Raw genomic sequence first — 57,671 nt, 5'->3', positions numbered from 1 at the left:
GTATTGGCAACCGCATCGCGATCCTCAAGGACGGCAAGCTGATCCAGGTCGGCACGCCGCGGGAGATCTTGCATTCGCCGGCGGATGAGTACGTGGACCGGTTTGTTCAGCGGCGGGCGGCGGTGGTCTGAGCCGGGTTTTGTGGTGAGTTGGCTGGCCTCTTCGCGAGCAAGCCCGCTCCCACATTTGGAGTGCGTTCCCCTGTGGGAGCGGGCTTGCCCGCGAAGAGGCCGGCAAGGCTGCAAAAGAATTGAAGAAGGTATGAAGATGTCCCAGGCTAAAAAAATCATCATCGCCGACACCCCCCTGCACTGGCAGGACGTGGTCGCCGTCGCCCGCTTCGGCGCCGAGCTTGCGCTGTCGGGCCAGGCCTGGGCGCGCATCGATAATGCCCAGGCCATCGTGCAACGCATCGTCAGCAGCGGCGAGCGCGCCTATGGTGTGAACACCGGCCTGGGCGCCCTGTGCAATGTATCGCTCAAGGGCGAGCAACTGAGCCAGCTGTCGCGTAACACCTTGCTCAGCCACGCCTGCGGTGTCGGTGCGCCGCTGAGCGATGAACAGACCCGCGCCATTATTTGCGCCGCCATCATCAATTACTGCCAGGGCAAATCCGGTCTGCATCCGCAGGTGGTGCATTCGCTGCTGGCGCTGCTCAACCATGGCATCACCCCGCAAGTGCCGTCCCAGGGTTCGGTGGGCTACCTGACCCATATGGCCCATATCGGTATTGCCTTGCTGGGTGTAGGAAATGTCAGCTATCGCGGGCAGATCGTTACCGCCCAGGCCGCCTTGGCCGCCGAAGGCCTGCAGCCCGTGGTGCTCGGCGCCAAGGACGGCTTGAGCCTGGTCAACGGTACGCCGTGCATGAGCGGCCTGAGTTGCCTGGCCCTGGCCGATGCCCACCATTTGCTGCAATGGGCCGATGTGGTCGGTGCCATGAGCTTTGAAGCGCAACGCGGCCAGATCGACGCATTCGATCGGCAGATCATCGCCCTCAAACCCCACCCGGGCATGCAGCAGGTCGCCAGCAACCTGCGGGCCTTGCTCGATGGCAGCCAGGTAATTGCCGCCAGCCGTGGCATTCGTACCCAGGACGCGCTCAGCATCCGCTCGATCCCCCAGGTCCACGGTGCCGCCCGCGATCAGTTGGAGCACGCCACCCGGCAGATCGAAACCGAACTCAATGGCGCCACCGACAACCCGTTGCTGCTGGGCACGCCGGACAACTACCGCGTGGTGTCCCAGGCCAACCCCCACGGCCAATCCGTGGCACTGGCTGCGGATATGCTGGCCATTGCCATGGCCGAGATCGGCTCCATCGCCGAGCGTCGCCTGGACCGCCTGATCAACCCCCACGTCAGCGGCTTGCCGGCTTTCCTGGTGAGCAACCCCGGGGTTAACTCGGGGATGATGATCGTGCAGTACGTTGCCGCGTCCCTCTGTGGGCAGAATCGCCAACTGGCGCAGCCGGCGGTGCTCGACAACTTCGTCACCTCGGGCCTGCAGGAAGACCACCTGAGCATGGGCACCAATGCCGCGCTCAAGCTGCACGCGGTGCTAGACAACGTCACCCAGATCCTCGCCATCGAATACCTGCTGGCGGCCCAAGCCTTTGAGTTCCTCAAGGAACAAAGCTTCGGCGCCGGCACCCACACCGCTTGGCGCCTGCTGCGCGAGCACGTCCCGGCCTATGAAGAGGACCGCTGGTTGGCGCCGGATATCGCGACCACCGCCCAGCTGCTCAAGAACACCGATTTGCTGAACCACGCTCTACCGAATTTGCACTGAACCCTATTTCAAAAAGGAGTATGAATGTGACTGCGCTAAATCTGATTCCAGGCCAACTGAGCCTTGCCCAACTGCGTGCCATCTACCAGCAGCCGGTAACCCTCAGCCTGGATGACAGCGCCACGGCGCAGATCGAAGCCAGTGTTGCCTGTGTCGAGCAGATTCTTGCCGAGAACCGCACTGCCTATGGCATCAACACCGGCTTTGGCCTGCTGGCCTCGACCCGTATCGCCAGCGAAGACCTGGAAAACCTCCAGCGCTCTTTGGTGTTGTCCCACGCTGCCGGGGTGGGCGAGCCGATCAGCGATGCGCTGGTGCGCTTGGTCATGGTGCTCAAGGTCAACAGCCTGAGCCGGGGTTTCTCCGGGATTCGCCGCAAGGTGATCGACGCGCTTATCGCCCTGATCAACGCCGAGGTCTATCCGCATATCCCGCTCAAGGGTTCGGTGGGTGCTTCCGGTGACCTGGCGCCGCTGGCCCATATGTCCCTGGTGCTGCTGGGCGAAGGCAAGGCCCGCTACAAAGGGCAATGGCTGGAGGCTACCGAAGCGCTGAAAATCGCCGGCCTCACGCCCCTGACCTTGGCCGCCAAGGAAGGCCTGGCGCTGCTCAACGGCACCCAGGTCTCCACCGCCTACGCCCTGCGCGGTCTGTTTGAAGGTGAAGACCTGTTCGCCGCCGCCATCGCCTGTGGTGGCCTGACCGTGGAAGCCGTGCTGGGCTCGCGCTCGCCGTTCGACGCGCGGATTCATGCGGCCCGTGGCCAGCGTGGGCAGATTGACTCGGCGGCCGCTTATCGCGACCTGCTTGGTGACAGCAGCCAGGTGTCCCAGTCCCACCAGAACTGCGACAAGGTCCAAGACCCGTACTCCCTGCGCTGCCAGCCACAAGTCATGGGCGCCTGCCTGACCCAGTTGCGCCAGGCGGCCGAGGTGTTGGTGGTCGAAGCCAACGCGGTGTCGGATAACCCGCTGGTATTTGCCGCCGAGGGTGATGTGATATCCGGCGGTAACTTCCACGCCGAACCGGTGGCGATGGCCGCCGACAACATGGCCCTGGCCATCGCCGAAATCGGCTCCCTCAGCGAGCGCCGTATTTCGTTGATGATGGACAAGCACATGTCGCAACTGCCGCCATTTTTGGTGGGCAACGGCGGGGTGAACTCCGGGTTCATGATCGCCCAGGTGACCGCTGCGGCCTTGGCCAGTGAGAACAAGGCGTTGTCCCATCCCCATAGCGTCGACAGCCTGCCGACCTCGGCCAACCAGGAAGACCACGTTTCGATGGCGCCGGCTGCCGGTAAGCGCCTGTGGGAAATGGCTGAAAACACCCGTGGCATTCTCGCGGTGGAATGGCTGGCCGCGTGCCAGGGCCTGGACCTGCGCGATGGCCTGAAAACCTCGCCGAAGCTGGAACAGGCCCGTGGGATCCTGCGCGCCAAAGTGGGGTTCTATGACAAGGACCGCTTCTTCGCCCCGGACATCAATGCCGCCAGTGAGCTGTTGGCCAGCCGCTGCCTGAACGAGCTGGTACCCGCCAAGCTGCTACCAAGCCTCTAAGCACAAGGCCCCCTGTAGGAGCGAGCTTGCTCGCGAAAATCGTTAACGATGATGCGGAAAACCTGACGCCCCGTGGCGTTCTCAGGTTTTTCGCGAGCAAGCTCGCTCCTACAAAGGGGAGCGTTTTTCCCTGCATAACAATAATTAGGGACGAGAAATGCACCAGCAAGCACAAGGTCTCAAACGCGGATTGACCGCCCGCCATATTCGCTTCATGGCACTGGGGTCGGCGATCGGCACCGGGCTGTTCTACGGCTCCGCCTCGGCCATCCAGATGGCCGGCCCGGCGGTGTTGCTGGCCTACCTGATTGGTGGCGCTGCCGTATTCATGGTGATGCGCGCCCTCGGTGAAATGGCCGTGCACAACCCGGTGTCCGGCTCCTTCGGCCAGTACGCCAGTACCTACCTGGGCCCGATGGCCGGCTTTATCCTCGGCTGGACCTACGCTTTCGAGATGATCATTGTCTGCCTGGCGGACGTCACGGCCTTCGGCATCTACATGGGCTTCTGGTTTCCCGAAGTCGCACGCTGGGTCTGGGTGCTCGACATTGTCCTGCTGATCGGCGGGCTGAACCTGTGCAACGTCAAGGTGTTTGGCGAGATGGAATTCTGGCTGTCGCTGCTCAAGGTCGGCGCGATTGTCGCGATGATCCTCGGTGGCTTCGGCATCATGCTGTTCGGCGTGCATTCGGCCGGTGACGCGCCAGCCAGTGGACTGAGCAATCTGTGGGCCCATGGCGGCTTCATGCCCAATGGCGTGGGCGGCCTGATCGCTTCGTTTGCGGTGGTGATGTTTGCCTTTGGCGGCATCGAAATCATTGGCATCACTGCCGGTGAAGCCAAGGACCCGCAACGGGTGATCCCCAAGGCGATCAATGCGGTACCGCTGCGTATCCTGCTGTTCTACGTGCTGACCCTGTTTGTGCTGATGGCCATCTACCCATGGCCGCAGATCGGCAGCCAGGGCAGCCCGTTCGTGCAGATCTTCAGCAATCTGGGGATTGGCTCGGCGGCGACCATCCTCAACATCGTGGTTATCTCAGCGGCGGTCTCGGCCATCAACAGTGACATCTTCGGCGCAGGCCGCATGATGTACGGCCTGGCCCAGCAAGGGCAGGCCCCCAAGGGCTTTGCGCAACTGTCGCGCCACGGTGTGCCGTGGATGACCGTGGTGGTGATGGGCGCCGCGCTGTTGGGCGGCGTGGTATTGAACTATCTGATCCCGGAAAACGTGTTCCTAGTGATTGCCTCGATTGCCACTTTCGCCACCGTCTGGGTATGGCTGATGATCCTGGTCACGCAGGTGGCCATGCGCCGCTCGATGAGCAAGGAACAGATCGCCGAGCTGAAATTCCCGGTACCGTTCTGGCCCTATGCACCGGCGGCGGCCATTGTGTTCATGCTGTTTATTTTTGGCGTACTGGGCTACTTCCCGGACACCCAGGCCGCGCTGATGGTGGGCGCCGTGTGGATCGTGTTGCTGGTCCTCGCCTACCTGCTGTGGGTCAAGCCCGCAGCCGGGCAAGCAGCCAAGGTCCATTACGACCCGGCTTTGTCTCACCGATAACTTAGGGAGGCGTTGATGAAAACGCTTTGGCAACACTGCCACATCGCAACCATGGCCCAGGGCGAGTACTCGATCATCGAGGATGGCGCGATAGTCACGGCTGGCACGCTGATCGAGTGGATCGGCCCCCGGGCCGAGCTGCCGCGTGGTGACTACACGCACACCCATGACTTGCAGGGCGCGTGGGTCACTCCAGGGCTGATCGACTGCCATACCCACACGGTATTTGGCGGCAACCGCAGCGGTGAATTCGAGCAGCGGTTGCAGGGCGTGAGTTACGCCGAGATCGCCGCCGCCGGTGGCGGCATTGCCAGCACCGTACGCGCGACCCGTGCGGCGACCGAAGATGAACTGTTCGACAGCAGCCGCAAGCGCCTGCGCAGTTTGCTGCGCGATGGCGTGACCACCGTGGAGATCAAGTCCGGCTACGGCCTGGACCTGGCCAACGAGCGCAAGATGCTGCGGGTGGCACGGCGCCTGGGCCAGGAACTGCCGGTCAGCGTGCGCGCCACGTGCCTGGCGGCCCATGCGTTGCCGCCGGAGTACAAGGATCGCGCCGACGACTACATCGAGCATATCTGCAACGAAATGCTGCCGGCCCTGGCCGCTGAAGGGTTGGTGGATGCGGTGGATGCGTTCTGCGAATACCTGGCGTTCTCCACCGAGCAGGTCGAGCGCGTATTCAAAGTCGCGCAACGCTTGGGCTTGCCGGTCAAGCTGCACGCCGAGCAACTGTCGTCGTTGCACGGTTCGAGCCTGGCGGCGCGGTATCAGGCGTTGTCGGCGGACCACCTGGAATTCATGACCGAAGAGGATGCCATCGCCATGGCCGCCTCCGGCACTGTCGCCGTGCTATTGCCGGGGGCGTTCTATTTCCTGCGTGAAACCCAGTTGCCTCCGATGGACGCCTTGCGCAAGCACGGAGTGAAGATCGCGATTGCCAGCGACCTCAACCCTGGCACTTCGCCGGCCTTATCCGTGCGCCTGATGCTGAACATGGCCTGCACCTTGTTCCGCATGACCCCGGAAGAAGCCCTGGCCGGCGCCACCCGGCATGCCGCTACGGCGCTGGGTATGGGCGACACCCATGGGTCGCTGGAAGTGGGGAAGGTCGCGGACTTTGTCGCCTGGCAGATCGATCGTCCCGCCGACCTGGCCTACTGGCTGGGCGGCGAGCTGGATAAACGCGTTGTACGCCACGGCGTCGACGTCACTGTGTAAGGAGTAGCGTTGTGGATAAGGTTCTGAACTTCAAACAAGGCAGCACCCCGCTGCTGATCAGCATGCCCCACGCCGGGTTGCGCCTGACGCCTGCGGTGGAGGCGGGCTTGATTCCCGAGGCACAAAGCCTGCCGGATACCGACTGGCATATCCCCACGCTGTACGATTTTGCTGCGGAACTGGGGGCCAGCACCCTGGCGGCCGAGTATTCGCGGTTTGTCATCGACCTGAACCGGCCATCTGACGATAAGCCGCTGTATGCCGGCGCGACAACGGGCCTGTTTCCGTCGACGTTGTTTGATGGTGTGCCGTTGTTTATCGAAGGCAAGGAGCCGTCGAAGGCGGAGCGGGCGACCTACCTGGAGCAGATCTGGATGCCTTATCACCAGACCCTGCAGCGCGAACTGGCACGGCTCAAGGCCGAGTTCGGCTATGCGCTGCTGTTCGACGCGCATTCTATTCGCTCGGTCATCCCCCACCTGTTCGACGGCAAGCTGCCGGACTTCAACCTCGGCACCTTCAATGGCGCCGCCTGCGATCCTGGATTGGCCAGCCAGTTGGAAGCCATCTGCGCGGCGCACCCGCAGTACAGCCATGTGCTGAACGGGCGCTTCAAGGGCGGGCACATCACCCGGCACTACGGCAACCCGGCGCAGGATATTCATGCGGTGCAACTGGAGTTGGGGCAGTGCACGTATATGGAGGAGTTTGAGCCGTTTCGCTATCGGGCGGATTTGGCCGAGCCGACGCGGGTGGTGTTGAAGCAGTTGTTGCAAGGATTTCTGGCCTGGGGCCAGAAGCACTACACCTGAGTCAACGAGAATCAAACTGTGGGAGCGGGCTTGCTCGCGAAAGCAGAGGAACAGTCAGATATTTATCAACTGACCCACCGCTTTCGCGAGCAAGCCCGCTCCCACATTGGGTTCCGTGAATCTTCCTGGCGGATCGCTGACACAGGTCTAAGTCCTCAAGGACATGCTCATTGCACAATTCGGGTTTATGATGCCAGACGGCAAAATAATAGACGTCCCCCCAGGGATGGAACCGACCCCTTACGGAGCGCGCAATGCAGACTTTGTTCCCGCAGATCAAACCCTACGCCCGGCACGATCTGGCCGTCGATGAAACCCACACGCTGTATGTCGACGAAAGTGGTTCCCCGCAAGGTTTGCCCGTTGTCTTCATCCACGGCGGCCCCGGTGCCGGCTGCGATGCCAACAGCCGTTGCTATTTCGATCCCAACCTGTACCGCATCGTCACCTTTGACCAGCGTGGCTGCGGGCGCTCCACGCCACGGGCCAACCTGGAAAACAACACCACTTGGGATCTGGTCGCCGACCTTGAGCGCATTCGCGAGCACCTGGGTATTGAAAAATGGGTGCTGTTCGGTGGCTCCTGGGGCTCGACCCTGGCGCTGGCCTATGCGCAAACCCACCCAGAGCGTGTGCTTGGTCTGATCGTGCGCGGCATCTTCCTGGCCCGCCCCCAGGATATCCAATGGTTCTACCAGGCTGGCGCGAGCCGTCTGTTCCCCGATTACTGGCAGGACTACATTGCGCCAATCCCTGTGGAAGAACGCCACGACATGATCAGCGCCTATCACAAGCGCCTGACCGGTAACGATCAGATTGCCCAGATGCATGCCGCCAAGGCCTGGTCTACTTGGGAAGGCCGTATGCTGGGCCTGTGCCCCAACCCGCAGTTGATCGAGCGTTTCTCCGAGCCCCAGCGCGCCTTGTCGATTGCGCGTATCGAGTGCCACTACTTCACCAATAATTCCTTCCTCGAGCCCGACCAGTTGATTCGCGATATGCACAAGATCGCTCATCTGCCTGGCGTCATCGTGCATGGCCGCTACGATATGATCTGCCCGCTGGACAACGCCTGGGAATTGCATCAAGCCTGGCCGAACAGCGAATTGCAGGTGATCCGCGAGGCTGGTCATTCTGCCGCCGAGCCTGGAATCACGGATGCGCTGGTGCGAGCAACGAACGAGATGGCACGGCGCCTGCTTGATCTGCCGCCAGAAGAAGCATGAAAGGGCTTTTACAACGGGTGCGCGGCGCCCGGGTCGAGGTGGCAGGCGAAGTGGTGGGGGCGATAGACCAGGGTTTGCTGGTGCTGGTGGCCGTCGAGCCTTCAGATACAGCGGCCAGTGCCGACAAGTTGTTACATAAGCTGCTTAACTATCGGGTGTTCAGTGACGACGAGGGCAAGATGAACTTGTCGTTGAAGGATATTGGCGGTGGTTTGCTGCTGGTGTCTCAGTTCACCCTGGCGGCCGATACCAAGAGCGGCTTGCGTCCCAGCTTCTCCACGGCTGCACCTCCGGCGTTGGGCGAAGCGCTTTTCGAGCACTTGTTGCTACAAGCGCAACAATTGCATGGCACTGTGGCGTCGGGGCGTTTTGGCGCGGATATGCAGGTGCATTTGGTCAATGACGGGCCTGTCACCTTCCTTTTGCAGACCTGATTGTATGAAAAACGACTTTTAATGCGTAAAAACCCCAGTTTTCGCTACAAATACTTCGCTGCCCCTGCTGCGTTATCTCACGGGCTACTAGATAATCGCGCGCTACGGGGATCAGCGTAAATTGATCCATTTTTGACTTAGGTAGAGACTTGTCCGCTTGCCGATGGGGAATCATTTAGCCCGGTCGGAGTCGGAACAATGCTCGCCAACCTGGCATATAGATAGCTGGCCGTTGGTTTTTTGATCTGTTTTCGGCGAGGGTTGCTCGTGATTGTTAGTCCCTGTAATGCACCAAAATTGTCTGCCAAACGGTTACGAAACGCACTGGTGACGGGCTCCGCCCTGTTTTGCCTGTTCGGCGCGGGTCAACTGTGGGCTTTCAGTCTGGACGATGTATCGGCCAAGGCAAAAGAGCTGGCCGGGCAGAAATACGAAGCCCCGCGCAGCAATCTGCCGAACGAATTCCGCGAAATGAAATTCGCTGACTACCAGAAAATTCGTTTCCGCAATGAAAAAGCCGAGTGGGCCGAGCAGAAAACCCCGTTCAAACTGTCGTTCTATCACCAGGGCATGCACTTCGATACGCCGGTGAAGATCAACGAAATCACCGCGACCGACGTCCAGGAAATCAAGTACGACCCGACGCGTTTCGATTTCGGCGACGTCAAGTTTGATCCTAAAGCCACCGATCAGCTGGGTTATGCCGGCTTTCGTGTGCTGTACCCGATCAACAAGGACGACAAGCAAGACGAAATCATGACCATGCTTGGCGCCAGCTATTTCCGCGTCGTGGGCAAGGACCAGGTCTATGGCCTGTCCGCCCGTGGCATGGCGATCGATACCGCGCTGCCGTCCGGCGAAGAGTTCCCGCGTTTCACCGAGTTCTGGATCGAGCGTCCAAAACCGGGTGACAAGCACCTGGTGATCTTTGCCCTGCTGGATTCACCACGGGCCACCGGTGCCTATCGCCTGATCCTGCGCCCGGGCACCGACACCATTGTTGACGTCAAGTCGCAGATGTTCCTGCGCGACAAGGTCAGCAAACTGGGGGTTGCCCCGCTGACCAGCATGTTCCTGTTCGGCGCCAACCAGCCGTCCAAGGTCCTCAACTACCGTCGTGAACTGCACGATTCCAGCGGTCTGTCGATCCATGCCGGCAACGGCGAGTGGATCTGGCGCCCGCTGAACAACCCAAAACACCTGTCGGTCAGCAACTTCTCGGTAGAAAACCCGCGTGGTTTCGGCCTGTTGCAGCGTGGTCGCAACTTCAGCCATTACGAAGACCTCGACGACAACTACGACAAGCGCCCAAGCGCCTGGATCGAGCCTGAAGGTGACTGGGGCAAGGGTTCCGTCGACCTGGTAGAGATTCCGACTGCCGATGAGACCAACGACAACATCGTTGCGTTCTGGAGCCCGGCCGAGCTGCCCAAGCCTGGTGAGCCGCTGGATATCGCCTACCGCCTGCACTGGACGCTCAACGATGCACCGTTCCACTCGCCGGACAGTGCCTGGGTCAAGCAGACCCTGCGTTCTACCGGTGATGTGAAACAGTCCAACCTGATCCGCCAACCAGACGGCAGCGTGGCCTACCTGGTGGACTTCGAGGGCCCGTCCCTCAAGGCCTTGAAGCCCGATGCGGCAGTACGCAGCCAGGTCAGCGTCGGTGAAAACGGCGAAGTCGTGGAAAACAGCGTGCGCTACAACCCGCACACCAAAGGCTGGCGCCTGACCCTGCGCTTGAAGATCAAGGACGCAGGCAAACCGACCGAAATGCGTGCGGCCCTGGTCCAGGACATCGTCAAGCCTGAGCCTGAGCAGGTTTCCACCCAAGTTCTGAAGGCTGACAAAGCCCTGGCCAAGCAACACGAGAAACAGGCCAAGAAAGACGCCAAGGACAAGCAAGACAAGCAGCCAGAAGCTGCCCCAGCCACCCCGGAACCGGTCAAGACAGAACAAGTCCTGACTGAAACCTGGAGCAATCAGTTGCCTGCCGATGAGTAACTCCCAAGTCCAGCCAGAGACTCTTGCCGAGTATCTGGCGCATCTTCCGATGACCGACGAGCAGCGCGCCGAACTGGCGGGCTGCAAGTCCTTCTCCGAACTGCACGAGCGCCTGTCGTCGTCGACCTTTGACGCACCGGTGGACGCCGCGCAGGCGTCGGTTGGCCGCCGCTTGACCCTCAACACGGCCGAAGAGCTCGAAGACGCCGAAATGCTGGTGCTCGACTCCGCTGGCCGGGTTTGCCTCAAGGCCACTCCGCCGATCCGGCGTACCAAGGTGGTGCCCGAGCCTTGGCGTACCAATATCCTGGTACGCGGCTGGCGCCGGCTGACCGGCCGCAGCAACCCACCTGCGCCGCCCAAGGACGAACGCGTGCTGCCGGCTGCGCGCTGGCGCACCGTCGGTTCGATCCGCCGCTATATTCTGCTGGTGCTGATGCTAGGCCAGACGATTGTGGCCGGCTGGTACATGAAAGGCATCATGCCGTACCAGGGCTGGTCCTTCGTCGACTTTGACGAGGTGCGCAACCAGACCCTGCTGCAAACGGCCACCCAGGTACTGCCATACGCCTTGCAAACCAGCATCCTGATCATGTTCGGGATCTTGTTCTGCTGGGTTTCGGCAGGTTTCTGGACTGCGCTGATGGGTTTCCTCGAGCTGCTCACCGGTCACGACAAGTACCGCATCTCCGGCAAAAGCGCCGGCGACGAGCCGATCCCGAAAGAGGCGCGTACCGCGCTGGTCATGCCGATCTGCAACGAAGACGTGCCCCGGGTATTTGCCGGCCTGCGTGCGACCTTTGAGTCGGTGGCCGCTACCGGTGACCTGGATCGTTTCGACTTCTTCGTGCTCAGCGACAGTAACGACGCCGATATCTGCATCGCCGAACAGCAAGCCTGGCTCGACGTCTGCCGCGAGGCCGGCGGTTTTGGCAAGATCTTCTATCGCCGCCGTCGCCGTCGCGTCAAACGCAAGAGCGGTAACCTCGACGACTTCTGCCGTCGCTGGGGCGGTGACTACAAGTACATGGTGGTCCTCGACGCCGACAGCGTGATGAGCGGCGAATGCCTGACCAGCCTGGTGCGCCTGATGGAAGCCACGCCGGACGCCGGGATCATCCAGACCGCGCCACGGGCCTCGGGCATGGACACCCTGTATGCGCGCATGCAGCAGTTCGCTACCCGCGTCTACGGCCCGCTGTTCACCGCCGGCCTGCACTTCTGGCAGTTGGGCGAATCCCACTACTGGGGCCATAACGCGATCATCCGCATGAAGCCGTTTATCGAGCACTGCGCCCTGGCGCCATTGCCGGGTAAAGGTGCGTTCGCCGGTTCCATCCTGTCCCACGACTTTGTTGAAGCCGCGCTGATGCGCCGTGCCGGCTGGGGCGTGTGGATTGCCTACGACTTGCCGGGCAGCTACGAAGAACTGCCGCCCAACCTGCTGGACGAACTCAAGCGTGACCGTCGCTGGTGCCACGGTAACCTGATGAACTTCCGCCTGTTCCTGGTCAAGGGCATGCACCCGGTACACCGCGCGGTGTTCCTCACCGGCGTGATGTCCTACCTGTCGGCGCCGTTGTGGTTCCTGTTCCTGGTACTGTCCACGGCGCTGCTGGCGGTCAACACCCTGATGGAGCCGCAGTACTTCATGGCGCCACGCCAGTTGTACCCGCTGTGGCCGCAGTGGCATCCGGACAAGGCGGTGGCGCTGTTCTCCACCACTATCGTGCTGCTGTTCCTGCCTAAATTGCTGAGCATCATCCTGATCTGGGCCAAGGGCGCGAAAGAGTTCGGTGGCAAGTTCAAGGTGACCTTGTCGATGCTCCTGGAGATGTTGTTCTCCATGCTGCTGGCGCCGGTGCGGATGATTTTCCACACCCGCTTTGTACTCGCCGCGTTCCTCGGCTGGGCCGCGACCTGGAACTCGCCGCAACGTGACGACGACTCCACGCCATGGAGCGAGGCGGTCAAGCGCCACGGCCCGCAGACCTTGCTGGGCTTCTTCTGGGCGCTGCTGGTGGTGTGGTTGAACCCAAGCTTCCTGTGGTGGCTGGTGCCGATTGTCGGTTCGCTGATGCTGTCGATCCCGGTCTCGGTGATCTCCAGCCGGGTCAAACTGGGCCTCAAGTCCCGCGACGAAAGCCTGTTCCTGATCCCCGAGGAATACAATCCGCCGCAGGCGCTGCTGTCGACCGACCTCTACACCCACGAAAACCGTTGGCATGCACTCAATGACGGTTTTGTACGGGCAGTGGTCGATCCGCAGCAGAACGCCCTGGCCTGCGCCCTGGCAACCTCTCGCCATGGTCAGGCGGAGCCGATTGAGTGGCTGCGTACCGATCGCGTACGGCATGCGTTGAAAGTCGGCCCCGCGGGGCTGAACAACAACGAGCGCGTGGCCTTGCTCAGCGACCCGGTGGCCCTGGCCCGCCTGCATGAGCAGGTCTGGAGCGAAGGGCACGCCGAATGGCTTGGTGCTTGGCGCGAGTCGGTCAAGGCCGATCCCCATGCGCCGTTGCTGCCGCTCAAGCCGCTGTCATCCCAGGCTCAACTTGCCTGATTCAGACGCCCCCGAGACCTGTCTCGGGGGCGCTTGATACCCCCGTCCTACAGCGCCTGTCGCTTCCGTCTCAACCTTCTAACTTCGATACAAAAGACCCTGGTTCAAGGCGTATTGCCGTGCCTGCCAGTGGGTTAGGATCGCCCCCCAAATCTGCATCGACCGCCTCTGGTTTGCGCTAAACCCGCAACGCCCGGTGCGCGTCTGCTTAATGAAAAAGGGGCTTTTCATGATCAAGGGTTACTGGTCGACACTGCTGCTGGGCATTGTCGTGTTGCTACAAGTGCAAATGGCACAGGCAGGCGCCATCGATGACGCCGTGCGACGCGGCGTACTGAAGGTGGGGACCGACCCCAACTACGTGCCCTTTGAAATGACTGACAAGCACGGGCGCGTGATTGGCTTTGAAGTCGACCTGCTCGAAGAGATGAGCAATGCCCTGGGGGTGACGCTCGAATGGGTCCCGGTGGCCTATACCGAGCTGATCCCGGGCCTGCTGGCCGGCCGCTTCGACATGATCGGTAGCGGCATGACCGTGACCCAGGAGCGCAACCTGCAACTCAACTTCAGTGATTCATTCATCATTGTCGGCCAGACCGTCCTGCTCCACCCGCGTCTGGCCGGCAAGGTCAGCAGCATTGAAGACTTGAACGAAGCCGACTACCGGATTGCTGCGGCAGACGGCACCACGGGCGAAGCAGCGGCGCGTCGCTTCCTGGGAGCTGCCCAGCTGCGCAGCTTTACCACGGCGGAGGAAGGCGTACGTGAGGTGGTCAGCGGTGAGGTTGATGCGTTTGTCCATGATGCGCCCTATAACCTGATCGCCCTGGCCAAGCCGCAGAACCGCGGGTTGCTGGCCCTGGAACAGCCTTTTACCTATGAGCCCCTGGCGTTTGGGGTGAAGAAGGGCGATTACGACAGCCTGAACTGGATCAATCACTTCCTTAATCAGATTGCCCAGGACGGCACCTACGATCGGCTGCATGACAAGTGGTTCCGGGACACGGATTGGTTGTCGGAGATCGAGTGACGGTCACAACTGCTTACATAAGTCCTGGAGCCGCACCCTCTGTGGCAAGCCGTCTAACTACGCTTTTCTCCGGCGTTTTGTAGGGTTTTTCTGTCATATCCGCCAACAAATCCCGGCTAGACCTTTGTGCCAGTGGGCGAGTGGGTTAGCATCGCTCCCCGAAGAAATAGTGCAGCCGTTCTAAGGCCTGCATCAAAATAAAATGAGTCAGGGGACTTGGTGATGAAAAAGTATCTTTCGATGCTGATGCTCGGTGTTACAGCCTTGCTGGCAGTCAATACGGCCCAGGCCGGGGCGATTGACGACGCGGTCAAGCGCGGCACCTTGAAAGTCGGCATGGATCCGACCTACATGCCGTTCGAAATGACCAACAAGCGCGGCGAAATCATTGGTTTCGAAGTCGACCTGCTCAAAGCGATGGCCAAGTCCATGGGGGTCAAGCTGGAGCTGGTCTCCACCGGTTACGACGGCATCATCCCGGCCTTCCTGACCGGCAAGTTCGACATGATCGGCAGCGGCATGACCCTGACCCAGGAACGCAACCTGCGCCTGAACTTTAGCGATCCGTTCATCGTGGTTGGCCAGACCCTGCTGATCCGCAAGGACCTGGAAGGCACCATCAAGTCCTATAAAGACCTGAATGACGAGAAATATCGCCTGACCTCCAAGCTCGGCACCACCGGCGAGATGGTGGCCAAGAAGCTGATCTCCAAGGCCAAGTACCACGGCTACGACAACGAGCAGGAAGGTGTGCTTGACGTGGTCAACGGCAAGGCCGACGCCTTTGTCTACGACGCGCCGTACAACGTGGTTGCCGAGAAAAAAGTCGGCAATGGCAAGCTGGTGTACCTCGAAGAACCCTTCACCTACGAGCCTCTGGCATTTGGTCTGAAGAAGGGTGATTACGACAGCATCAACTTCATCAACAACTTCCTGCACCAGATCAAGCACGACGGCACCTACGATCGCATCCATGACAAGTGGTTCAAGAGCTCCGAGTGGCTCAAGGACATGGAATAAGCCAGTTGTGGCGAGGGGGGCTGTTGTGGCGAGGGGGCTTGTCCCCCGCTGGGTGGCGAAGCCGCCCCAAAACCAACCCCTGCGGTCTATCTGATACAGCTGGGTAAGCCTTGCAGGGGCGGCTTCGCCACCCAGCGGGGGACAAGCCCCCTCGCCACAACAAGCTCCCTCGCCACAGAGGGGCTTGCCCCGACCTTGATGGATGTTGAGCAATGAAACAGAAAAAAGCCCAATGGCCCTGGCACCTGCTGACCGTGCTGGTGCTGGTCGGTATGGCCGGCGCGTTGTACTACGCCACCTCGCTGATGTCCTACGAATGGCGCTGGAACCGCGTGCCGCAATACTTCGCCTACCAGGCTGAAGAGTCCAAGCGGGCGGCGGATATTTCCACCGTGGTTGAGTTGGTGCGCAAGGGCGATGTCGCTGAAGTCACCCTGCGCAATGACGCAGGCGCCGAGCAGCACCTGACGGTAGCCGAAAACAGCCTGCAAGTGGCCCGTGGCGACGATGTGGCCGAAGGCGATGTAATCGGTGTGACCCGGCATTGGGCGCTTGGCCCGTTGATGTGGGGTTTGTGGACCACCCTGTGGCTGTCGCTGGTCTCGGGGGTATTGGGCCTGTTCATCGGCCTGGCGACGGGCCTGTGTCGTTTGTCGAATAACCCGACCTTGCGCGATCTGTCGACGATCTACGTAGAACTGGTGCGCGGCACGCCGCTACTGGTACAAATCTTCATTTTCTACTTCTTTATCGGCACGGTACTGAACCTGTCCCGTGAGTTCGCCGGCATCGCCGCGCTGTCGCTGTTTACCGGCGCCTACGTGGCAGAAATCGTGCGTGCGGGCGTGCAGTCGATTGCCCGTGGCCAAGGCGAAGCGGCCCGCTCACTGGGCTTGAGCGCCAGCCAGTCGATGCGCCACGTGGTGTTGCCGCAGGCCTTCAAACGCGTGTTGCCGCCGTTGGCCGGGCAGTTTATCAGCCTGGTCAAGGACACCTCGCTGGTCTCGGTGATCGCCATTACCGAGCTGCTCAAAAGTGGTCGCGAGGTCATCACCACCTCGTTTTCGCCGTTTGAAATCCTGTTCTGTGTCGCAGGTCTGTACCTGCTGATCAACCTGCCGCTGTCGAAAATGGCCAGCCGGCTTGAGCGGAGGCTCGCCCAAAGTGATTGAAGTCCGCGATCTGGTAAAAGTCTTCGACACCCGTGGGCACGTGGTCCGCGCCGTGGATCACGTCACCACCCAGGTGGCCAAGGGCGAAGTGCTGGTGGTGATCGGCCCGTCCGGCTCTGGTAAGTCGACGTTCCTGCGTTGCCTCAATGGCCTGGAGGAGTTCGATTCAGGCTCGGTGAGCATTGACGGCTTGCAACTGGCCGACCCCAAGACCGATGTGAACGCCTATCGTCGCGAAGTCGGCATGGTGTTCCAGCACTTCAACCTGTTCCCGCATATGACCGTGCTGGAAAACCTGTGCCTGGCGCAGAAAGTCGTGCGCAAGCGCGGCAAGAAAGAGCGTGAGGCCAAGGCCCTGGCGTTGCTGGAGAAGGTCGGCATTGCACAGAAAGCCAACGAGTTTCCCTCGCGGCTTTCCGGTGGCCAGCAACAGCGCGTGGCGATTGCCCGGGCGTTGGCCATGGAGCCCAAGGTCATGTTGTTTGACGAGCCTACTTCGGCGCTGGACCCGGAGATGGTCGGCGAAGTGCTGGATGTCATGAAAACCTTGGCCCTGGAAGGCATGACCATGGTCTGCGTCACCCACGAAATGGGTTTTGCCCGGGAAGTGGCGGATCGGGTGTTGTTCTTCGATCACGGCAAACTACTGGAAGACGCAGCGCCCGCGCAGTTCTTCGATTCGCCGAAGGATCCACGGGCACAGGCGTTCTTGCGTCAGGTTCTGTAAGTCCCATGGGCAGGTTCAAACCTTGAACTTGCCCACGCACTGCTGAAGATTCGTTCCCAAGCGTGCCAATTCAATACTTGCTGCCGCCGTCTGTTCGCTGGCAGCAGCGGTTTGCTCCGACACGTCCCGCACTTTCAACACGCTGCGATTGATCTCTTCGGCCACCGCACTTTGCTGTTCGGCGGCGGCGGCGATCTGTGGATTCATTTCCTGGATGACCAGTACGGTGCGCGCGATTTCCGTCAGGGCGTCCCCAGCGTTGCGGGTCAGGCCGACACTGCGATCGGTCAGGGTGCGGCTGTTGTCCATGATATCGGCGACCTGTTGCGTGCCACTGTGCAGCCCGTCAATCAGTTCTTCGATTTCCTCGGCGGACTGCTGGGTGCGCTGGGCAAGGCTGCGTACTTCATCGGCGACCACCGCAAATCCTTGGCCAGCTTCACCGGCGCGGGCGGCCTCGATCGCCGCGTTGAGCGCCAGCAGGTTGGTCTGCTGGGACACCGACTTGATCACCTCCAGCACACTGCCGATCTTCTGGCTTTCCCGTTGCAGGCCCAGCATTGCCTGGCTCGAACGCGCCATCTCGTGGGCGAGGTGTTCAATGTGCGCCACCGCATCCGTCACCACCTGATCCCCCAGTTCGGTTTGTTGATTGGCCTGGCTGGCGGCAATCGAGGCCTGTTCGGCATGCCGGGCGACTTCCTGGGCGGTGGCGAGCATTTGGTTCATGGCGGTCGCCACCTGCTCGGTTTCGTCACGCTGATTGTTCACGCCCGCCCGGGTTTGCTCGGTGACGGCCGAAAGCTCTTCGGCGGCGCTGGCGATCTGCCGGGCATTGTCGCTGATGCCGCCAATCAGCCCCCGCAGGTTAAGGGTCATTTGCGCCATGCTGCATTGCAGTTGACCCAATTCATCCCGGCGCCGGGTCTGCACATCGTGGCTCAGATCGCCATCGGCGATGCGGTTGGCCACGGCCAGCGCCCGACGTAGGGGGGTTACGATCTGCCCGGAGATTACCCAGGCCGCCAGGGCGCCGAACAGCAAGGCTGCAGCGGTGATGGCAAGGGTTTGGGTACGAGCGTTTTCGGCCTCCTGGTCGCGACGCTCGGTCTGGTCCTGACTGAGCAGGTCACTTTGCGCCAACAGTTGATCCAACTGCTGCTCCAGCAGGTTTTGCGCCTTTTCGGTGTTGAGTTGGGTGTCCCGCAGGCGTATCAGATGTGTGCGGATACTCAGTACGATATTTTTCAATGCGCCGCTGTCCACCGGTAACTTCTCTACGGCGGCCTGGGCCTGTTCGAGGTTGCGTTCAGCGTCGCTGACGGTCTGGGCAAAGGCATCCAGGGAACTGGCGGCCCAGGCCGGGCTCGTGGCGCGGTCTTCGGCCTGTTCGATGGCCAGGCGCAAATCTTCGACGGTATCGAGGGCCTTCTGGTCTTCTTGATCGGGTAGGTCGCTGGCCAGTTGGGACAGGGCGTCACCGCTGTCGATGGTGCTTTGCTTCAATTGTTCACGGGCGGTTTCCCGCTGTTTGACCAGCGCCGGTACATCCTTGAGCGTGGTTTTGAATTGACCGGAAATACTCACCATGCTTTGCAGATATTGGAGCGGCTTGGCTGCCTTGACCCGTATTGAAACCTCGGCCAGATACCCGTCGACCCGCTCCATGGAGAGACTCAGTTTTTTCAGGCTGGCCTCAGCGTCAAGGGTGCGGTAGACGATGCGATCAGCCCGCAGTTCTTCGCCGGTTACTGCCAGTTGCGCGAGTACGCTCAGGGTTTGTGAACGGTAAAGCGACGCCGCCAGGGCCTGCCAGCCGGTGAGGGCAATCACCAGGCTCAGGGCCAATACCAAGGCAAAGCCCAGAACCAGTTTGAGGGTGACGCTGGCGTTACCCAGCAGTTGAGTCATTCGAGCAAGCATGGTCAACCTCCGGCAAGTGAACAAAGGAGTTCGCTGTACCGGGGCGCCGACGGGCGTGGACACAGTGAACCCACTTGAACGCTAGTTCCGTTGGACGCCGGGCGTGTGGATCAGGGCCTGAAAAGCATGTAGGAAATTTCACAATCTTTAAGCGGCGACCCGAACGGATCGCCGCAAAGGGCAGGTATCAAACCCGGAAGCGGCCGACCAGAGCCTGCAGATGGGTGCCCAGGCGTGCCAGTTCGGTACTGGAGGCGGCGGTCTCTTCACTGGCCGCTGCGGTTTGCTCGGATACGTCACGCACATTCAGCACGCTACGGTTGATCTCTTCGGCCACCGCGCTCTGTTGCTCGGCGGCGGTCGCGATCTGCTGGTTCATGGCCTGGATGGCGGAGACGGTACGGGTGATGTTTTCCAGGGCACTGCCGGCACGACGGGTCAGATCGACGCTGCTGTCGGTGAGGCTGCGGCTGTTGTCCATGATGGTCGCCACCTGCTGGGTGCCACTTTGCAGGCCGACGATCAGCTCTTCAATTTCTTCGGTGGATTTCTGCGTGCGTTGCGCCAGGCTGCGCACTTCATCGGCCACCACCGCGAAGCCACGACCGGCTTCCCCGGCGCGTGCGGCTTCAATAGCGGCGTTGAGCGCCAACAGGTTGGTTTGTTGGGCTACGGACTTGATCACGTCCAGCACGCTGCCGATCTTGTCGCTTTCGCGCTTGAGATGGCCCATGGCCTCGCTGGAGTTGCCGACTTCGCCGGCCAGGCGCTCGATCTGGGCGATGGCTTCGCCGACCACTCTGTCACCTTCGCGGGCCTGTTGGTCGGCGGCGACGGCGGCCTCCGATGCCTCTTCGGCATTGCGCGCCACTTCCTGCACGGTGGCGGCCATTTCGTTCATGGCGGTGGCGACCTGGTCTGTCTCGATCTTCTGGTTGTTGACCCCGGCGTTGGTCTGCTCGGTAACCGCCGACAATTGTTCGGCGGCGCTGGCGATTTGCGTCACGCCGTCGCTGATCCCACCGATCAAGTCGCGCAGGCCCATGGTCATGCTTTGCATGGCACGTTGCAGTTGGCCCAGTTCGTCCTGGCGTTGCGAGACTAGGTCGTGGGTCAGGTCACCGGCAGCGACGCGCTCGGCGACCTTGAGGGTTTGGCTCAGTGGAATCACGATCTGCCGGGTAATCGCCCAGGCCGCCACGATGCCGAAGACCAGCGCCAGGGCGGTGGCGAGCATCAACAGGAACTTGGCCTGCGCGGCGTCAGCGTTGCGGATGATGGTTTGTGAAGCGGTGAGTTTTTTGCTGCGGTCGAACAGCAGGTCGCCTTGTTCAGCCATGGCCTTGAGGGCTGCGGCGCTGGCCACCTGGGAATCACGGAACTGGCTGACTGCCGCGAGATAGGCCTTGAGGGAGTCGCTGGCCTCTTGCAGGTTGGCGCTGTATTGCTCCGGCAATTGACTGCGCAGGCTGTCGGCGTTTTTCAGGGCATTGGCGATGGCGTCCAGGGCCGGCTGCTCGGCCTCGACCTTGGCGCTATAGGTGTAGCCACGTACCTGGAAGCGCGCCTGTTGGATCAACTTGCTCAAGTCGATCACGCTGTTGAATTGGCTGACGCTGTCGCCTTGCAGCAGGCTCTTTTCGATCTCCGACACGCGGGCGACGGCGTTGTCAGCGGTGGCGCCGAGTTTGCTGCGGGCGTCTTCGCGGCTGGCACCGGCCTGGACCATGGCGCTGAAGGATTGTTTGTACTTGGCGACGGCAGCCAGTTGCTCGTCGATCAAGGCAACATCGGCCGGCTGCTCGATCTGGCTACGTGCGGTCTTCAGGCCGCTGTCGAGCTTCTCCATCAGCTCGTTGACCAACCCGGGACCTTGTTCACCACGGCGCATTTCATAGTCCAGGCGGGCTTGGCGCAGGTCTTTGGTCAGTTCATTGAGGCTGGAAATAAAGCCCAGTTTATCGCCCCGGCTGATCACGCCGCTAAGGCCCGTCCAGCCGGTGAAGGTAATCAGGAGCGTGAGGACCAACACTAGGCCAAAGCCCACGCTCAGCTTGCGATTGACGCTCACATTCCCCAGTTTTTCAGCTAGCCAACGGTACATGCGGTGAACTCCCCTGAACAAGGCTTGGACTTATCCTGAGCGTATCGGCATGCGAGCGCGATTCTATAGGAGCGAGCTTGCTCGCGAAAATCGTCAGCGATAACCAGTGCTTGCTAAATGAGCGCGTCGTTCTCAAGTTTTTCGCGAGCAAGCTCGCTCCTACAGGAGATTTCAGTGGTCTATCAGAGGGGTTTAGAAGAGGCGGGCGAGCAGGGCGGTCACGGCGGTTTCCACACGCAGGATCCGCGCCCCCAGTTGCACCGGCTGCAACCCGGCCTTGGCCAGCAAATCCACCTCATAGGGGATCCAGCCACCCTCGGGGCCAATGGCCAGGGTTACCGGCTCATCCAGGCCGCGTGGGCAGGGTGGGTAAGCACCGGGATGCCCGACCAGGCCAAGGGTGCCTTGGGTCAGGGCCGGCAGGCGGTCTTCGACGAAGGGCTTGAAGCGCTTTTCGATGATGATCTCGGGCAACACGGTATCCCGCGCCTGTTCCAGGCCAAGGATCAGTTGTTCGCGAACCGCTTCGGGCTCCAGGAAGGGGGTCTGCCAGAAGCTTTTCTCGACCCGATAACTGTTGACCAGGACCACCCGTGGCACACCCATGGACGCCACGGTCTGCAACACCCGACGCAGCATTTTCGGGCGCGGCAGGGCCAGCAGTAAGGTCAGCGGCAGTTTGGCCGGTGGCGGCTGGTCGAGGCTGATTTGCAGCTCGGCTTCGCCCGCTTCCAGGCGCAGCAACTGCGCATTGCCCATCAAGCCGCCAATGCGCCCGACGCGCAGGCTATCGCCGACCGCCGCGCGATGCACTTCCTGCATGTGCACCAAGCGTCGGTCACGCAGGACCACCCGGTCGGCCGCGATAAAGTCAGCGTCTTCCAGCAGCAGCAGGTTCACGGTTGTGTCGCTGGCGGCTGGTCGTCATCGGCGGGTTGGTCATCCGGGTGTTCGCCACGCTTGCTCACCAGGCTGCCAAACAGGATGCCGACTTCAAACAGCATCCACATCGGCACGGCCAGCAAGGTTTGCGAGAAGATATCCGGCGGGGTCAGGATCATGCCGACCACGAAGCAGCCGATGATCACGTACGGGCGGATCTTGCGCAGGTACTTGACGTCGACCACGCCGATCCACACCAGCAGTACCACCGCCACCGGGATCTCGAAGGCCACGCCAAAGGCGAAGAACAGCGTCATCACGAAGTCGAGGTAGCTGGTGATGTCGGTCATCATTTCCACGCCGGCCGGAGTGGCGGCGGCGAAGAACTTGAAGATCAGCGGGAACACCAGAAAGTAGGCGAACGCCATGCCGGTGTAGAACAGCATGATGCTCGACACCAGCAACGGCACGGCGATGCGTTTTTCATGCTTGTACAGGCCCGGTGCGATAAAGCCCCAGATCTGGTGCAGGATCACCGGGATCGCCAAAAACAGCGAAACCATCATCGTCAGCTTGAGCGGCGTGAGGAACGGCGAGGACACGTCGGTGGCGATCATCGTCGCGCCCACCGGCAGGTACTCGCGCAGCGGCGTGGAGACAAAGGTGTAGATCTGCTGGGTAAAGGCAAACAGCCCGGCAAAGATCACGAAGATCGCCGCGACACACCGCAGCAGGCGGGTACGCAACTCGGTGAGGTGCGAGACCAGCGGCATATGCTGGTCGTTTTCCGGTTTATCAGCGCTCATGGGGCTCGCGGCGGCAATGTAGGGTCGTGGGGAGCGGGCGACGCGGCGGGCGTCGGCGCAGGCTCTGTTGGGGGCACGGGCGTTGCGGTCGGGGTGGTTTCGGGCACTGGCGCAATGCTCTGCTCGGCCACCGGTTCAACCGGTGTCGGCGCCTGTTGCTGGGGCGCGAGAATTTTCCGCGCTTCCTGCTCCAGGGACAGAATGTGTTCGTTGTGCAGTTGCCGACGAATCTCGTCGGCGCCGATTTCCCGTTCAACTTCCTGTTTGATGGCGTTGAAACTGCGTTTCAGGCGCCCGACCCACAGGCCAGCCGTGCGCGCGGCGCCGGGCAGGCGTTCAGGCCCCAGCACCAACAGGGCAACAAGGCCGACGAGCAGCAGTTCAGAGAAGCTGATACCAAACATTAGTCAGTGCTCACGAGTCTTTGCGGGACGGCTCTTCGACTTTCTCGGCCTGCACGTCGAAGGTGCGGCGCTCGGTGATCGGCTGCGCGGCCTGGGGGTGTACAGGCTGCGCCGGCGGGACTGGGTTGGCGCCGGAATCGGCCGGTTTTTCGTCGTCGTTCATGGCTTTGCGAAAGCCCTTGATGGACTCGCCGACGTCGGTGCCAAGGTTCTTCAGTTTCTTGGTACCGAACACCAGGACGACCACCACGAGAATAACAACCCAGTGTTTCCAGTCAAAAATGCCCATGCTGCAATTCCTCAGTCAGAAAGTTATTCAGGCGGACGGGCGCGAGGCCTTTTCGGCGTGCCCGGACAAGCCGAAGCGACGGTCCAGTTCATCGAGCACGGCCTGTGGGTGCTGCCCCAGTTGGGCGAGCATCACCAGGCTATGGAACCACAAGTCAGCGGTCTCATAGATGACATCGCTGCAGTCGCCGCTGATCTCGGCATCCTTGGCGGCGATGATCGTCTCGACGGATTCTTCGCCGAGTTTTTCCAGAATCTTGTTCAGACCCTTGTGGTACAGGCTGGCGACATAAGAGCTGTCGGCGTCCGCACCTTTGCGGTCCTCCAGCACCTGGGCCACACGGTTCAGGGTATCGCTCATGTTCAATGTCCTGCCGAGTAAATGGCGTGCGGGTCTTTGAGTACGGGCTCGACGGTTTTCCACTCGCCGTTTTCGAACACCCGATAGAAGCAGCTGTGGCGGCCGGTATGACAGGCGATGTCGCCGATCTGCTCGACCATCAGCACGATCACGTCGGCGTCGCAGTCCAGGCGCATTTCGTGGAGTTTTTGCACATGCCCGGACTCTTCGCCCTTGCGCCACAGTTTGCCACGGGAACGTGACCAGTAGATGGCACGCTGCTCGGCGGCAGTCAGGCTCAGGGCCTCGCGGTTCATCCAGGCCATCATCAGGATGCGCCCGGTCTTGTGGTCCTGGGCAATGGCTGGCACCAGGCCGTCACTGTCCCACTTGATCTCGTCCAGCCAGTCTTTCATCTTCGACTCCGACAGCCGTGCGCGACCCGCCCCGGCAATGTGCAACAGTGTATAACCGGTCGGCCTATCGACGCACGACCAGATAAACGCCCACGGCGACCATGATCCCTGCCGGCCAATGGCCCAGCCCATTCAACGGCCCACCGGCTGCGAGCACCGCGCCACCGGCCAGGTGCGCCGCGCCCAGCAGGCGCAGGAACCAGTCGTCCTTGCGCCGGTGCCACGGCGGTGCCGGGTCTTTGGCGTGGGGCTGGGACATGCGCTCGAGCAGGTCGCGGGTCATGTTGGCCAGGTGCGGCAGTTGCTCGACCTGGCTTTGCAGGTTGCCCAGCAGGGTTTTCGGGCTGACGCGCTCGCGCATCCAGCGTTCAAGGAACGGTTGCGCGGTGTTCCACAGGTCCAGGTCCGGGTACAGCTGGCGGCCCAGGCCTTCGATATTGAGCAGGGTCTTTTGCAGCAGTACCAGTTGCGGCTGCACTTCCATATTGAAGCGCCGGGCCGTCTGGAACAGGCGCATCAGTACCTGGCCGAAGGAAATATCTTTTAACGGTTTTTCGAAGATTGGCTCGCACACGGTGCGGATCGCCGCTTCGAATTCATTGAGCTTGGTTTCGGCCGGTACCCAGCCCGAATCGATGTGCAATTGCGCCACGCGGCGGTAGTCACGCTTGAAGAAGGCAAACAGGTTGCGCGCCAGGTAGTCCTGGTCCTCGGGGGTAAGACTGCCGACGATGCCACAGTCGATCGCAATGTACTGCGGGCTCCACGGGTTCACCGTGCTGACGAAGATATTGCCGGGGTGCATGTCGGCGTGGAAGAAACTGTCGCGAAACACCTGGGTGAAGAAAATCTCCACACCGCGCTCGGCGAGCATCTTCATATCGGTGCGCTGGTCGGCCAGGGTCGCCAGGTCAGTGACCTGCACCCCGTAGATACGCTCCATCACCAGCACTTTCGGCCGGCACCAGTCCCAATAAACCTGCGGCACATACAGCAGTGGCGAACCTTCGAAGTTACGCTTGAGTTGGCTGGCGTTGGCCGCCTCACGTAGCAGGTCGAGTTCGTCGTAGATGGTTTTTTCGTAGTCGGCGACCACGTCCACCGGGTGCAGCAGGCGCGCATCGGCAGAGAACCGCTCGGCGGCGCGGGCAAGAATGAACAGCCATGCCAGGTCCTGGCCGATGATCGGCTTGAGGCCGGGGCGGATCACCTTGACCACCACTTCTTCGCCGGTTTTCAACTGCGCGGCATGCACCTGGGCGACGGAGGCCGAGGCCAGGGGCGCGACGTCGAAACGGCTGAACACGTCGCTGATCTTCTTGCCCAACTGTTCTTCGATCAGCTTCATCGACTGCTGTGAGTCGAACGGCGGCACGCGGTCCTGCAGCAACATCAGCTCGTCGGCGATATCTTCGGGCAGCAAGTCGCGGCGGGTGGACAGGATCTGCCCGAACTTGATGAAGATCGGCCCCAAGTCCTGCAAGGCCAGGCGCAGGCGTGCACCACGGCTCAGGTCCAGGGTCTTGCGCGGGAACCAGCGCCACGGCAGCACGTAGCGCACCGCCAGCAAAAACCACGGCAGCGGCAGGGCGAACAGCAGGTCATCGAGGCGGTAGCGAATGACGACGCGTTGGATTCGGAACAGACGGCGGACGGCGAGCAGCTTCATGCGTTATCGCTTGGATCAAGGGAGCGGCTCAGGCGCTCGAAGCGCGCCTCAAGCCGTTCCAGGTCGAGTTTGGCCTGGTCGAGTTCACGAAAGCGCGCTTCGGCCTCCCGTTGTCCGACGAGGGTGCGCGATTCTTCGCTCAGGTATTCGGCGAGGTTCTGATTGAGGCTGGCGAAACCCTGCTGGTACCAGCGTGAACGGCTGCGCAGGTGCCCGCTGATCAGTTGGGTGGCCACGGGGCCGAGCCAGCGCGACAGCTCGTATTCCCAGTCCAGCTCCAGGTCTTGCAGCACGGCGGCCAGGTCCATCAACACCGCGCTGTCGCCTTCAAGCTCCACGTCCGGGCCGTGCAGGATCGTGGTCTTGTCCCGGCTCATGGCCAGGCGCAGCAGGCTTGAGCCAGAAGCACGCAGGGTGCAGTCGGCATCGGCGGCCCAGTGCGCCGCCAGCAACAGGCCTTCATCGCTGGGCAGGATAAACAGTTGCAAGGCGGGGCTGGTGCAATCGACGGCAATGATCTTGCCATTGAGGTGCGCCAGCCGCGCCAGGGCGGTGCTGTCCAGGCGCAAGACACGGTTGAGGCCGTGTTCAACGCTGGCGAGAAGGCCCGTGAACAACATCAGGGTTTGATGCCGCGGTGCAGGGCAACGATGCCGGAGGTCATGTTGTGGTAGGTCACACGGTCGAAACCGGCCTCGACCATCATCGACTTCAGGGTTTCCTGGTTCGGGTGCATGCGGATCGATTCGGCCAGGTAGCGATAGCTTTCGGCGTCATTGGTGATCAGCTTGCCCATCAACGGCATGAAGGCGAACGAGTAGGTGTCGTAGACCTTGGACATCAGCGCGTTGGTCGGCTTGGAAAACTCCAGCACCAACAGGCGACCGCCGGGCTTGAGCACCCGCAGCATCGAGCGCAGGGCGTCTTCCTTGTGGGTCACGTTGCGCAGGCCGAAGGCGATGGTCACGCAGTCGAAATGGTTGTCGGGGAACGGCAGCTTTTCAGCGTCGGCCTGGACGAACTCGATATTGCCTGCCACGCCCTTGTCCAGCAGGCGGTCGCGACCGACCTTGAGCATCGAGCCGTTGATGTCGGCCAATACCACCTGGCCGGTAGGCCCGACGAGTTTGGAGAACTTGGCTGCCAGGTCGCCCGTGCCACCGGCGATGTCCAGCACCCGGTTGCCGGCGCGCACGCCTGACAATTCGATGGTGAAACGTTTCCACAGACGGTGCATGCCGCCCGACAGCACGTCGTTCATCAGGTCGTACTTGGCGGCCACGGAGTGGAACACTTCAGCGACTTTTTCCGCTTTCTGGCTTTCCGGGACGTTCTTGAAGCCGAAGTGAGTGGTGGGTTCGGCATCGCTGCCTTTGCGCTGATCAGTCATATCGCTGTCACCAAAAGAGAATGCGGGACATGATAATCCCCAGGGCCTGCTTTGTCTTGGCAAGGCTGAAGGTAAGATAGGTCGCCACCGAGACCTTTTGCCGCATGGCCGGGTAAACAAGGGGCTCAATAAGTCTTTGCAGCGAGGAGTCATTCATATGGCCCGGATACAGGTTGAACGTGCGCATACTCTCGGGAAAGAAGCCGCCAGGGCGAAGGCCGAGAAGTTGGCGCACAAACTCAAGGAACAATACGGCCTTGAGCCGTCGTGGTCCGGCGATACGCTGAACCTCAAGCGTTCCGGAGTTAAAGGCACGCTGAAAGTAGCCGAGGACTCTTTAAGGATCGAGGTGGAACTGGGTCTATTGATGTCGGCCATGAGTGGCACCATCAAGTCGGAAATCGAAAAGGCCCTGGATAAGGCACTGGCCTGATCTCTACTCCCAGGGCAAACACTTACCTGTGGCGAGGGGGCTGTTGTGGCGAGGGGGCTTGTCCCCCGATGGGCTGCGCAGCAGCCCCAATAAGGCACACCTCATTTTTATCAGATACACCGAGGTGCCAGGCTTTGGGGCTGCTGCGCAGCCCAGCGCGGGCGATACGGCGTCCGCAAGCCCGCTCGCCACACTTGCTAGGCACAAAGTGGTACTTGAGCGCCTTTCAAAGGGCTGCTTGTTAGGGTGCCGATTCTAATTTTTCTCCCTACTTTGTCCTCAGCCCTCAACTCCTGTGGGCAGTTCCTCCACCCTTTTATGCGTGAGGTGCACCATGGCCAAAGTTATTTTGAAGAAAAAAATCGACACCCAAAACAACGCCCTGAGTGAGGTTAAAACCTATGCTCGCAAGATCTGGCTGGCGGGTTTGGGGGCTTACGCGAAGGTCGGTAGCGAAGGCGGCGAGTACTTCAAGGAACTCGTTAAGTCCGGTCAACATGTTGAAAGCAAAGGCAAAAAAGTTGTGAATGAACAACTTGATGCGGCCAACAGTCAGATTGATTACGTCAAGAGCAATGTCTCCGGCGTCAAAGGTCGCGTGGAAGTGCAACTGGATAAAGTCGAGAAGGCTTTTGATGCGCGTGTCGCAAGTGCCTTGAATCGTATCGGCATTGCGTCTAAACATGACGTGGAGACACTCTCTGCTAAGCTCGATGAGCTAACGGCATTGCTCGAACGTGTCGCGCGTAAACACTAAGGAGACATCGGATGGCTGTTAAAAAGACTACTCAGAAAGAAGGCAGCTCTTGGGTCGGGAAAGTTGAGGAATACTCCCGCAAGATCTGGCTGGCTGGTTTAGGCGTGTACTCGAAGATCGACAGTGACGGCAGCAAACTCTTCGAGACTTTGGTTAAAGACGGCGAGAAGGCCGAGAAGTTGACCAAGAGCACAGTCGGTAAACAAGTCGATGCGGCCAAGGCGAGCGCCAGCTCTGCCAAGTCCCGTATCAGTGATGCCAAAAAACAGGTACTGGGTACCTGGGGCGAACTGGAAGGCGCACTCGACAAGCGTCTGAACAGTGCCATTTCGCGCCTGGGCGTGCCTAGCCGCAATGAAGTGAAGGCGCTGCACAGCAAGGTCGATACCCTGACCAAGCAAATCGAGAAACTGACCGGCGCCAAAGTGGCTCCAGTCAAAGCTGCGGCAAAACCTGCTGCCAAGCCGGCTGCGAAGACTGCTGCGGCCAAACCTGCGAGCAAAACCGTGGCCAAACCTTTGGTCAAGGCCGCTGCTAAACCTGCAGCGAAAGCAGCCGCCAAGCCTGCTGCCAAACCTGTTGCGAAGAAGCCAGTAGCGGCTAAAGCTGCTGCAAAACCAGCGGCCAAGCCGGCAGCAAAACCTGCCGCCAAACCAGCGGCCAAAACCGCTGCGGCCAAGCCGGCTGCCAAGCCAGTTGCCGCAAAACCGGCTGCCAAACCGGCCGCCGCCAAGCCAGCAGCCAAACCTGCTGCAAAGCCAGTGGCGAAAAAGCCGGCCGTAGCCAAGAAACCTGCAGCGCCCAAGCCTGCTGTTGCGGCCAAGCCTGCGACCCCGGTACCCGCGACCAACTCGGCTACCGCGCCGACGCCCGCCGCAGCTACCTCGACTGTAACGCCGGTAACCCCGACGTCATCCAGTCAGTCCTGATTCACACGGGACCTGTAAAAACGCCCGGCCTGCAAAGGTCGGGCGTTTTTGCTTGGCGCGTGCAACAACACATCCCTGATGTGGGAGCGAGCAAGCCCACCCCCATATTTCTAATCGGTGTCATCCAGGTATCTGAGTGCAAAGCGCTCCGTCGCCAACCTCGCGGGCATCAACAGGTGCGGCGCCACCAGCATCATCACTTGATAGACCACCACCCGCACCTCAGCCTCGCGATCAAGAATCCGCTGGTAATCCAGGGAAAACAGCAGGGTCATGGTGATCTGCTCCACCAGTTGCCCCAGCGCCTGGGTTTCGCTGACCAACTGCCCCTCGGCCTTGAGCCGTGCCAACAGTGAAGCCAGGGTGCGCTTGAGTGCGGTCAGCAGGTTGCGAATGCCCTTGGCCAGCTTCGGCAAGCGCCCGGCCAGGTTCGACAGATCCTGGAACAGGAACCGATAGTGCGCCATGCGCTCGACGATCAAGTGCAGGAACAGCCAGTAATCCTCCGGCGCCAACTGCACCTGCGCCGGTGGGTCTAGCAAAGGCGCCAGTTCGCCCTGGAAGCGCTCGAATAGCCCGATGACCAGGGGTTCCTTGCCATGGAAGTGGTAATAGAGGTTGCCGGGGCTGATCCCCATTTCATTGGCCACTTCCATGGTTGAAACATTCGGCTCGCCCTTTTGGTTGAACAACTGCAGGGCACATTCAAGGATTCGGTCGCGGGTTTTCATCCAGTCTTCTTAGTGTTCAAGGGGCCAGTGTGTCAGCGAACGCGCACATAGGTGCCGGGCGCCGCTTCCATCGGTGGGTAGTTCTGGTTGCCCTGGGCCGTCAGGGTCTCGCGCTGTACCCCGGAGCGTTGCTGGATCCACTCAAGCCACTGCGGCCACCAACTGCCCTCGATATGGCTGGCGTCGTAGTACCAGGCGCGTGGGTCGCTGCTCAGCTTGAGGTTTTCGACAAAGTTGGCCTTGGGGTTGCCCGGTGGGTTGAGGATGCTCTGGATATGCCCGCTGTTGGAGAGCACGAAGCGTTTGTCGCCGCCCAGCAGCAAGGTCGAGCGGTAGACCGCGTCCCACGGCGTGATGTGATCGTTGATCCCGGCCACGCTGAAACTGTCGACCGTGACTTTCTGCAAATCGATGGGCGTGCCACACACTTCCAGGCCGCCGGGATGGCTCAGCGGGTTGTGCTTGAAGAAGTCCAGCAGGTCGCCGTGCAAGGCTGCCGGCAAGCGGGTGTTGTCGTTGTTCCAGTACAGGATGTCGAACGCCGGTGGCTCCTTGCCCAGCAGGTAGTTGTTGATCCAGTAGTTCCAGATCAGGTCGTTGGGGCGCATCCAGGCGAAGACCTTGGCCATGTCGCGGCCATCCAGCACGCCCTGCTGATAGGAGCGGCGCTTGGCTGCTTCCAGGGTCTGTTCGTCGGCAAACAGCATGGCGGGGCTGTCGATCTGGCTGTCCAGCAGGCTGACCAGGTAGGTGGCGCTGGCGACCCGGCGCTGTTGGCGCTTGGCTTGCAGATGGCCTTGCAGGGCCGCGATGGTCAGGCCACCGGCGCAGGCGCCCATCAGGTTCACTTCACGGGCGCCGCTGATTGCCCGGCAGATATTCAGCGCTTCTTCCAGCGCGGCCACATAGGTGGACAGGCCCCACTCGCGATGGCGCACATCCGGGTTGCGCCAGCTGACCATAAACACTTGCAGGCCGTTCTTCAGGGCGTACTGCACGAAGCTGTTGGCCGGGCTTAAATCGAAAATGTAGTACTTGTTGATTTGCGGCGGCACCACCAGCAGCGGCTTGGCGTACTGTTTTTCGCTCATGGGCTTGTACTGGATCAGCTCCAGCAGTTCATTGCGAAACACCACCGAGCCGGGCGTGGTGGCCACCGTCTTGCCGACCTCAAACGCCTGCTTGGTAACCTGGCGCGGCAGGCCGTTGTTGTGCAGCACGTCATCGAACAGATTGCTTATGCCGCGCACCACGCTGTTACCGCCGGAGTTGAGCAGCTCCTTGATCGCCAGCGGGTTGAGCAGGGTATTGGACGGCGACACCGCATCGTTGAGCAGCGAGAAGACAAAGTGCGCCCGTGCGCGATCGTCGTCACTCAAGTGGCTGTCGTCGATCCAGTGCCGGGTCTGTTTCTGCCAGCTCAAATAGGCTTGCAGGCTGCGCCGGTACAGGGGGTTGAGTTTCCAGGTGGGGTCGGCAAAGCGGCTGTCGTGGGGGTTGGGCTCGTGTACGGTTTCACCCAATAGCACCCGACCCAGTTGCCCGCCCAGTGCCAGGGCATGGCGGGCGCTGTGCAGCGGGTTGCGCAAGCCATGGGCTGCGACACTGCGCAGGGTCGAGAGCAGATCCCGGCCGCGCAGGCCGGTGATTGCACTTTGTGCATTGATGAACGCGGCGGGTGTGGGCGCCGGGACATTTGCGGGTCTGTCACGCATGGGTCAACACTCCTTCGTCAATTCGCCAACAAGCACGCCAGTTCAGAACCATAGTCGGTTCTGGCCAAGTTGCGCGTAAAGGTCATCCTGACCCGGTATTGCTCAGGTATTGCTATAGGGCGCCGGCTGCGGATGGATCACCGCACGCAAGCGTTCTTCCTGGAGAAACTTCATGATGATCGGTGCCACCGCTTCGGCCCGGGTAATCAGGAACAGATGGCCGTCGTCGATGATGTGCAACTGCGCATTGGGAATGCGCCAGGCCAGCATGCGCATATTGACCAGCGGGATCAGCGGGTCGTCGTCGCCGGCCAGTACCAGAGTCGGCTGCTTGATCTTGTGCAGCCAGTGAATGCTGGTCCAGCCCAGGCCTGCGAACAGTTGCCAGTAGTAGCCAAGCTTGCCCGCCGAGCGCACTTTGCTCGCGTGCTCGGCGGCCAGTTTTGAATCCCGGCGGAACGAGCCGCCATAGATCATCGGCGCGATGCGTACCACATGGGACGGCTGGATATAGCGGCGGGGGCTGGCCATCAGCCACAGCACTTTTGGCTTACCCGGCACCATGAAGGCGCCGGCAGCGGTGGCGGCCAGGATCAGCTTTTTGCAGCGCTCCGGGTAGTCGTAGGCAAACTGCTGTGCCAGGGCGCCGCCCCAGGAAACCCCAACGGCATTGACCTGGCCATAGTCCAGGTAATCGAGCATGCGCGCAGTGAGTTTGGCCAGGCCGGGAAAGCGATAGGGGCGGCTGGGTGTCGACGATCCGCCGACACCGGGTACGTCGAAGGCAATCACTTCCAGGTCCGGGTCCAGGGCCTGGACGAACGGAAACACCAGCTCCAGGTTGGCGCCGATGCCGTTGAAAATCAGCAGTGGCGTCAAGTGAGACTTGCCCGGTCGTACCGCCGTGCGGATGGTCTGGCCATCCAGGTCGATGGTACGGAAGATGAACGGTTGCGGCATGCTCAAACCCTGTGAAGTGTTACTGCTGGAATGTGGCCAATGTAGGAGCTGGCTTGTGTGGGAGCGGGCTTGCCCGCGATCGCATCAACTCGGCCTGACAGATACACCGTGTTGCCTGCATCGCGAGCAAGCCCGCTCCCACCCTGACCGAGTTCCCACATTTGATCCCATTTCAATCGCGCAAAAGTGTTTGCCTTAGCGCTCGTGAACGTATGTCCCGGGTGCAGCCTCGGCGGCTGCGTAAGTCTTGTTGCCCAAACTCGTAGGTGCTTTCTTCAGCTTGCCCGCGCGTTCCCCTATCCAGCCCTGCCAGTGCAGCCACCACGAGTCGGTATGTTTGGTGGCGTTTTCCTGCCAGTCCAAGGCCTTCTCGCCCATGCTTTCGCTGGTCTGGTAGCGCGCCTTTGGGTTGCCCGGCGGGTTGAGGATGCTCTGGATATGCCCGCTACTGGACAACACGAACTCGACCTTGCCGCCAAACAACTGCGCTGACTTGTAGCAGGACTGCCACGGTGTGATGTGGTCGTTGGTGCCCGCCAGCGAGTAGATGTCGGCCGTCACCTGCTTGAGATCGATCGGTGTACCGCACACTTCCAGGGCATTGGCCCGTATCAGCGGGTTGTTCTTGAACAGCTCGATCAGGTCGCCATGGAAGGCTGCGGGCAGGCGCGTGGTGTCGTTGTTCCAGAACAGGATGTCGAACACTGGCGGCTCATTGCCCAGCAGGTAGTTGTTGACCCAGTAATTCCAGATCAGGTCATTGGGGCGCATCCAGGCGAAGACCTTGGCCATGTCCCGGCCTTCCAGGACGCCGGCCTGGTAGGAGTGGCGCTTGGCTGATTCCAGGGTCTGCTCGTCGACGAACAGCGCCACCTGGGTGTCAAGGGTGGTGTCCAGCACGCTCACCAGCAAGGTCAGGGCGTTGACCTTCTTCTCGCCCAGCGCCGCATAGTGGCCCAGCAGCGCGGTGCAGGTGATGCCGCCCGAGCAGGCGCCGAGCATATTGATGTCTTTGCTGCCGGTAATCGCGGTCACCACATCGACCGCCTCTTTCAGCGCCTCGATGTAGGTCGACAGGCCCCATTCGCGCTGGGCCTTGGTGGGGTTGCGCCAACTGACAATAAAGGTCTGCTGGTTATTGCGCAGGCAGAAGCGCGCCAGGCTCTTGTCCGGACTCAGGTCGAATACATAAAACTTGTTGATCTGCGGCGGTACCACCAGCAGCGGACGCTCGTGCACCTGCTCGGTGATCGGCTTGTACTGGATCAACTCCAGCACGTCATTGCGAAACACCACCGCGCCTTCACTGGTGCCCAGGCTCTTGCCCACTTCGAAGGCGCCCATGTTCACCTGGCTCGGCATGCCGCCGTTATGGACCAGGTCCTTGGCCAGGTGCGAGAGGCCATCGAGCAGGCTCTTGCCGCCGGTTTCAAAGAAGCGTTTGACGGCGGCCGGGTTGGCGGCGCTGTTGGTTGGCGCCATCGCCTCGGTCATCAGGTTGATGACGAAGTGCCCACGGCTGATGTCCTGTTCCGACAGGTTGCTGTCGCCGATCCAGTCATGCAATTCCTTGCGCCACGCCAGATAGGTTTGCAGGTAGCGCTTGTAGAGCGGGTTCTGGCTCCAGGCGGGGTCGTTGAAGCGACGGTCATCGCTTTCTGGGGCAAGCTCGGACTTGCCGAACACCACGTTCTTCAATTCGACGCCAAAGTGGGCGACGTGCTTGACGCTGTGCAACGGTTGCTTGATGGCCTGGGTCAGCACCATCCGCGCAGAAGCCCATAAATCCTTTTTGCGTAACGCGATGATCGGGTTCAGCCCCAGGGTGTTTTCCGAGGCCTGGCGTTTCAAGTCATCGTTATTCTTATTACTCATCTACGACGCTCCATTGTCCGAAAGACGAGTACCGGGTACCGCTGTGCCCTAACTATCGAGGCACAACACAAGCCTGGTACTGCTGCTCGGGTGACCGTTGATACCGCATCGTCAAATGCAGGGAACTTGCCAATTCCATTGGTTACCCGAGTTTTATTTAATGCGCAAGCGGGCCAATCGTTGGCCACACGACAGAGCATTCAAGCAGATGAAATTAGAAAATGCCCACTAATGAGCAAGAAGCTTGAGTTAGAGCATCAGCTTGACGACGGACTGGCTTGGGTCGCGGGTTTTTCCGGCCGCCTTGAGCTCGGCAAGATAATCGGCCCACAACGCGTCCTGACGTACGGCGAGTTGGTAGAGGTAGTCCCAGGTGAACAGTCCGCTGTCATGACCGTCATCGAAGGTCAATTTCAGTGCGTACTGACCGGCAGGTTCGATCTTGGTCAAGCCGACATTCAGCTTGCCGAATTGCAGGATCGGATTGCCGTGGCCCTGGACCTCGGCGGAAGGCGAGTGCACCCGCAGCAGTTCGGCGCTCAGGTGATAGACCTCGTCCGGCCCGTAGGTCAGCGACAGGGTCTTGGAGGCTTTGTGCAGGTTGATGGCGGTGGGCATTTTAGACATTGGGGGAACCGCTCATGGATGATCCTGAAGGAACCGGCTTTAAAATGTGGGAGCGGGCTTGCTCGCGAATGCGGTGGGTCAGTCACAGTTGCATAAACTGACCCACCGCATTCGCGAGCAAGCCCGCTCCCACATTAAAGCAGAGCGGTTCCTGCGTAAGGCCTACAGGATATAACGAGACAGGTCTTCGTTCAGCGCCAATTCGCCCAGGTGGCTGTTGACGTAGTCGGCGTCGATCTTGATCGCCACGCCATTCTGCGCGCCCGCCATGTCGCCGGCACTGAAGGAAACTTCCTCCAGCAAGCGCTCAAGCAAGGTATGCAGGCGACGGGCGCCAATGTTCTCGGTCTTCTCGTTGACCTGCCAGGCAATCTCCGCCAAGCGCTTGATACCGTCCGGCAGGAACTCGATGCCCAGGCCTTCGGTCTTCAGCAGCTCGCGGTATTGCTCGGTGAGCGAGGCGTGCGGTTCGCTGAGAATGCGCTCGAAATCGCCAGGGGTCAGCGCCTTGAGTTCCACGCGAATCGGCAGGCGGCCTTGCAGCTCCGGCACCAGGTCGCTTGGCTTGCTCAGGTGGAACGCACCAGATGCGATAAACAGGATGTGGTCAGTCTTGACCATGCCCAGCTTGGTATTCACCGTACAGCCTTCGATCAGCGGCAACAGGTCGCGCTGCACGCCTTCGCGGGACACATCGACGCCGCCGGAGTTGCCGCGCTTGGCCACCTTGTCGATCTCGTCGATAAACACGATGCCGTGCTGCTCGACCGCTTCCAGGGCCTTGGCCTTGAGCTCTTCCTCGTTGACCAGGCGCCCGGCTTCTTCGTCGCGCACCAGCTTGAGTGCGTCCTTGACCTTGAGCTTGCGGCTTTTCTTCTTGCCCTTGCCCATGTTGGCGAACAGGTTCTGCAACTGGCTGGTCATTTCTTCCATGCCAGGCGGGGCGGAGATATCGACGCCGGAGGCTTCGGCGACTTCGATCTCGATTTCCTTGTCGTCCAACTGGCCTTCACGCAGGCGCTTGCGGAACAGCTGGCGCGTGTTGGAGTCCTGGGCCGGTGCCGAGTCTTCATTGAAGCCTGCACGTGCCGGTGGCAGCAGAGCGTCGAGGATGCGCTCTTCAGCGGCGTCTTCGGCGCGATGGCTGACCTTGGTCATTTCCTGTTCGCGCAGCAGCTTCAGGGCAGCGTCGGCCAGATCACGGATGATCGACTCGACGTCACGACCCACATAGCCGACTTCAGTGAACTTGGTGGCTTCGACCTTGATGAACGGTGCGTTGGCCAGCTTGGCCAGGCGACGGGCGATCTCGGTCTTGCCGACACCGGTCGGGCCGATCATCAGGATGTTCTTGGGGGTTACTTCAACGCGCAACTCTTCGGGCAGTTGCATCCGGCGCCAGCGGTTACGCAGGGCGATGGCAACGGCGCGCTTGGCATCGTCCTGGCCGATGATATGGCGATTGAGTTCATGGACGATTTCGCGGGGAGTCATGGACATAGTGGTGTGTGGTCCTCAAGCAGGAAAAAGCCGACGGCTTATTCCGCGAGGTCCTGCTCCTCAATGGTCAGGTTGTGGTTGGTAAACACGCAGATATCGCCAGCGATACCCAAGGCGGTCTCGACGATTTCCCGGGCCGACAGGTCGGTTTTCTTCAGCAGTGCGCTGGCTGCGGCCTGGGCATAGCCACCGCCGGAACCCATGGCGATCAGGCCGTTCTCGGGCTCAACCACGTCACCGTTGCCGGTGATGATCAGGGATGCGTCTTTATTGGCGACGGCGAGCATGGCTTCCAGACGGCTGAGGGAGCGATCGGTGCGCCACTCCTTGGCCAGTTCGACGGCGGCGCGAACCAGATGGCCCTGGTGTTTTTCCAGTTGGCCTTCAAAGCGTTCGAACAGGGTAAAGGCGTCAGCGGTGGCACCTGCAAAACCGGCGAGGACCTGGCCGTGGTACAGGCGACGCACTTTTTTGGCGTTGCCTTTCATCACGGTATTGCCAAGGGAAACCTGGCCGTCGCCGCCCATGACGACTTTGCCGTGGCGACGAACTGAAACGATGGTGGTCAAGGGGAGAGTCTCCACGCTGCGGGGCGAAAATGCCCTGATGGAACTCATATGGGGGTGGCGGGGGAGATTTCAACCGTAGGAAGGATGTGCGGACGAGTGGTGTCTAGCGGGCTGGCACAGGCTTGAGCGCACTATAAAACCAGTGTGGGAGCTGGCTTGCCTGCGATAGCGGTGTACCAGTCACTGAAAATATTGACTGATACACCGCTATCGCAGGCAAGCCAGCTCCCACATTTGATTCGTGTTGGCTGTGGATCAGCGGCTCTGGCGTTGTTGTAACAACAGGTTGCTAAAGCCAGCGCCCGCCAGTTGTTTCTGCGCCACGGTCAACTGTTCACGGTTACTGAACGGCCCGACCAATACGCGATACCAGGTCGCCTCTTTCACCGTCCCGGATTCCACCGTCACCGTCTGCCCCAGCAGGATGATCTGCGCACGCACCCGATCGGCATCCGCCTGCTTGGGGAACGAGCCTGCCTGCAGGAAGAACTTGGTCACCGGCGCCGCCTTGGTCGTGGCGACCGGTGGTGCCGGCGGCGGGGTAATCCCGGCCAGCGCCGCCTGGGCTCGCGCGGTGTCGATCTTCGCCGCTTCCGCCGGGGTTACCGGGGTGGTGGGCACCTGCGGTGTCGGCAGGGTTTTCTCCGGCACGGCGTCTTGCGGCACGATCACTTCCGACTCCGGCAGCAGCGTGTAGAAGTCGTATTTCGGCTTCACAGGCGCGGTCGGGCTCGGTGGTGTCTTGTTCGCTTCGGCGATCTTGCTGGCTTTCTGCTGCTCCTGCTTGACCCGCTTGACGTCTTCACCCTGGCCCGGTTCCAGTTTCATCAGGAACACGATAAACGCACCGACCGACAGGCCGATGGCCAGCCACATCCAGCCCGGGATCGGTTGTTTGGCCGGTGCCTGGTAGCGGCTGGCGCCGCGCTTGGGTGCAGGTTTTTTCTTGGCTGCCAACTTACATACGCTCCAGAGTTTCCAGGCCCAACAGTTCCAGGCCTTGCTTGAGGGTCCGTCCAGCCAGTGCGGCGAGGCGCAGGCGGCTTTGCTTTTGCGTTTCGTCGTCGGCACTCAGGATCGGGCAGTTCTCGTAGAAGCTGGAGAACAACCCGGCGACTTCATACAGGTAGGTGCACAGAATATGCGGTGTGCCTTTCTCGCCCACGCTGTTGAGCACTTCGCCGAACTGCGCCAGCTTGGCAGCCAGGTCGTGCTCTTGCGGCGCTTGCAGGATGATCTGGCCATCGACTTCGCTGAAATCCTTGCCCAGCTTGCGGAATACGCCCGCCACACGGGTGTAGGCATAGAGCAGGTACGGCGCGGTGTTGCCTTCGAAGTTGAGCATCAGTTCGAAGTTGAAGCTGTAGTCGCTGGTGCGGTGCTTGGACAGGTCGGCATATTTCACCGCGCCAATCCCCACCACCCGGGCGATGTTGCGCAGGTCGGCTTCGGCCAGTTCCGGGTTCTTTTCCTTCACCAGGTTGTAGGCACGTTCCTGGGCTTCGTTCAGCAGGTCGATCAGCTTCACGGTGCCGCCGTCGCGGGTCTTGAACGGGCGGCCATCGGCGCCGTTCATGGTGCCGAAGCCCATGTGCTCCATGTGCATCGGGTGGGTGACGAAACCGGCGCGGCGTGCCACTTCGAACACTTGCTGGAAGTGCAGGGCCTGACGCTGGTCGACGAAATACAGCGCACGGTCGGCCTTGAGCACGCCGCTGCGGTAGCGCACGGCCGCAAGGTCAGTGGTGGCGTACAGATAGCCGCCGTCGGCCTTGACGATGATCACCGGCAGCGGCTCGCCGTCGGCCGTCTTGAATTCGTCGAGGAACACGCACTGGGCGCCATTGCTTTCAACCAGCAGGCCCTTGGCCTTGAGGTCGTTGACCACATTGATCAGGTCGTCGTTGTAGGCGCTTTCGCCCATGACGTCGGCCATGGTCAGCTTGACGTTCAGCAGTTCGTAGATTTTCTGGCAGTGGGACAGGGAAATATCGCGAAAGCGTGCCCACAGCTCCAGGCATTCCTGGTCGCCGGCCTGCAGCTTGACCACCAGGCCACGAGCGCGATTGGCGAACTCTTCGGACTCGTCAAAGCGCTTTTTGGCGGCGCGGTAGAAGTTTTCCAGGTCCGACAGTTCGTTGCTGGTGATGGGGTTCTCTTGCAGGTACGCCATCAGCATGCCGAACTGGGTGCCCCAGTCACCCACGTGGTTCTGGCGGATCACGGTGTCGCCGAGGAACTCCAGGACCCGCGCCACGCCGTCGCCAATGATGGTCGAGCGCAGGTGGCCGACGTGCATTTCCTTGGCCAGGTTGGGTGCCGACAGGTCGATGGCCACACGCTGTACAGGGCCGGCCTTGCGCACGCCGATCCGGGCGTCGGCCAGGGCTACATCCAGGCGTGAAGCCAGGGCCTGGGTGTTCTGGAAAATATTGATAAAGCCGGGGCCGGCGATTTCGGCCTTGCTCACCTGCGGGTCGGCCGGCAGTGCGGCAATGATTTTTTCCGCAAGGTCCCGCGGTTTCATGCCTGCAGGCTTGGCCAGCATCATTGCGATGTTGCTGGCGAAGTCACCGTGGGTCTTGTCTCGAGAGTTTTCCACCTGGATCGCCGGCGTCAGGCCTTCAGGCAACACACCTTCGTTGACGAGTTGGGTGAGGGCTTGTTGGATCAACTGGCGAATTGTGTCTTTCATGGTGTTCTCTTTCGACCGCATGCGGCGGCGCGCGATGCGCAGGTGGAAAAACTGGACATTATCCGGTGCGAGGGCGGGCTTGCCAACCATCAAGGTCCGTTACTGGACCTGCGGGCCTCATCGCGGGCCAGCCCGCTCCCACATTTGACGTCGTTCACAGTTCAAAATGTGGGAGCTGGCTTGCCTGCGATAGCGATGTATCTATCAGTACAAATCCACCGGATCGACATCCAACGACCATCGCACCTGTCGCCCGCTGGGCATTTGCTCCAGAGCAAGCAACCAGCTACTTAATAGGCGATGCAGCGGCGCGCGGGCGCTGGCTTGCAAGAGTAACTGCGCGCGATAACGCCCGGCGCGGCGTTCCATCGGTGCTGGCACAGGGCCCAGCAACTCAATGCCGCTCAGACCCAGCTCGCCGAGCAAACGTTCAGCCGCGCTGCATGCTTCATCCAGGAAACCTTCGGCCTGTCCCGGTTTATGGGCCTCGGCGCGCAACAGCGCAAGGTGCGCAAAGGGCGGTAGGCCGGCGGAGCGACGCTCGCTCAATGCCTGCTCGGCGAAGGCGAAGTAGCCTTGCTCTGTCAGTTGAATCAGCAGTGGGTGGTCGGCCAAGTGGGTCTGGATGATCACTTTGCCGGGTTCCTCGGCACGTCCGGCGCGGCCTGCGACCTGCACGATCAGTTGCGCCATGCGCTCACTGGCGCGAAAGTCCCCGGAGAACAACCCGCCATCGGCATCCAGAATCGAGACCAGGGTCACGCGGGGGAAGTGATGGCCTTTAGCAAGCATCTGCGTGCCTACCAAAATGCAGGGCTGGCCTTTCTGGATGGTGGCAAACAACTGGTTCATCGCGTCCTTGCGCGACGTACTGTCGCGGTCTACCCGCAGCACCGGGAAGTCCGGAAACAGAATCCCCAGGCGTTCCTCGGCGCGCTCGGTGCCTGCGCCTACTGGCCGCAGGTCGACTTTGCCGCATTGCGGGCAATGGCGCGGGACCCGTTCCACATGGCCGCAGTGATGGCAGCGCAACTCGCCGGAGCGCTGGTGTATGGTCATCCGTGCATCGCAACGGTTGCACTCGGACATCCAGCCGCAGTCGTGACACAGCAGAGTCGGCGCAAAGCCCCGGCGATTGAGGAACACCAGCACTTGCTGGCCGGCAGCCAGGGTCTGGCCGATGGCTTGTTGCATCGGCCCGGAAATCCCGCTGTCCAGTGGTCGGCTTTTCACATCCAGGCGCAGGAAGCGCGGTTGCTTGGCACCGCCTGCCCGCTCGTTGAGGCGCAGCAGGCCGTAGCGCCCGGTGTAGGCGTTGTGCAGGCTCTCGAGGGAGGGCGTGGCCGAGCCCAGCACAATCGGAATGTTTTCCTGGCGGGCGCGCACCAGTGCCAGGTCGCGAGCGTGGTAGCGCAGGCCTTCCTGCTGTTTGTAAGAACCGTCGTGTTCTTCGTCGATGATGATCAGGCCGGGGTTTTTCATCGGCGTGAACAGGGCCGAGCGGGTGCCGATAATAATGTCGGCCTCGCCGTCCCGGGCGGCAAGCCAGGACTCCAGGCGCTCGCGGTCGTTGACGGCCGAGTGCACCAGGGCAATCCGCGCATTGAAGCGTTGCTCGAAGCGCGCCAGGGTCTGGGGGCCGAGGTTGATCTCGGGGATCAGCACCAGTGCCTGCTTACCGGCTTCCAGGGTTTCGCGGATCAACTGCAAATAGACTTCGGTCTTGCCACTGCCGGTGACGCCGGCCAGCAGGAACGCGTGGAAGCTGTCGGCACCGGCGCTGATGGCTTCAAAGGCGGCGCGCTGTTCCGGGTTCAGCGGCAATTCCGGTTGGGCCAGCCAGTGTTCATGGCGCTCGCCGGGGGCATGGCGGCGGATTTCCACCTGCACCAGGTCCTTGGCCAGCAGCAGGTCCAGGCTGTCTTTGCTCAACATCAGTTTGCTCAGCAACTGATGGGCAACGCCGTGGGGATGCTGCGCCAGGGTGGCCAGGGCCTCACGCTGGCGCGGGGCGCGGGCGATGCGCGGGTCGTCCAGGCGCGCGCCGGGGGCCATCGACCAGAAGCGCTCCTGGCGGGCCTCGGCCAGCTCGCCCTGGCGCAACAGCACCGGCAACGCCCAGCTCAACGTGTCGCCCAGGCTGTGCTGGTAATACTGGGAGGTCCACAGGCATAGCTTGAACAGCGACGCCGGTAGCGGGGGCGTGGCATCGAGGATGGCCAGGGCCGGCTTGAGCTTTTCTGCCGGCACTTCGCTGTGGTCCGCCACTTCGATCAGGATCCCGATCATCTCCCGTCGGCCGAACGGCACGCGCACGCGCATCCCCGGCTGCAACTGCGCCCGCACCATACCGGCAGGCGCCCGATAATCGAACAAGCGGCGCAGGGGCGAGGGCAGGGCGAGGCGCAAAATGGCGTCGGGCACGCGGGAGGTTCTCATATGGCAGGCGGTGGAGAAGGGCGCGAGCCTAGCAGACCCGCAGGGGAGTGTCCTGCCACAGTTTCTGATGAAAGGGGGCATGGCGGCGCTTGCGCGTTTAAAAAGCTCTGGTAGAATCCGCGGCCTAATTACGTGCGGTATTCGACAATAGTGTCGAGTGGCGGCACGCTAGCCTGAGGAAGACACCATGAAAGCCGATATCCATCCAGCGTACGAAACCATCCAAGTTACTTGCAGCTGCGGCAACAAGTTCGAAACTCGTTCGAACCTGTGCAAGCCACTGGGTACTGACGTATGCAACGAGTGCCACCCGTTCTACACCGGTAAGCAGAAGACTCTGGATACTGGCGGCCGTGTTCAGCGCTTCGCCGACCGTTTCGGTGCTTTCGGCAAGAAAGCTCCAGCTGCAGAGTAAGGTTCAAGAGCCTGATGGGCTTTTACCTGCTAATGAAAAAGGCGTCCCTTGCGGGCGCCTTTTTTGTGCCTGCGATTTGGCTGTCGGCCGCCCAGGCCGAGGTGTTTTGCCCTACGCCCGCTGCACTCAGCACCTTCGAGGTGCAGCGCGTGGTCGATGGCGATACTGTCCGTCTCAAGGACGGCCGCAGTGTGCGGATGATCGGCGTCAATGCCCCGGAGACCGGCAAGAAAGGCCGCCCGGACGAGCCATTCGCCGTGGCGGCGCGCCAACGCCTGCAAGGGTTGGTGGATGCCAGTGGTGGTCGGGTCGGGGTGGTGTCGGGACGTGAGGGCAAGGACCGTTACGGGCGGACCCTGGCCCATCTTTATGGGGCCAACGGTGCGAATCTGGAGGCCCAACTGCTCGCCGAGGGCCTCGGATTCCTGGTGGCGGTGGCGCCGAATGTCGATCTGGTCGCCTGCCAGCAAGCGGCCGAGCGCAGTGCGCGCGCTGCCAGGTTGGGCCTGTGGCGCCAGTCGCCCGTGCAGAAAGCCGAGCAAATCAGGCAGTCGGGCTTTGCCGTGGTCAGTGGCCGGGTAAGCAAGGTCGAACGCAATCGTGGCGGGATCTGGATCGAATTGCAGGACTCTCTGGTATTACGGGTTGCACCCAATCTTGTCGGGCAATTCGATAACGCCCTGCTCAAGCGCTTGCAAGGCCAGGATATCGAGGCCCGTGGCTGGGTACTGGACCGCTCCCGGCGCGGCGGCCTGAAAAGTGGTCAGGCGCGCTGGCTGCTCCCGTTGACCGATCCCGGCATGCTGCAATTGGCACAATAGGAAAAATTGTAGACATTTTTTCCGTCGATTGTGAACAGTTGCAGGCCTTGTATCCCGTGGCTCTTGGCCGAAAGTCGTAGGGTAGGGCCCTTGACACCTGTGACTACTCAGTCTTGTGGGGACTTTGCGAGGCGAGTATCCTCGGCGATCCGTCGTCCAACAGTAAAAAGCGGAATGCCGATATGTCTGATTTGAAAACTGCCGCTCTCGAATATCATGCCCATCCTCGTCCAGGAAAGCTGAGTGTCGAGCTCACCAAAGCCACTGCTACCGCACGCGACCTGTCGCTGGCGTACAGCCCCGGTGTAGCCGAGCCCGTGCGTGAAATCGCCCGCGATCCCGAACTGGCCTACAAATACACCGGCAAGGGCAATCTGGTTGCAGTGATTTCTGATGGCACCGCGATTCTCGGCCTGGGTAACCTCGGCCCATTGGCCTCCAAGCCAGTGATGGAAGGCAAGGGCGTACTGTTCAAGCGCTTTGCCGGCATCGACGTCTTCGACATCGAAGTCGACTCCGAAAGCCCACAGGCCTTCATCGACACCGTCAAGCGCATCTCCATCACCTTCGGTGGCATCAACCTGGAAGACATCAAGGCACCTGAGTGCTTCGAGATCGAAAAGGCTCTGATCGAACAGTGCGACATCCCGGTATTCCACGATGACCAGCACGGCACCGCGATCGTTACCGCAGCCGGCATGATCAACGCCCTGGAAATCGCTGGCAAAACCCTGTCCGACGCGAAGATCGTCTGCCTGGGCGCCGGCGCTGCGGCCATCTCCTGCATGAAGCTGATCGTGAGCATGGGCGCCCGCCTTGAAAACATCTACATGGTCGACAGCAAGGGCGTGATCCAGTCCGAGCGTACCGACCTGAACCAGTACAAGGCGATGTTTGCCCACCCGTCCTCCAAGCGCACCCTGGCAGACGCTCTGGATGGTGCTGACGTGTTCGTCGGCCTGTCCGGTCCGAACCTGCTGAGCGCCGAAGGCCTGAAGTCCATGGCGGCCAACCCGATCGTGTTCGCCTGCTCGAACCCTGATCCGGAAATCGCCCCGGAACTGGCACACGCCACCCGTAACGACGTGATCATGGCCACTGGCCGCTCGGACTACCCGAACCAGGTCAACAACGTACTGGGCTTCCCGTTCATCTTCCGTGGCGCCCTGGACGTTCGCGCCAAGCGCATCAACGAAGAGATGAAAGTGGCTGCTGCCAACGCCCTGCGTGAACTGGCCAAGCTGCCGGTCCCTCAGGACGTGTGCGACGCCTACGGTGGCGGCAAACTGGAATTCGGTCGTGAGTACATCATTCCAAAACCAATGGATAAGCGCCTGATCACCGTGATCTCCGATGCCGTGGCCAAGGCCGCGATCGAGACCGGTGTGGCAACCCTGCCGTATCCGAAGAACTACCCGCTGCAAAGCGTGGATGATGTGTTCAACGGCTAAGCCGTTGTAGCGCACCAACAAAAAGCCCCGGCTCTTGCGAGTCGGGGCTTTTTTGTGGCTCTACATATAACCCCTTGTGGGAGCGGGCTTGCTCGCGAAGGCGGTGGATCAGTCGGCATTTTTGGTGACTGACCCACCGCCTTCGCGAGCAAGCCCGCTCCCACATTGGGGTCTGTGTAATCAGAACAAGTCGATCGGCGCCGACTCATCCGCCGGCAACGGGCTGCCCGGTGCCACGCCATTCCCCAGTTCATTCATCGACGGCGGTGTGTCTTCGCTCTTGAACAGTTCAAAGTACGCATTCGGCGTGCCGGGTGCTGCAGCGCGGCCGCTGATCGGGTCGATGCGCAGGCTGAGGATGCCTTCCGGCTCGGCCTGGGTGTGGGCCGGCTTGTCCTTGAGGGCGCCGCCCATGTAGCTCATCCAGATCGGTAGCGCGACGGTGCCGCCGTATTCGCGGCGGCCGAGGCTTTCCGGCTGGTCGTAACCCGTCCAGACGGTGGTGATGTAGTCGGCGTTGTAGCCGGAGAACCACGCATCCTTGGATTCATTGGTGGTACCGGTCTTGCCCGCCAGGTCCGTGCGGCCCAGGGCCAGCGCACGGCGGCCAGTGCCGCGCTTGATCACGTCCTGCAGCATGCTGGTGAGGATGTAGGTGGTACGTCCGTCAACCACGCGCTCAGCCACCGCCGGTGTTTGCGGGACGGCTGCGGCATCGGTGGGGACAGCGCCAGGCACAGGCTCGATAGTGATGCCGCCGTTGGCAGGGGCGGCCAGGCCATCGCTGGCGGCGACACCGTTGGGTACGCTTGGCGGGTTGGCGACAAACAGTGTGTCGCCGTTGCGGCTCTCGATCTTGTCGATCAGGTACGGTGTGATCTTGTAGCCGCCGTTGGCAAACGTGCTCCAGCCCGTCGCGATTTCCATCGGGGTGAGGGTGGCAGTGCCCAGGGCCAGGGACAGGTTGGGCGGCAGGTCCTGCTTGTTGAAGCCAAAGCGGGTCATGTAGTCGATGGTCTTGCCCACGCCCATCGCCTGCAGCAAGCGGATCGACACCAGGTTGCGCGACTTGTACAGCGCCTCGCGCACGCGGATCGGCCCGAGGAAGGTGTTGGTGTCGTTCTTCGGACGCCAGACCTTGTCCAGGTACTCATCGACAAAAACGATAGGCGCGTCGTTGACCAGACTGGCTGCGGTATAGCCGTTATCCAGCGCGGCGCTGTAGACAAATGGCTTGAAGCTCGAGCCCGGCTGGCGCTTGGCCTGGGTGGCGCGGTTGTAGTTGCTCTGCTCGAAGGCGAAGCCACCGACCAGGGCGCGGATCGCACCGTTCTGCGGGTCCAGGGAAACCAGGGCGCCCTGGGCGACCGGGACCTGGCTGAATTTCAGGCTGTCGTCCTTCTGGCGCTGCACGCGGATCAGGTCGCCGACCTGGGTCACGTCCGATGGCTGCTTGGGCATCGGCCCCATGCTGTTAGTGTTCAGGAATGGGCGCGCCCACTTCATGCTGTCCCAAGCCACATGTTCTTCGCCGCTGCGGGTCAGTACCTGCACGCCGTCTTTTTTCACCTGGGTGACGATGGCGGGATCCAGGCCGCTGATGGAGCGCTGCTTGCCCAGTTCGACCGTCCAGGCGCTCAGGGTCTTGCCCGGCAGGCGCGATTCCGGCCCACGGTAGCCATGGCGCTGGTCATAGGTGATCAGCCCTTCATGCACGGCGTTGTTGGCGATTTCCTGCAAGTTGCTCGGAATGGTCGTAGTGACGCGGAAACCTTCGGTGTAGGCATCGCTGCCATAGCGGCCGACCATTTCGGCGCGGGCCATCTCGGCGATGTACGGCGCGCTGACTTCTGGCGTCGGTACGTGGTAACTGGCATTCAACGGCTCGGCTACCGCCGTTTCATAGGCGTTCTGGTCGATCTTGCCCAGTTTGTACATGCGCCCCAGGATCCAGTCGCGACGCTCCTTGCTGCGGGCCGGGTTGGCCAGCGGGTTGAAGCGCGATGGCGCTTTGGGCAGGCCGGCAATCATTGCCATTTGTGCCAGGCTGGCGTCACGAATCGACTTGCCGTAGTACACCTGAGACGCCGCCTCGATCCCATAGGCGCGGTTGCCCAGGTAGATCTTGTTGACGTACAGCTCAAGGATTTCGTCCTTGGTCAGTTGGCGTTCAATCTGCAGCGCCAGGAGGATTTCCGTGGCCTTGCGCGAGAAGCTGCGCTCGCTGGTGAGGAAGAAGTTCTTCGCCACCTGCATGGTGATGGTGCTGCCGCCCGATTGAATGTGTCCGCTTTTTACCAGTTGCGTGGCCGCACGCACCAGGCTGCTGGGGTCGACGCCATAGTGGTTGGCAAAATTATCGTCTTCGGCCGACAGCAGGGCATTGATGAAATTGGGCGGAATGTCGGCGAAACGGATCGGGGTGCGGCGCATTTCGCCGAACTCCGCGATCAGTTTTTCATCGCTGCTGTAGACCCGCAAAGGAATCTGCAACTGGATACTTCTCAGGGCCTCTACCGAGGGCAATCCCGGGCTAAGGTAGAGATAGGCGCCGCTGAACACGAGCAGCAGCCCGCAAACGATCGCGACGAAGGAGTACCCGAAAAACTTCAGCAGACGAATCAAGGCTTTTGGATTTCCAGAGAAAAGAATGAGTTAGGTGTCGGGATAGGCATGACTAGGAATGTATCGACCCGACCTGCGGATAAAAAGCGGGAAAAAACGCTGGGCATTAAAGCATTTTTCGCCTCGGGGCGTCATGGGCGCCGCTCAACCGAGCCGACCGAATGCATCAAACCCGCAACTGAGCAGCCCTGAGACAGGCAAAGCTTTAGGGAGTTTTATGAGAAAGGGATTTTTCAAGCGAAAAGCCGATACTTTACTGGGTGTGGACATCCAGGACAGCGGCGTCAAGGTATTGGAGCTGGCCCGTGCCGGCGAGGACTATGCGGTGCGTGCATATGCGAGCCAGCCGTTGCCGGGCCATGCGGTGGTCGACAGTAATATCGTTGATCTGGAGGTTGTCGCGCAGACCATTTCCAAGGCATTGTTCCGGGCGCAGATCCAGGTCACGCATGCCGCAGTTGCCGTGGCGGGCTCTGCGGTGATCAGCCGGGTGGTTGCGCTGGAGGCGGGGCTTGAGCCCGACGAGATGGAGCAGCGCTTGCGCTGTGAAGCCGACCAGTACATTCCTTATCCGCTAGATGAGGTAGCCATTGATTTTCAGGTCCAGGGCCCATCGGGTCGTGAACCCGGTTATGTTGATGTGCTGCTTGTGGCGTGTCTCAAGGAGCAGGTGGAAGCGCGCGAAGCGGTATTGGCCATGGCTGGCCTGGTTGCGCGAGTGGTGGATGTAGAAGCGTTTGCCATGGCGCGGATGACCGACCAGGTGGTCGCCCGGATAGCGCCGGGGAGTGGGATCAATAGTGCACAATGGGCAGCCGATGCCCAGGGATTGCGGGTCGCCTGCGGTTTGGCCCTCAGGAGTTTCGATTGATGACAAGAATCAACCTTTTACCCTGGCGTGAAGAACGCGCTGAGCGCCGTCGCAGGTTTTTCCTGATTTTTCTGTTGGTGATCACCACTATTGCATTGGCAGCCGTATGGCTGGCTGACCGGGTCATTGACCGGGCGATTGATCGGCAAGTGGCCCGTAACAACCACTTGAGCAAGCAAGTCACGGTATTGGACTCGCGGATCAAGACCATCGACGAACTGCGCGAACAGCGTCAGCAACTGATGGAGCGGATGAAGGTGGTCGAAGACCTACAGGGTCATCGCGCATCCGGCCAGGAGTTGTTCGATCAGTTGGCCCGGGCGATGCCGGATGGCGTTCAACTGCGCGAGGTGAGTGTCAGTGGCACATCGGTGGAGGTCACCGGCACGGCGGTGTCCAGCGATGATGTCGCCCGGCTGATGCGCAGCCTGGAAGCTTCCAACACGCTACGCGCGCCCAATCTGCGGCATGTCCGGGCCGAGGAGGGTGGTGCGGGCAGCGCCTTCCAGTTGATGGTGGACCATGGGGAGCACCGGGAGACGCAGCGGTGAGCCTCGTGTCCAGCCCGCCAGGGCTGGCACTCCCGCAACTCTCCACGCTGTACCGCAACACCGCTCGCTGGCCGTTGGCTGGCAGGCTTGTGGTGGGCGCGGTACTCGCCTCGCTGGTGCTGGTGGCGGGGGATGCTGTCTACCTGAGCAGCGCCCGCGAGGTGTTGCAACGCCAGGAAGCGGGAGAAATAGCGCTGCGCCAGCAGTTTGCTGCAAAAGCCCGGCAAGCTGCCCAGCATGAAGGGGTAGTGCGCGAGCTTGAAACCCTACGTGTCGCCTTCAACGAGCAGTTGCGCCAAATGCCGACACTGACGCAAATGCCCGGCTTGCTGGAAGACTTCGCCCGGCTGGGGCAAGCCAGCGGGGTGCTGCTCGAGCAACTCAGTGTGCAGGAGGAGCAGGTGCAGCCCGTGTTCGTCGAGCGGCCGATGCAGCTCAGGCTGCTCGGTACCTATCACGATCTGTTGGCCTTCATCAGTGGGGTGGCTGGGTTGTCGCATATCGTTACCCTGCATGACTTTGTCATTCGTCCTGAGGGTCCCCAGGATGGCGCATTGTTGAGCCTGACGATGCTCGCCAAGACCTACAGGTACGGCAACCAGGGAGCCTTGCCATGAACCGCCTCAAGGTTGCCTGCCTGAGCTTGCTGCTTCTGGCTGGATGCGAGCGTGACCCGCAGTTGCAGGCGTTGAATGACGAATTGCAATTGATTCGCCCGCAGGCGCTGCCTCTTGCGGACGAAACGCCGGCAGCATTGGCGGGGCCGCAGGTTGTCTCCAGCTCGCCACCTGTGCGTGATCCCTTCCAGCCACCGGACCGGCCTGCCAGTCGCCCCACCGGCAAACCCGGACCTGCGCCGGACTTCGACCGCCCCCGGCAGTTTCTCGAAGGTTTTGCCGTGGACCAGTTCCAGATGGTCGGCACCTTGTCCCTGGGCGCGCAGACATTTGCCCTGCTGCGCGGCGCGGCAGGTGTTCATCGCCTGGCGGTGGGGGATTATCTGGGGGCCGACCATGGGCGTGTCGTGGCGATCCATGAGGGGCAGTTGGAGCTGGTCGAACTTTTTCCCGATGGCGAGGGTGCCTGGCTTGAGCGCCCGCGCACCTTGGTGTTGAACGTGAACTCATAACGGAAGCAAAAAATGAAAAGGATTATTTCGTCCTTCGGTGTGGCGCTATGGATAGCGTTCACGGCACCGATGACTGAGGCTGTGCCCAAGCGGATTGACCTGATTCAACTGCCACCTCCCGGTGCTTCGCCCTTGGGCGCCGGGCGTGGGGTCTATAGCGGTGACAGGCTCTCTCTCAACTTCCAGGACATCGAGGTTCGCGCAGTACTTCAGCAGATTGCCGACGTGGCTGGCCTCAACCTGGTGGCCGGCGATGATGTGCAGGGCTCGATTACCCTGCGCCTCAAGGACGTGCCCTGGGATCAGGCCCTGGACCTGGTGCTGCAAGCCAAGGGGCTCGACAAGCGGGTGACGGCCAATGTGCTGCTGGTGGCGCCGGCTGAAGAGCTGGCCTCCCGCGAACTGCTGGCCTTGGAGTCACGCAAGTTGATGACCGAGCTGGCGCCCTTGCGGCGAGAGCTTTTGCAAGTCAATTACGCCAAGGCGGCCGAGTTGGCCAAGCTGTTCCAGTCGGTGAGCGGGCCTGAAGGCGTGGCCGATGAGCGTGGTTCGGTGACGGTAGATGACCGTACCAACAACATCATCGCCTACCAGACGGGGGAGCGCCTGGAGGAGCTGCGGCGCATCGTCAATCAGTTGGATATCCCGGTGCGCCAGGTGATGATCGAGGCGCGGATAGTCGAAGCCAATGTCGACTATGACAAAAGTGTGGGCGTGCGCTGGGGTGGTTTGCTGCGCAATAAAGGTAATTGGGGCGGTGGTGGGGTTGGCAATAAAACGCCAGGTGAGGGGGAGCCGCCCGATAGCTCGCCGTTCGTTGACCTGGGCGTGGTTAACGCAAGCTCTGGCCTGGGCGTCGCATTTATCACCGATAACGTGCTGCTGGACCTGGAACTCACGGCCATGGAAAAGGGCGGCAACGGCGAAGTGATCTCCCAGCCCAAGGTGGTCACCTCCAACAAGGAGACCGCGCGGATTCTCAAGGGCACCGAGATTCCTTACCAGGAAGCCACTTCCGAGGGGGCGACTTCGGTCTCGTTCAAGGAGGCCTCGCTTTCTCTGGAGGTGACGCCGCAAATCACCCCGGATGATCAGGTCATCATGGAGGTCCGGGTGACCAAGGATGAGCCGGACTACCTGAACAAACTCAACGATGTGCCGCCGATCAAGAAGAACGAGGTCACTGCCAAGGTTCTGGTCAAGGATGGCGAGACCATTGTCCTTGGCGGGGTTTTCTCCAAAAACCAAAGCAAGGTGGTAGATAAAGTGCCATTTTTGGGCGATGTGCCGTATCTTGGCCGCCTTTTCCGGCGTGATGTCGTTGCCCAAAGAAAATCCGAGCTGCTGGTATTCCTGACTCCGCGTATTATGAATAACCAGGCGATTGCTGTGAGTCGTTGATTCTGTGCGAAATTTGATTCTTGTAGGGCCGATGGGGGCTGGAAAAAGCACCATCGGCCGTTTGCTGGCCAAAGAGCTGCGCCTGCCATTCAAAGACTCCGATAAGGAAATTGAATTGCGCACGGGCGCCAATATCCCGTGGATCTTCGATAAGGAAGGCGAACTGGGCTTTCGTGACCGCGAGCAGGCGATGATTGCCGAACTGTGCGGCTGCGATGGCGTGGTATTGGCCACCGGCGGCGGCGCGGTGATGCGCGAGGAAAACCGACGGGCATTGCATGCCGGCGGTCGTGTGGTCTATTTGCATGCGTCGGTCGAGCAGCAGGTCGGGCGCACTGCACGTGATCGCAACCGGCCATTGCTGCGCACCGCCAACCCCGAGAAAACCCTGCGGGACTTGCTGACGCTGCGCGATCCGCTTTATCGGGAAATCGCCGATCTGGTGGTGGAAACCGATGAACGGCCACCGCGCATGGTCGTAATCGATATTCTCGAGCGCTTGCAGCAACTTGCGCCCCGTTAAAGCCAGGGCCGAAATGCGCTATCCTCGGCAACGCGTTGCAGCCGTTCGAGGTGTGGCGTAGAGCCATCAGGCAACGTCCGATCTCGACGGTGCCAACAACGTTAATACAGGGCAGGACGCCTGCTTCCATCTTCAGCGCGGGGACACATGCAGACACTTAAGGTCGATCTTGGCGAGCGTAGCTACCCGATCCATATTGGCGAAGGTTTGTTGGACCAGCCCGAGTTGCTCGCGCCGCATATTGCCGGGCGACAAGTGGCAATCATCTCCAACGAGACAGTGGCGCCGCTCTACCTTGAGCGTCTGAGTCGCAGCCTTGCGGCGTATTCGGTGATCTCGGTGATTCTTCCCGATGGCGAAGCGTTCAAGAACTGGGAAACCCTGCAACTGATCTTTGACGGGCTGCTCACCGCGCGCCACGACCGGCGTACCACGGTGGTAGCCCTTGGCGGCGGCGTGATCGGCGACATGGCCGGCTTTGCTGCGGCGTGTTACCAGCGTGGCGTGGACTTTATCCAGGTGCCGACCACCCTGCTGTCCCAGGTCGATTCGTCGGTGGGCGGCAAGACCGGCATCAACCATCCCCTGGGCAAGAACATGGTCGGCGCGTTCTACCAGCCCAATGCCGTGCTGATCGATACTGCGACCCTCAATACCTTGCCGCCCCGCGAGCTGTCGGCGGGCCTGGCGGAAGTCATCAAGTACGGGCTGATCTGTGACGAGCCGTTCCTGACCTGGCTTGAAGAACACGTCGATGCCTTGCGTAACCTGGACCAGGTGGCGCTGACTGAAGCCATCTCTCGCTCCTGCGCGGCCAAGGCCCTGGTGGTCAATGCCGACGAGCGTGAGTCGGGCGTACGCGCCACCTTGAACCTGGGCCACACCTTCGGTCATGCGATTGAAACCCACATGGGCTATGGTGTCTGGTTGCATGGAGAGGCTGTGGCGGCTGGCACCGTGATGGCGTTGGAGATGTCGCAACGCCTGGGCTGGATCAGTGCCCAAGAGCGTGATCGCGGTATTCGCCTGTTCCAGCGTGCCGGGTTGCCGGTCATTCCTCCCGAGGAAATGACCGAGGCTGACTTCCTTGAACATATGGCGATAGACAAGAAAGTGATCGATGGTCGTTTGCGTCTGGTGCTGTTGCGCCGAATGGGCGAAGCGGTAGTGACCGACGATTATCCGAAAGAGATTCTACAGGCCACGCTGGGAGCGGATTACCGCGCCCTGGCCCAGCTGAAAGGTTAACCAGATCCCGATGACTAGTTTGCATGCCGACGAGGCTTTCCTCGGCCATTACCAGTTGAGCCACGACCCTTTTGCGCCACGGGTCCCCGGTTTCAAGTTTTTCCCTGCGCAGCGCAAGCCGGTGCTGGGGCAGTTGCACCACCTGGCGCGCTATAGCCAGTTGCTGCTGGTGGTCACCGGCCCTTTGGGCAGCGGCAAGACCCTGCTGCGCCAGGCACTGGTGGCCAGCACCAACAAACAATCTGTGCAGAGCGTGGTGGTTTCCGCCCGCGGCGCCGGCGATGCGGCGGGCGTGTTGCGCCAGGTTGCCCAGGCGCTGGACGTGGCCAATGCCGAGCCGACCGCGATTCTCAAGCAAGTGGTGCAACTGGGCCTGACCGGCCAGGAAGTCTACCTGTTGGTGGACGACGCCGAGCAGCTCGACGAGTCTGCCCTCGAAGCCTTGCTGGCGCTGGCGGCGGGTACGCCGGAAGGTCGTCCCCATGTGTTCCTGTTCGGTGAGGCGTCGCTGATTGCCGATCTGGAGCAGCTCAGTGGCGAGCAAGAGCTGTTTCACGTCATCGAATTGCAGCCCTACGAAGAAGAAGAAACCCGCGAGTACCTGGCCCAGCGCCTTGAAGGCGCTGGCCAGGGCATCGAACTTTTCTCTGCCCAGCAGATCTCTGATATTCACGAAAGCTCCGACGGCTGGCCTGGCACCATCAACCAGGTGGCCCGGGATGCAATGATCGAAGCAATGATTGCCAGCCGCTCTGCGGTTAAGCGTCCAAAGATGGGGTTCACCATGCCGAAGAAACACGTACTGGCGATTTCTGCTGTTGTCGTGGTTGCCGTCGCCGCCGCCTGGTTGATTCCTGGCCGCAACAAGGCTCCGACCGCGCCAGGCGCGCCGACCGAGCAGGCGCAACTGCCACTGGGCAAGCCCACTACCAACGGCGCACCTGCCGTTGAATTTGCCGGCTCCGGCCAGCCTACCAACCTGCCGATGGTCGGCCAGCCGGTCATGCGTGGCCCGTTGGCAGAAGAAGCCGGCGCTATCTCCGAAGGCGACGACGGCGTGCCGGTAGAAGGCTCCAGCGCCACGCCGCCAACCGTTACCACCGTGGCCCCACCGCCTGGCGCAACAGCCAGCCCGGCACCTGTGCCGGCGGCCAAGCCAACGCCTGCCCCGACCCAGGTCGCCACCGCCAAGCCTGCCCCAGCCCCGGCCCCAGTGGTCAAACCGACGCCAGCCCCGGCGGCCAAGCCAGCGCCAGCCGCCAAGCCCGCTGAAAAACCGGTGACCGTGGCCAAGGCCGCTGCCGGCAGCGGCTGGTACGGCAGCCAACCGGCCAAGAACTATGTGGTGCAGATCCTCGGCACCAGCTCCGAAGCCAACGCCCAGGCGTTCGTGAAAGAGCAGGGCGGCGAGTACCGTTATTTCAAGAAAGTGCTCAACGGCAAGCCTCTCTACGTGATCACCTACGGCAGTTTCCCGAGCCGCGCGGCAGCCGATTCCGCGATCAAGGCCTTGCCAGCGAAGGTTCAGGCTGGTAAACCTTGGCCTCGCACTGTTGCCAGCGTTCAACAAGAACTCGCAACAACCCGCTGAAGATCCGGCGACCTTACCCAGGTCGCCCTCCCAGCACCTCAAAAAAACGACAACAGCGTGCAGCCCTGAAGGCCGCGCGCTTTGTGGTGTCTGCGTCACAGTGGCTTTTGAGTAGTAGCGGTCAAAGTTAAAAAAGTTTTGACTAGCACAGCATATCGCTTTAAACCTTTCATAAATGCGACATAGATTTGCGACAGTTCGTCGCCAAATTTGTGGGCGTCTGTGTCGGTGTGTACAATGACCTCCCTTTTGCCCCCGCTAAGCCGGCGTACGTTCGGCGTGGAAGGTAACCGGTTGAATTGAAAAGAAATTTGCCTCGAAATAAGAGGCAGCCTGGTGAGAAAGTGTCTATGAAAGCAGGTCTGTACCAACCCGATGAATTCAAGGATAACTGTGGTTTCGGCCTGATAGCCCATATGCAGGGCGAACCCAGTCATACCCTTCTGCAAACGGCCATCGAGGCCCTGACCTGCATGACCCACCGCGGTGGGATCAACGCCGACGGCAAGACCGGTGACGGTTGTGGCTTGCTGATTCAAAAGCCCGACCTGTTCCTGCGCGCCGTCGCCAAGCAAACCTTCGGCGCCGATCTGCCCAAGCAATACGCCGTGGGCATGGTGTTTTTCAATCAGGACCCGGTCAAAGCCGAGGCCGCTCGCGAGAACATGAACCGCGAGATCCTCGCCGCCGGCCTGCAACTGGTCGGCTGGCGCAAAGTGCCAATCGACACCAGCGTGCTCGGCCGCCTGGCCCACGAGCGCCTGCCGCAGATCGAACAAGTGTTTATCGCAGGCGACGGCCTGAGCGACCAGGACATGGCGATCAAGCTGTTCACCTCCCGTCGTCGCTCGTCCGTGGCCAACGCCCTGGACACCGACCACTACATCTGCAGCTTTTCCCACAAGACCATCATTTACAAAGGCCTGATGATGCCGGCGGACCTGACCGCCTTCTATCCAGACCTGAGCGATGAGCGCCTGCAAACCGCGATCTGCGTATTCCACCAGCGCTTCTCCACCAACACCCTGCCGAAATGGCCGCTGGCCCAGCCATTCCGCTTCCTCGCCCACAACGGCGAGATCAACACCATCACCGGCAACCGCAACTGGGCCGTAGCCCGTCGCACCAAGTTCGCCAACGACTTGATGGACCTCGAAGAGCTCGGCCCATTGGTCAACCGTGTGGGTTCCGACTCCTCGAGCATGGACAACATGCTGGAGCTGATGGTCACCGGCGGCATCGACCTGTTCCGTGGCGTGCGCATGATCATTCCGCCAGCGTGGCAGAACGTCGAGACCATGGACCCCGATCTGCGGGCGTTCTATGAGTACAACTCGATGCACATGGAACCGTGGGACGGCCCGGCCGGCGTGGTCATGACCGATGGCCGCTACGCGGTGTGCCTGCTCGACCGCAACGGGCTGCGCCCGGCGCGTTGGGTGACCACCACCAACGGCTTCATCACCCTGGCGTCGGAAGTCGGCGTGTGGAACTACCAGCCTGAAGACGTGATTGCCAAAGGTCGCGTCGGCCCTGGCCAGATCCTGGCCGTGGACACCGAAACCGGGCAGATCCTCGACACCGATGCCATCGACAACCGCTTGAAGTCGCGTCACCCGTACAAGCAATGGCTGCGCAAGAACGCCCTGCGCATCCAGGCGACCATGGAAGACAACGACCACGGTTCGGCTTTCTATGACGTCGACCAGCTCAAGCAGTACATGAAGATGTACCAGGTCACGTTCGAAGAGCGCGACCAAGTACTGCGCCCGCTCGGCGAGCAAGGCTACGAGGCCGTCGGTTCCATGGGCGACGATACGCCCATGGCCGTGCTGTCCCAGCGCGTGCGCACGCCGTACGACTATTTCCGCCAGCAGTTCGCCCAGGTGACCAACCCACCGATCGACCCGCTGCGTGAAGCCATCGTGATGTCGTTGGAAGTGTGCCTCGGTGCCGAGCGCAATATCTTCCAGGAATCGCCAGAGCACGCCTCACGCGTGATCCTCAGCTCGCCGGTCATTTCCCCGGCCAAGTGGCGCTCGTTGATGACTCTGGAGCGTCCAGGTTTCGACCGCCAGATCATCGACCTGAACTACGACGAGAGCCTCGGCCTGGAAGCCGCTGTACGCAACGTCGCCGATCAGGCTGAAGAAGCCGTACGTGCCGGTCGCACCCAGATCGTGCTGACCGACCGCCATATCGCCCCGGGCAAGCTGCCGATCCACGCATCCCTTGCCACCGGCGCGGTGCACCACCGCCTGACCGAGAAAGGCCTGCGCTGCGACTCCAACATCCTCGTCGAAACCGCCACCGCCCGCGACCCGCATCACTTTGCGGTGTTGATCGGCTTTGGCGCCTCGGCGGTGTATCCGTTCCTGGCTTACGAAGTACTGGGCGACCTGATTCGTACCGGCGAAGTGCTGGGCGATCTGTACGAAGTATTCAAGAACTACCGCAAAGGCATCAC

Annotated in this window: 49 protein-coding genes and 2 pseudogenes (2 of these 51 running past the window's edge); 29 read left to right on the top strand and 22 right to left on the bottom strand. The window is 61.2% G+C overall.

Annotation, left to right across the window (positions count from 1 at the left end):
* The 15 genes and pseudogenes from HBO09_RS03960 to HBO09_RS03895 all read left to right on the top strand — a co-directional run.
* Positions 1-131: the 3' portion of a glycine betaine/L-proline ABC transporter ATP-binding protein gene (locus HBO09_RS03960; RefSeq protein ID WP_169991972.1), read on the top strand. The gene continues 694 nt to the left of window position 1, outside the view; 131 of the gene's 825 nt are visible here — the last part of the coding sequence; its start codon lies off the left edge, out of view; its stop codon occupies positions 129-131.
* A gap of 136 nt (positions 132-267) precedes the next feature.
* Positions 268-1,791 (top strand): histidine ammonia-lyase, encoded by a 1,524-nt coding sequence (gene hutH / locus HBO09_RS03955; protein WP_169991974.1) that lies wholly within the window; start codon positions 268-270, stop codon positions 1,789-1,791.
* A gap of 20 nt (positions 1,792-1,811) precedes the next feature.
* A complete protein-coding gene (hutH, locus tag HBO09_RS03950; protein ID WP_169991976.1) occupies positions 1,812-3,350 on the top strand; it encodes a histidine ammonia-lyase in 1,539 nt (512 codons plus the stop codon).
* Between the two features lie 26 nt (positions 3,351-3,376).
* Positions 3,377-3,463: pseudogene (locus HBO09_RS28780) on the top strand (outer membrane lipoprotein carrier protein LolA); the annotation flags it as partial.
* A 44-nt stretch (positions 3,464-3,507) separates the two neighbouring features.
* Positions 3,508-4,917 (top strand): amino acid permease, encoded by a 1,410-nt coding sequence (locus tag HBO09_RS03945; protein WP_169991978.1) that lies wholly within the window; start codon positions 3,508-3,510, stop codon positions 4,915-4,917.
* Positions 4,918-4,932: 15 nt separating this feature from the next.
* A complete protein-coding gene (hutI, locus tag HBO09_RS03940) occupies positions 4,933-6,138 on the top strand; it encodes an imidazolonepropionase (protein WP_169991980.1) in 1,206 nt (401 codons plus the stop codon).
* An 11-nt stretch (positions 6,139-6,149) separates the two neighbouring features.
* Complete coding sequence (gene hutG / locus HBO09_RS03935; RefSeq protein ID WP_169991982.1) at positions 6,150-6,950, top strand: N-formylglutamate deformylase; 801 nt, start codon at positions 6,150-6,152, stop codon at positions 6,948-6,950.
* Between the two features lie 254 nt (positions 6,951-7,204).
* Complete coding sequence (gene pip / locus HBO09_RS03930) at positions 7,205-8,176, top strand: prolyl aminopeptidase (RefSeq protein WP_169991984.1); 972 nt, start codon at positions 7,205-7,207, stop codon at positions 8,174-8,176.
* Positions 8,173-8,610: a D-aminoacyl-tRNA deacylase gene (dtd, locus tag HBO09_RS03925; protein ID WP_169991986.1), complete on the top strand. Its 438-nt coding sequence runs from the start codon at positions 8,173-8,175 to the stop codon at positions 8,608-8,610. Before pip ends, dtd begins: the two co-directional genes overlap by 4 nt.
* A 267-nt stretch (positions 8,611-8,877) precedes the next feature.
* Positions 8,878-10,614 carry a glucan biosynthesis protein G gene (locus tag HBO09_RS03920; RefSeq protein ID WP_346266402.1) on the top strand — a complete coding sequence of 579 codons (1,737 nt, stop codon included), beginning with the start codon at positions 8,878-8,880 and terminating at the stop codon, positions 10,612-10,614.
* Complete coding sequence (gene mdoH / locus HBO09_RS03915) at positions 10,607-13,177, top strand: glucans biosynthesis glucosyltransferase MdoH (RefSeq protein WP_169991991.1); 2,571 nt, start codon at positions 10,607-10,609, stop codon at positions 13,175-13,177. The genes HBO09_RS03920 and mdoH overlap by 8 nt, the downstream gene beginning before the upstream one ends.
* A 229-nt stretch (positions 13,178-13,406) precedes the next feature.
* Entirely contained in the window at positions 13,407-14,207 is an 801-nt protein-coding gene (locus tag HBO09_RS03910; RefSeq protein ID WP_169991993.1) for a transporter substrate-binding domain-containing protein, read from the top strand.
* A 222-nt stretch (positions 14,208-14,429) separates the two neighbouring features.
* Positions 14,430-15,227 carry a transporter substrate-binding domain-containing protein gene (locus HBO09_RS03905; protein ID WP_169991996.1) on the top strand — a complete coding sequence of 266 codons (798 nt, stop codon included), beginning with the start codon at positions 14,430-14,432 and terminating at the stop codon, positions 15,225-15,227.
* Positions 15,228-15,439: 212 nt separating this feature from the next.
* Positions 15,440-16,399, top strand: coding sequence for an amino acid ABC transporter permease (locus HBO09_RS03900; protein ID WP_057958060.1), 960 nt, complete (start codon positions 15,440-15,442; stop codon positions 16,397-16,399).
* Complete coding sequence (locus HBO09_RS03895) at positions 16,392-17,126, top strand: amino acid ABC transporter ATP-binding protein (RefSeq protein WP_029295984.1); 735 nt, start codon at positions 16,392-16,394, stop codon at positions 17,124-17,126. Before HBO09_RS03900 ends, HBO09_RS03895 begins: the two co-directional genes overlap by 8 nt.
* A 15-nt stretch (positions 17,127-17,141) precedes the next feature.
* Here HBO09_RS03895 and HBO09_RS03890 read toward each other — a convergent pair whose 3' ends face one another.
* The 11 genes from HBO09_RS03890 to ubiE all read right to left on the bottom strand — a co-directional run bounded on the left by HBO09_RS03890 (position 17,142) and on the right by ubiE (position 27,348).
* Entirely contained in the window at positions 17,142-19,049 is a 1,908-nt protein-coding gene (locus HBO09_RS03890) for a methyl-accepting chemotaxis protein (protein WP_169992007.1), read from the bottom strand.
* Positions 19,050-19,236: 187 nt separating this feature from the next.
* A complete protein-coding gene (locus HBO09_RS03885; RefSeq protein WP_169992019.1) occupies positions 19,237-21,153 on the bottom strand; it encodes a methyl-accepting chemotaxis protein in 1,917 nt (638 codons plus the stop codon).
* A 192-nt stretch (positions 21,154-21,345) separates the two neighbouring features.
* A complete protein-coding gene (locus HBO09_RS03880; RefSeq protein ID WP_169992021.1) occupies positions 21,346-22,053 on the bottom strand; it encodes a 16S rRNA (uracil(1498)-N(3))-methyltransferase in 708 nt (235 codons plus the stop codon).
* Positions 22,050-22,841: a twin-arginine translocase subunit TatC gene (gene tatC / locus HBO09_RS03875; RefSeq protein WP_032862241.1), complete on the bottom strand. Its 792-nt coding sequence runs from the start codon at positions 22,839-22,841 to the stop codon at positions 22,050-22,052. Before tatC ends, HBO09_RS03880 begins: the two co-directional genes overlap by 4 nt.
* Positions 22,838-23,245, bottom strand: a complete 408-nt coding sequence (gene tatB, locus HBO09_RS03870; RefSeq protein ID WP_169992023.1) for a Sec-independent protein translocase protein TatB — start codon at positions 23,243-23,245, stop codon at positions 22,838-22,840. The genes tatC and tatB overlap by 4 nt, the downstream gene beginning before the upstream one ends.
* A gap of 10 nt (positions 23,246-23,255) precedes the next feature.
* Entirely contained in the window at positions 23,256-23,534 is a 279-nt protein-coding gene (locus tag HBO09_RS03865) for a twin-arginine translocase TatA/TatE family subunit (RefSeq protein ID WP_169992025.1), read from the bottom strand.
* Between the two features lie 27 nt (positions 23,535-23,561).
* Positions 23,562-23,894: a phosphoribosyl-ATP diphosphatase gene (locus HBO09_RS03860; RefSeq protein WP_024072933.1), complete on the bottom strand. Its 333-nt coding sequence runs from the start codon at positions 23,892-23,894 to the stop codon at positions 23,562-23,564.
* Between the two features lie 2 nt (positions 23,895-23,896).
* Positions 23,897-24,289: a phosphoribosyl-AMP cyclohydrolase gene (hisI, locus tag HBO09_RS03855; RefSeq protein WP_169992027.1), complete on the bottom strand. Its 393-nt coding sequence runs from the start codon at positions 24,287-24,289 to the stop codon at positions 23,897-23,899.
* Positions 24,290-24,353: 64 nt separating this feature from the next.
* Positions 24,354-25,958: a ubiquinone biosynthesis regulatory protein kinase UbiB gene (gene ubiB / locus HBO09_RS03850; RefSeq protein WP_169992029.1), complete on the bottom strand. Its 1,605-nt coding sequence runs from the start codon at positions 25,956-25,958 to the stop codon at positions 24,354-24,356.
* Positions 25,955-26,578, bottom strand: coding sequence for an SCP2 sterol-binding domain-containing protein (locus HBO09_RS03845; RefSeq protein WP_169992031.1), 624 nt, complete (start codon positions 26,576-26,578; stop codon positions 25,955-25,957). The genes ubiB and HBO09_RS03845 overlap by 4 nt, the downstream gene beginning before the upstream one ends.
* Positions 26,578-27,348 carry a bifunctional demethylmenaquinone methyltransferase/2-methoxy-6-polyprenyl-1,4-benzoquinol methylase UbiE gene (ubiE, locus tag HBO09_RS03840; protein ID WP_076961787.1) on the bottom strand — a complete coding sequence of 257 codons (771 nt, stop codon included), beginning with the start codon at positions 27,346-27,348 and terminating at the stop codon, positions 26,578-26,580. Before ubiE ends, HBO09_RS03845 begins: the two co-directional genes overlap by 1 nt.
* Before the next feature lie 157 nt (positions 27,349-27,505).
* On the opposite strand from ubiE, the gene HBO09_RS03835 reads away from it, so the two are divergent.
* The 3 genes from HBO09_RS03835 (at position 27,506) to HBO09_RS03825 (ending at position 29,467) form a co-directional block, all read left to right on the top strand.
* Positions 27,506-27,781 (top strand): polyhydroxyalkanoic acid system family protein, encoded by a 276-nt coding sequence (locus HBO09_RS03835; RefSeq protein ID WP_169992033.1) that lies wholly within the window; start codon positions 27,506-27,508, stop codon positions 27,779-27,781.
* Positions 27,782-28,115: 334 nt separating this feature from the next.
* Entirely contained in the window at positions 28,116-28,538 is a 423-nt protein-coding gene (locus HBO09_RS03830; RefSeq protein WP_169992035.1) for a phasin family protein, read from the top strand.
* Between the two features lie 11 nt (positions 28,539-28,549).
* Complete coding sequence (locus HBO09_RS03825) at positions 28,550-29,467, top strand: phasin family protein (RefSeq protein ID WP_170060848.1); 918 nt, start codon at positions 28,550-28,552, stop codon at positions 29,465-29,467.
* Between the two features lie 110 nt (positions 29,468-29,577).
* Here the strand turns inward: HBO09_RS03825 and HBO09_RS03820 are convergent, their stop codons facing one another.
* The 10 genes from HBO09_RS03820 to HBO09_RS03775 all read right to left on the bottom strand — a co-directional run bounded on the left by HBO09_RS03820 (position 29,578) and on the right by HBO09_RS03775 (position 42,563).
* Complete coding sequence (locus HBO09_RS03820) at positions 29,578-30,198, bottom strand: TetR/AcrR family transcriptional regulator (RefSeq protein ID WP_169992039.1); 621 nt, start codon at positions 30,196-30,198, stop codon at positions 29,578-29,580.
* A gap of 32 nt (positions 30,199-30,230) precedes the next feature.
* Positions 30,231-31,913 carry a class II poly(R)-hydroxyalkanoic acid synthase gene (gene phaC, locus HBO09_RS03815; RefSeq protein ID WP_169992041.1) on the bottom strand — a complete coding sequence of 561 codons (1,683 nt, stop codon included), beginning with the start codon at positions 31,911-31,913 and terminating at the stop codon, positions 30,231-30,233.
* 102 nt (positions 31,914-32,015) lie between these two features.
* Positions 32,016-32,873: a poly(3-hydroxyalkanoate) depolymerase gene (gene phaZ, locus HBO09_RS03810; protein WP_029296035.1), complete on the bottom strand. Its 858-nt coding sequence runs from the start codon at positions 32,871-32,873 to the stop codon at positions 32,016-32,018.
* A 195-nt stretch (positions 32,874-33,068) separates the two neighbouring features.
* Positions 33,069-34,748 carry a class II poly(R)-hydroxyalkanoic acid synthase gene (gene phaC, locus HBO09_RS03805; protein WP_169992043.1) on the bottom strand — a complete coding sequence of 560 codons (1,680 nt, stop codon included), beginning with the start codon at positions 34,746-34,748 and terminating at the stop codon, positions 33,069-33,071.
* Positions 34,749-34,997: 249 nt separating this feature from the next.
* On the bottom strand, positions 34,998-35,375 hold the full coding sequence (locus HBO09_RS03800) for a DUF971 domain-containing protein (RefSeq protein WP_029296039.1): 378 nt from the start codon (positions 35,373-35,375) through the stop codon (positions 34,998-35,000).
* Positions 35,376-35,537: 162 nt separating this feature from the next.
* Entirely contained in the window at positions 35,538-36,875 is a 1,338-nt protein-coding gene (hslU, locus tag HBO09_RS03795) for an ATP-dependent protease ATPase subunit HslU (protein ID WP_169992045.1), read from the bottom strand.
* A 38-nt stretch (positions 36,876-36,913) separates the two neighbouring features.
* Positions 36,914-37,444: an ATP-dependent protease subunit HslV gene (gene hslV / locus HBO09_RS03790; RefSeq protein ID WP_017738857.1), complete on the bottom strand. Its 531-nt coding sequence runs from the start codon at positions 37,442-37,444 to the stop codon at positions 36,914-36,916.
* A 255-nt stretch (positions 37,445-37,699) separates the two neighbouring features.
* Complete coding sequence (locus HBO09_RS03785) at positions 37,700-38,401, bottom strand: SPOR domain-containing protein (protein WP_029296044.1); 702 nt, start codon at positions 38,399-38,401, stop codon at positions 37,700-37,702.
* A 1-nt stretch (position 38,402) separates the two neighbouring features.
* Positions 38,403-40,139, bottom strand: coding sequence for an arginine--tRNA ligase (argS, locus tag HBO09_RS03780; RefSeq protein WP_169992047.1), 1,737 nt, complete (start codon positions 40,137-40,139; stop codon positions 38,403-38,405).
* Between the two features lie 204 nt (positions 40,140-40,343).
* Entirely contained in the window at positions 40,344-42,563 is a 2,220-nt protein-coding gene (locus tag HBO09_RS03775) for a primosomal protein N' (protein WP_169992049.1), read from the bottom strand.
* A gap of 202 nt (positions 42,564-42,765) precedes the next feature.
* Between HBO09_RS03775 and rpmE the strand changes: the two genes are divergently transcribed.
* The 3 genes from rpmE to HBO09_RS03760 all read left to right on the top strand — a co-directional run bounded on the left by rpmE (position 42,766) and on the right by HBO09_RS03760 (position 45,265).
* Positions 42,766-42,993, top strand: a complete 228-nt coding sequence (gene rpmE / locus HBO09_RS03770) for a 50S ribosomal protein L31 (protein ID WP_169992051.1) — start codon at positions 42,766-42,768, stop codon at positions 42,991-42,993.
* Between the two features lie 14 nt (positions 42,994-43,007).
* Positions 43,008-43,814, top strand: a complete 807-nt coding sequence (locus HBO09_RS03765; protein WP_169992053.1) for a thermonuclease family protein — start codon at positions 43,008-43,010, stop codon at positions 43,812-43,814.
* Between the two features lie 182 nt (positions 43,815-43,996).
* Positions 43,997-45,265, top strand: a complete 1,269-nt coding sequence (locus tag HBO09_RS03760) for a malic enzyme-like NAD(P)-binding protein (protein ID WP_029296057.1) — start codon at positions 43,997-43,999, stop codon at positions 45,263-45,265.
* Positions 45,266-45,445: 180 nt separating this feature from the next.
* Here the strand turns inward: HBO09_RS03760 and HBO09_RS03755 are convergent, their stop codons facing one another.
* Positions 45,446-47,890, bottom strand: a complete 2,445-nt coding sequence (locus HBO09_RS03755) for a penicillin-binding protein 1A (protein ID WP_169992055.1) — start codon at positions 47,888-47,890, stop codon at positions 45,446-45,448.
* A 217-nt stretch (positions 47,891-48,107) separates the two neighbouring features.
* On the opposite strand from HBO09_RS03755, the gene pilM reads away from it, so the two are divergent.
* From pilM to gltB, 8 genes and pseudogenes are all read left to right on the top strand, one after another.
* A complete protein-coding gene (pilM, locus tag HBO09_RS03750) occupies positions 48,108-48,761 on the top strand; it encodes a type IV pilus assembly protein PilM (RefSeq protein WP_169992057.1) in 654 nt (217 codons plus the stop codon).
* Positions 48,761-49,312, top strand: a complete 552-nt coding sequence (locus tag HBO09_RS03745) for a PilN domain-containing protein (protein WP_169992059.1) — start codon at positions 48,761-48,763, stop codon at positions 49,310-49,312. Before pilM ends, HBO09_RS03745 begins: the two co-directional genes overlap by 1 nt.
* Positions 49,309-50,441 (top strand): annotated as a pseudogene (locus HBO09_RS29160) (pilus assembly protein PilP). Before HBO09_RS03745 ends, HBO09_RS29160 begins: the two are co-directional and overlap by 4 nt.
* Before the next feature lie 69 nt (positions 50,442-50,510).
* Positions 50,511-51,842, top strand: a complete 1,332-nt coding sequence (locus tag HBO09_RS03730; RefSeq protein ID WP_169992276.1) for a type IV pilus secretin PilQ family protein — start codon at positions 50,511-50,513, stop codon at positions 51,840-51,842.
* Between the two features lie 4 nt (positions 51,843-51,846).
* Positions 51,847-52,365, top strand: a complete 519-nt coding sequence (aroK, locus tag HBO09_RS03725; RefSeq protein ID WP_029296072.1) for a shikimate kinase AroK — start codon at positions 51,847-51,849, stop codon at positions 52,363-52,365.
* A 147-nt stretch (positions 52,366-52,512) separates the two neighbouring features.
* Positions 52,513-53,613: a 3-dehydroquinate synthase gene (aroB, locus tag HBO09_RS03720; RefSeq protein ID WP_169992065.1), complete on the top strand. Its 1,101-nt coding sequence runs from the start codon at positions 52,513-52,515 to the stop codon at positions 53,611-53,613.
* 10 nt (positions 53,614-53,623) lie between these two features.
* Complete coding sequence (locus HBO09_RS03715) at positions 53,624-55,204, top strand: AAA family ATPase (RefSeq protein WP_169992067.1); 1,581 nt, start codon at positions 53,624-53,626, stop codon at positions 55,202-55,204.
* 350 nt (positions 55,205-55,554) lie between these two features.
* On the top strand, positions 55,555-57,671 hold the start of the coding sequence (gene gltB / locus HBO09_RS03710; RefSeq protein ID WP_169992069.1) for a glutamate synthase large subunit. Its footprint extends 2,329 nt past the window's final position; 2,117 of the gene's 4,446 nt are visible here — the first part of the coding sequence; it begins with the start codon at positions 55,555-55,557; the stop codon falls past the right edge of the window.

The organism is Pseudomonas sp. WS 5027, from assembly GCF_012985695.1.
Taxonomy (GTDB): domain Bacteria; phylum Pseudomonadota; class Gammaproteobacteria; order Pseudomonadales; family Pseudomonadaceae; genus Aquipseudomonas; species Aquipseudomonas hygromyciniae.
Note: the sequence above shows the minus strand (reverse complement) of the source record. Positions and strands in the feature narration are given on the sequence as shown.

What these genes read in the sequence shown, in the direction of transcription:
- HBO09_RS03760 (WP_029296057.1), top strand. Translation starts at nt 43,997, where the DNA reads ATGTCTGATTTGAAAACTGCCGCTCTCGAATATCATGCCCATCCTCGT.
- ubiE (WP_076961787.1), bottom strand. Translation starts at nt 27,348, where the DNA reads ATGACTGATCAGCGCAAAGGCAGCGATGCCGAACCCACCACTCACTTC.
- hutH (WP_169991974.1), top strand. Translation starts at nt 268, where the DNA reads ATGTCCCAGGCTAAAAAAATCATCATCGCCGACACCCCCCTGCACTGG.
- rpmE (WP_169992051.1), top strand. Translation starts at nt 42,766, where the DNA reads ATGAAAGCCGATATCCATCCAGCGTACGAAACCATCCAAGTTACTTGC.
- tatB (WP_169992023.1), bottom strand. Translation starts at nt 23,245, where the DNA reads ATGTTTGGTATCAGCTTCTCTGAACTGCTGCTCGTCGGCCTTGTTGCC.
- hutH (WP_169991976.1), top strand. Translation starts at nt 1,812, where the DNA reads ATGAATGTGACTGCGCTAAATCTGATTCCAGGCCAACTGAGCCTTGCC.
- HBO09_RS03860 (WP_024072933.1), bottom strand. Translation starts at nt 23,894, where the DNA reads ATGAGCGATACCCTGAACCGTGTGGCCCAGGTGCTGGAGGACCGCAAA.
- HBO09_RS03900 (WP_057958060.1), top strand. Translation starts at nt 15,440, where the DNA reads ATGAAACAGAAAAAAGCCCAATGGCCCTGGCACCTGCTGACCGTGCTG.
- tatC (WP_032862241.1), bottom strand. Translation starts at nt 22,841, where the DNA reads ATGAGCGCTGATAAACCGGAAAACGACCAGCATATGCCGCTGGTCTCG.
- ubiB (WP_169992029.1), bottom strand. Translation starts at nt 25,958, where the DNA reads ATGAAGCTGCTCGCCGTCCGCCGTCTGTTCCGAATCCAACGCGTCGTC.
- phaZ (WP_029296035.1), bottom strand. Translation starts at nt 32,873, where the DNA reads ATGCCGCAACCGTTCATCTTCCGTACCATCGACCTGGATGGCCAGACC.
- HBO09_RS03845 (WP_169992031.1), bottom strand. Translation starts at nt 26,578, where the DNA reads ATGTTGTTCACGGGCCTTCTCGCCAGCGTTGAACACGGCCTCAACCGT.
- pilM (WP_169992057.1), top strand. Translation starts at nt 48,108, where the DNA reads ATGAGAAAGGGATTTTTCAAGCGAAAAGCCGATACTTTACTGGGTGTG.
- hisI (WP_169992027.1), bottom strand. Translation starts at nt 24,289, where the DNA reads ATGAAAGACTGGCTGGACGAGATCAAGTGGGACAGTGACGGCCTGGTG.
- HBO09_RS03905 (WP_169991996.1), top strand. Translation starts at nt 14,430, where the DNA reads ATGAAAAAGTATCTTTCGATGCTGATGCTCGGTGTTACAGCCTTGCTG.
- HBO09_RS03945 (WP_169991978.1), top strand. Translation starts at nt 3,508, where the DNA reads ATGCACCAGCAAGCACAAGGTCTCAAACGCGGATTGACCGCCCGCCAT.
- pip (WP_169991984.1), top strand. Translation starts at nt 7,205, where the DNA reads ATGCAGACTTTGTTCCCGCAGATCAAACCCTACGCCCGGCACGATCTG.
- HBO09_RS03715 (WP_169992067.1), top strand. Translation starts at nt 53,624, where the DNA reads ATGACTAGTTTGCATGCCGACGAGGCTTTCCTCGGCCATTACCAGTTG.
- HBO09_RS03885 (WP_169992019.1), bottom strand. Translation starts at nt 21,153, where the DNA reads ATGTACCGTTGGCTAGCTGAAAAACTGGGGAATGTGAGCGTCAATCGC.
- HBO09_RS03820 (WP_169992039.1), bottom strand. Translation starts at nt 30,198, where the DNA reads ATGAAAACCCGCGACCGAATCCTTGAATGTGCCCTGCAGTTGTTCAAC.
- HBO09_RS03835 (WP_169992033.1), top strand. Translation starts at nt 27,506, where the DNA reads ATGGCCCGGATACAGGTTGAACGTGCGCATACTCTCGGGAAAGAAGCC.
- phaC (WP_169992041.1), bottom strand. Translation starts at nt 31,913, where the DNA reads ATGCGTGACAGACCCGCAAATGTCCCGGCGCCCACACCCGCCGCGTTC.
- HBO09_RS03825 (WP_170060848.1), top strand. Translation starts at nt 28,550, where the DNA reads ATGGCTGTTAAAAAGACTACTCAGAAAGAAGGCAGCTCTTGGGTCGGG.
- hslU (WP_169992045.1), bottom strand. Translation starts at nt 36,875, where the DNA reads ATGTCCATGACTCCCCGCGAAATCGTCCATGAACTCAATCGCCATATC.
- HBO09_RS03910 (WP_169991993.1), top strand. Translation starts at nt 13,407, where the DNA reads ATGATCAAGGGTTACTGGTCGACACTGCTGCTGGGCATTGTCGTGTTG.
- HBO09_RS03800 (WP_029296039.1), bottom strand. Translation starts at nt 35,375, where the DNA reads ATGTCTAAAATGCCCACCGCCATCAACCTGCACAAAGCCTCCAAGACC.
- mdoH (WP_169991991.1), top strand. Translation starts at nt 10,607, where the DNA reads ATGAGTAACTCCCAAGTCCAGCCAGAGACTCTTGCCGAGTATCTGGCG.
- HBO09_RS03890 (WP_169992007.1), bottom strand. Translation starts at nt 19,049, where the DNA reads ATGCTTGCTCGAATGACTCAACTGCTGGGTAACGCCAGCGTCACCCTC.
- HBO09_RS03730 (WP_169992276.1), top strand. Translation starts at nt 50,511, where the DNA reads ATGACTGAGGCTGTGCCCAAGCGGATTGACCTGATTCAACTGCCACCT.
- phaC (WP_169992043.1), bottom strand. Translation starts at nt 34,748, where the DNA reads ATGAGTAATAAGAATAACGATGACTTGAAACGCCAGGCCTCGGAAAAC.
- argS (WP_169992047.1), bottom strand. Translation starts at nt 40,139, where the DNA reads ATGAAAGACACAATTCGCCAGTTGATCCAACAAGCCCTCACCCAACTC.
- HBO09_RS03830 (WP_169992035.1), top strand. Translation starts at nt 28,116, where the DNA reads ATGGCCAAAGTTATTTTGAAGAAAAAAATCGACACCCAAAACAACGCC.
- HBO09_RS03745 (WP_169992059.1), top strand. Translation starts at nt 48,761, where the DNA reads ATGACAAGAATCAACCTTTTACCCTGGCGTGAAGAACGCGCTGAGCGC.
- aroB (WP_169992065.1), top strand. Translation starts at nt 52,513, where the DNA reads ATGCAGACACTTAAGGTCGATCTTGGCGAGCGTAGCTACCCGATCCAT.
- HBO09_RS03765 (WP_169992053.1), top strand. Translation starts at nt 43,008, where the DNA reads ATGGGCTTTTACCTGCTAATGAAAAAGGCGTCCCTTGCGGGCGCCTTT.
- HBO09_RS03865 (WP_169992025.1), bottom strand. Translation starts at nt 23,534, where the DNA reads ATGGGCATTTTTGACTGGAAACACTGGGTTGTTATTCTCGTGGTGGTC.
- dtd (WP_169991986.1), top strand. Translation starts at nt 8,173, where the DNA reads ATGAAAGGGCTTTTACAACGGGTGCGCGGCGCCCGGGTCGAGGTGGCA.
- hutI (WP_169991980.1), top strand. Translation starts at nt 4,933, where the DNA reads ATGAAAACGCTTTGGCAACACTGCCACATCGCAACCATGGCCCAGGGC.